Origin of the sequence: Nocardia sp. JCM 34519.1, assembly GCF_020361265.1 — a bacterium.
Lineage (GTDB): Bacteria > Actinomycetota > Actinomycetes > Mycobacteriales > Mycobacteriaceae > Nocardia > Nocardia arthritidis_A.
In genome coordinates this window covers 456,608-513,045 of the sequence record NZ_JAIRBR010000004.1, presented here as the reverse complement: position 1 = coordinate 513,045, position 56,438 = coordinate 456,608, and the positions used below count along the sequence as shown (strand labels likewise).

Below are 56,438 nucleotides of genomic sequence, written 5' to 3'. Positions count from 1 at the left end.
CCTCGACGCCTGCCACCTCACCATCCGGGAGAGCGGCGTACTGGTGGCGTGCCCACCGCTGCGCAAGGTTGATATCGGGGATGCTACCGACCGGGTACAGGCCAAGATGCTGGCCGGTCAATGCCCCGCCGACTACGAAAACCGCACTGCCGCTTTGGCTCACGCGTTCGGCGCCCTGGACTGCCGTGCCACCATCATCGGCCCCGGCACCGTGGAACTGCTGTTCCGCCACCGCGACGCGCTCGCCGAACCGATCGCCCTGCCGCACCAGCCCAAGTCGCTGCCCGGCAACTCGACCTGGAATCAGAACGGAAAGGAGGCCGTGTGAACGGCGACGACTTCACCGTCCTCGAAGGCGGCTCTGCTGGACAGCAGGATAATGGGACCGCTTACGGGACAGGCGAATCCACTCACCGGGAGACAGCGGCGGATCGGCGTGCCCGTCCCTCGTTCTACGAGATCGCTCAGGGTGCGGCCGACAAGTTCGGGGTGTGCCGTCGGCCGATTCCGATGATGGTGGTCGACGTGGTGACCGGGAACACCGAATACGTTGCCGCGCCGTGCAAATCGACGCTCGAATCGGATTGCCCGGCCTGCGCGGCCCGTGCCCGGCTACTGCGGATCCAGCAATGCCGCGAAGGCTGGCACGTCGAAACCGAACCGGTCGACATCACCCTCGAACCGACCGAACAGCAAACCGAATTACTCACCCGGCGAGCCGACCTGGTCGCTGACTACCAGGCAGGCAAGCAGGCTGGCGATGAGGAGGTGATGGCCGCGGCCCGCGCCGAGATCGCCGAACTCGACGCCGAACTCCGCGCGACAGGAATTCGGCAAAGCCTCCCTCCGCTGGAACCGGCACCCAAACCGAAACGGAAACGCTCCACCAAACGGCGCCAGGACGTGCCGGACCTGCCGCGACGCAAGGTCGCCAAGACCACGATCGGCGGGTTGTTCGCGGGCAAGTACCGGTACTCGATGTTCGTCACCTTGACCATGCCCTCCTATGGCCGCATCAACGCCGGTGGCGCGAAAGACGTTCAGGGCAAGGTGTGTTCGGATGGTTCGCCGGTCGACCCGGACACCTACGACTACACCCAAGCGGCCCGCGACATCATCGGCTTCCCGGCCCTGTTCGATCGGTGGATCCAGAACCTGCGCCGCTGCCTGGGCTACGACGTTCAGTACTTCGCCACCGTCGAACCCCAGCGCCGCGGCGCCCCGCACATCCATATCGCCCTGCGGACCGCGATCCCGCACAAGGTGATTCGGCAAGTCACCGAAGCCACCTACCGCCACTTGTGGTGGCCTCACTTCGACCAGCCGAGATACGAGTCCGGTCACATGCCGGTGTGGGATTTCGACGAAAAGATGAACACGTTCGTAGACCCGGGCACCGGGCAACGGCTGCCGTCCTTCGATGAGGTCATGGCGGTGATGGACACCGTGGACGAGCTCGAGCCTGCCCACACCATCCGGTTCGGCGCTCAGATCGACTCCAAAGGCATCCTCGGCGGCACCGAGGAAGCTGGCCGCCATATCGGCTATCTCACCAAGTACCTGGTGAAGTCCATCGGTGAAATCGTTGAACCCCAGTCTCAGCGTGCCGCTGACCATTACACCCGGTTACATCAGGAACTCCAGGTCACGCCGTGCTCACCGAACTGCCCGGTGTGGCTGCGCTACGGCATCGTGCCCCGCAAAGCCACCCACAAGACCCAACCGGGCCGCTGCAAGGGCAAAGCCCACCGCCGCAACACCCTCGGCATCCGCGGCCGTCGTGTCCTGGTCTCGCGCCGCTGGACCGGGAAAACCCTCCCGGATCACAAGGCCGACCGCGCCGAATTCGTTCGGCAACTCCTCGCCGAGGCAGGCATCGAGAAACCCGACACCAGCCGATATCAGGTGATGCCGGTTGAACCCGGTGACCCGCAGGCACCACCTCGCGATCACCTCATCCTCGCCGCCATCGCCCAACGGTCCACATGGGCCAACCAATGGGCACAAGCCAAAGCGGCACAGGCCGAACGGCAAGCAGCACAAGAAGATTCAGCAATGCCCACTGCGGCATGAGGGGAGGACAGGGGTCATGGATACGACGAGTGCCCGGTGGGTGAAGACGAATGCGGCTGCCCGGATCGTCTGCTGTCATCCGGAGGTGCTGCGCCGGTGGCATCGCACGGGTACGGCGCCATTCGAGTTGCCCTCACCGAAGCGTCGGGGGCGCGAATTGCTGTGGGATGCTGAGGCTTTGGCAAGGGTGATGGAGGAGCTTCGGGTAGACCACGGCGGCCGGTGTGGCTAGAACTGGTCGGCCACCACGTCCGATGGGTGTGTCGGGTTCGGTGCGGTTGACGGAGCTGAGTCCTGGCCATTGGGAGGCCGATACGCTGGTTCGCGATCGAACCGGTAAGCGCCGGCGGGTGACTCGTGTTTCTCCCGAACGGTGTGACAGTCTCGGCCGCCGGATTCCGGACAAGGACGGGAAGCGCGCGGAAGCGGCTGTGCGGGCGGCTGCTGCGGTGCTGGCACCCGATACGGGCGGTGAGCTGACGACCAGCACCACCGTGGTGCAGTTGTGGCAGTCCTACCGCGAGTATCTGGTGAAGATGGGGCGGGCCGAGGGCACCCTGCGGCTGTATGACCGGTGGGCGGAGATGCTGATCGCGGAGTGCGGGTATCGGCGGATCGTCCCGGAGGAGTTCAAGACCAGTACCGCGGAGGCGTTCCTGGAGGTGGTGGCCGAGAATCACGGCCGCGGCTCGATGCTCAACGCCCGATCGATGATGTCGGGCATGTTCCGCTACGCCGTCCGAAAGGGGCCGTTGGATGTGAATCCGGTGCGGGAGGCAGAGATTCCGCAGAATGTCACGCCGAGGGGCCGTACCGGTGGCGCCGCGAGTATCGAGGTCGAGGATCTGCGGTTCATCCTGGCGTCGGTGTACTGGTCGACGGTGCCGTGCCCGCGCAAGCTCACTAAGGCCGAACAGCGTAGAGGCATACGGTCTTACACGCCGCCGACCGTGGCCGAGTATTGCGAGGATGCCGATTTGGCGGACCTGATCGCGATCATGAGTGCCATCGGGCAACGACCGAGTCAGGTGCTCGGCCTGGCATGGCCGTTCTACAACAGCAAGAAGAAGACGATTCAAACGGTCGGCAAAGTGATCCGGGTGAAGGGCAAGGGCCTGGTGCGGGTGATCAAGGACAACGACCCGAAGAATCCGCAGGGCACTATTGCGCTTCCGGATTACGCGGTCGAGATCTTGGATCGGCGCTGGGAGAAATTGCAGGAGCGGAAGCGGGAGAATCCTCCGCCGGATAAGTACGACCCGCAGCTGGCATGCCATCCTGCCGACCTGATCTTTCCGTCGTTCGAGTGGACGTTGCGCGATCCGGTGAACGTGAATCACCAATGGCAGCGGGTCCGCGAGGCGCTGGGCCTTCCGGATGACTTGAGCCCGTACGCACTTCGCAAGTTGGTCGCATTGGTCCTTGACGACCTCGGGTTGTCGGCGCGAGTGATCGCCGACATTCTGCAACATGCCGATCCGGCGATGACACAACGCAAGTACATGGCTCGCGGGAAGGTGCATCACCACGCGGCGGCGGCCATGCACCGGGCGGTCCTCGGTCCCGATAACGCCGACGACGAAGATCACGACGGAAATGGACGTGCCCGGACTTTTGTGCGACTTAGTTGCGACTTTCCGGGCTTGAACACGAATTCGGCCCCCGACCGTGCAAGCTAACTTGCTGGTCAGGGGCCTATTCTGCTCCCCCATCTGGACTCGAACCAGAAACCTGCCGATTAACAGTCGGCTGCTCTGCCAATTGAGCTATAGGGGATTGTTTCCCTGGCTGCCGTCTCCGGCGGCCGAGAAGAAACTTTAGCGTATCGGTACGCGCGTTCCCAAATCGTGTCTCTACCAGCTCACATGTGGGGGTGGGTCGGGGTGGCCGAAGGGGTGGCCGGATCGACATGTGTCGGTGGCGTCGGGCAGGATGGGAGCCGCGAATTGGCAACTGGGAGGAGCGTATCGAGATGCTGCGGTTGATCATCGGCATAGCGGCAGGCTATGTGCTCGGAAGTAAGGCCGGGCGGGCCCGCTATGAGCAGATCAGTGCCGCGACGCGCGCCGTGACGGAAAGTCCGGTGACCCGCAAGCTCGTACTCCTGGGCCGCCAGCGGCTGTCGGACAAGCTCAGCACGCGCCCCAAGCTGGAGCCGATGCAGCCGATCGATGAGCGCACCACGCTGCTGGTGCCGCAGGACCAGCTGCGCCGCTGATCCCGGGTAGTAGATACGGTTCGGCCCGATACCGGGCCGAACCGCTATGGGCTCTGCGCGAAATCGTCGGAGTTGCCCATCGCCTGCTTCAGCAGGCTCTTCCGGTACTGCTCCAGCGCGACGAGATCCCCGAACAGCGCCATATACGCCTCCGACTGTTCGGTGGAGGACACGCGCTGCAGCTTGGACTTCAGCTCGGCGATCTGGCGCCCGACCCAGGACTCCTGGGCGCGCGCCAGCACGCCGGTGACGAAGCGGGGGATGTCGTCGGCGGATTTCACCGGCAGCGGCTCTCCGGCCAATTCGGAGACGAATGCGCGCATCACCAGGTCGTCGGTGTGGTCGGCGACCGCGTTGACCCATTCGGCGCCGCCGAGTCCGGCGGAGGTGCCGCCCGCCGCGCCGATGAGTGTGCGCACCGTCACATATGCGGGGTGGGTGAACGCCTCCGGCTCGAGCGCGTCGAATGCCGCACCGGCGATGGCCGGGTATTGCAGTGCGGCACACAGCACTTGGCGTTGCGGGAGCAGGCTCGGGTCGTTGGGGCTCGGCCGCGCGGCCGGGCGTTCGGCGTGTGAGGCGGTGGCCGCCTCGTTCACCGCGGTGCCGGGGGCGCGGCCGGATCCGTTGCGCTGCACGCCGTTCCGATTGCGGCGCGCCTCCTCGCCGACCCGGCGCACCACGGTCTGGATATCGTCCCAGCCGACCCAGCCCGCGAGTTTGGTGGCGTACGCCTTGCGCAGCGCATTGTCCTTGATCTGCGCGACCACCGGCACCGCGCGCCGCAGCGCCTCGACCTGTCCCTCCGCGGTATCCAGGTTGTGGTCGGCGAGCAGGCCGCGAATCACGAACTCGTACAGCGGGGTTCGCCGCGCGACCAGATCGCGTACGGCGCCGTCACCGGAGCGCTGGCGTAGTTCGCACGGGTCCTGGCCGTCGGGTGCGATCGCGATATAGGTTTGGCCCGCCAATCTCTGGTCGCCCGCAAAGGCTTTCAGCGCCGCGGCCTGCCCGGCGGCGTCGCCGTCGAAGGTGTAGATGATCTCGCCGCGCCAGAAATTGTCGTCCATCAGCAGGCGGCGCAGGATCGCCATATGTTCCTCGCCGAAGGCCGTACCGCAGGACGCCACCGCGGTTTTCACGCCGGCCAGGTGCATCGCCATCACATCGGTGTAGCCCTCCACCACCACCGCCTGGTGCCCCTTGGCGATCTCGCGTTTGGCGTGATCCAGCCCGAACAGCACCTGAGACTTCTTGTACAGCACCGTTTCCGGTGTGTTGACGTATTTCCCCGGCATGGTGTCGTCATCGAACAGTTTGCGCGCGCCGAAGCCGATCACCTCGCCGCCGAGGTTGCGGATCGGCCACAGCAACCGCCGGTGGAACCGGTCGATCGGGCCGCGCTTGCCCTGTTTGGACAGGCCCGCCGCCTCCAACTCCTTGAAGTCGAAGCCCTTGCGCAGCAGATGTTTGGTGAGGGTGTCCCAGCCGTCGGGCGCGTAACCGCAGCCGAACTGCTGTGCGGCGTTGCCGTCGAAATTGCGGTCGGTCAAGTATTTGCGGGCCGCCTCGGCTTCGGACTCGCGCAGCCGCGCCATATAGAACTCGTGCGCCGCGGCGTTGGCGGCGACCAGGCGGGCCCTGGTACCGCGGTCGCGCTGCACCGAGGTGCCGCCGCCCTCGTAGTTGATCTGGTAGCCGATCCGGTCGGCCATCTGCTCGACCGCTTCGACGAAGCCGATGTGCTCGATCTTCTGCAGGAATTTGTAGACATCCCCGCCCTCACCGCAACCGAAGCAGTGGAAAAGGCCGTGGTTGGGCCGCACATGGAACGACGGCGATTTCTCGTCGTGGAACGGGCACAGACCCTTCATCGAGTCCGCGCCGGCCCGTTTCAGGGCGACGTACTCCCCCACCACGTCCTCGATCCGGACGCGGTCGCGTATCGCCGCGATATCGCGGTCAGGGAGTCGTCCAGCCACGCAGCGAGTCTAGCGGTTCCGCCTCCCCGTGTTTTTTGGCCAGGCTAGTCCGCCTCTCCGTGTTTTTCGGCCAGACCGAGTGCCGCGAGATTCACGTTGGCGGCTGGCGGAACGTAATGGGTCGGGTTAGCCCGTCCCCGGTGAGTTACCCATGTGCTTGCGAAATCAGTCGTCGCGTGCTGATCGCGGATCACTCCCCCAATGCCGCCGCGATGCGCTCCAACCTGCTCTCGGTGTACGAGGCGATCTGATCGACGATCACCCGGACCCGCGCCTGATCATCCGCCGCGGCATCCCACCACGGCAGCAGCACCGGATCCAAACCATGCGGCGCGTCCGCCAGCAACCGCGTCGCGACGGCGTGAATCCGCGCACGCTGGGCCGCCTGCCGGAGTTTGTGTTCCGGATCCGACATGACGTATCGCAAGGCAACGGTTTTCAGCATGGCAACCTCGGCGGCCACGATGCGCGGTATCTGCAGATCGGCGGCGTACCGGGTGAGCGGTTCCGGTCCGGCGACCCGCCTCGTGGCCGTGATGGCGGCGGTGGCGAAGCGCCCGACGAGCTCGCTGGTGAGCCGTTTCAGCGCGACCGAACCGGCGAAGCTGCCGTCGTATACCGCGACGCCCGCCACCACGGGCAGTTCCGAAAGTCGTTGTGCGGCAGCGACCAATTCGTCCACCGCGAGCGTGGGATGCTGCCGGTGACCCAGTTCGGCGAGCGCGTCCTGCTCGGAACGATCGGCCAGGGCGCGCAATTCGATCCGGCCCGCGATCACCCCGTCCTCCACGTCGTGCACCGAGTAGGCGACGTCGTCGGACCAGTCCATGATCTGGCATTCCAGGCTGCGCCTGCGGTCCGGCGCGCCCTTGCGCACCCAGTCGATGCGGTCGGCGTCGATCTCGTATGCCCCGAATTTGGTGCCGGAACCCGTTCTGCCCCATGGATATTTGAGCGCGGCGTCCAGTGCGGCGCGGGTCAGGTTGAGGCCCGCGCTGGTGCCGTCGATGTCGAGCACCTTCGGTTCGAGCCGGGTGAGGATGCGCAGATTCTGCGCGTTGCCCTCGAATCCGCCGTAGGCGTCGGCGAATTCGTCCAGCGCCCGTTCGCCGTTGTGCCCGTATGGCGGATGCCCGATGTCGTGGGCGAGCCCGGCCAGGTCGGCCAGGTCCGGATCGCAGCCGAGCCCATCGGCGATGCTGCGGCCGATCTGGGCGACCTCGATCGAGTGGGTGAGCCGGGTGCGCGGGGTGTCACCGTCGCGCGGACCCATCACCTGGGTTTTGTCGGCGAGCCTGCGCAGCGCCGCCGAATGCAGGACACGCGCACGGTCCCTGGAGAATTCGGTGCGGTGCCCGATTTCGGCCTCGATGGTGGGCGAACCGAGACCCGCCGTCTTCGGAGATTCCAGCACCATGCGTTCGGTGTCGTGCTCGGTATAGCGCCCGCTCATCGAAACTCACTGCCCCGCTGTGTATTTGAAGTCCGCCGAGAAGTGGGTGAGCCGGTACCACAGCAAAGCGCCGGTCTCCCTGGCGATTCCGTGCGCCTGCGATTCCCTGGTGTAGACCGCGGGGCCGGTGCGGGTCGGCGCGGTCCACGCCGACACGCCCTGGTCGCGCATCATGGTGCGGGTGCGCAGCGAATGCCACGGATCGCTCACCAGCACCGCTGAGGACATATCGCGCGCCTCCATCGCCACCGCGACGGCCTCGATACTGCGCAGGGTGTCCGATCCGGTTTCGACGGCGAGGATCTTGTCCCCGGGTATGCCACGGTTTTGCAGATAGTTCTTGCCCGAGGCGGCCTCGGTGTAGAGGTCGCCCTCCTGTTTGCCGCCGACGGTGATCACCTTCGGCGCGACGCCGAGCCGGAAGAGCTTGTACGCCTGGTCGAGTCGCGCCTCGAATACCGATGACGGGGTGCCCGAATACTGCGCGGCGCCGAGCACGACGATGGCGTCGGCCTTGGTGTAGTCGTCGACGCGGGCGACTTGCCAGACCCGGAACGCGGTCCCGCCGACCAGCACCACCGCCATGAGAACGGCACCGGCGAGCAGCCGCCGCGTCCAGCGCGCCAATCCGGCGCCGACGCCGCGCGAGAGGCCGGTGTGCCCGGCCGATGGGCTGCGCTGCAGTGCCGAATCCACTCCCCAAGTCTGCCAGGTCGGTCTCGGCACCGAAGCATCTCGGGTGGCAACCAACACTTACCAAATGGTGAGTATTGAACAAATTAGTAGGTACTTGCTCCAAATGGAGTGCGGCGACAAGTATCGAATTCGGCGCCGAATCCATCCAGCCGGATCTCCGGCCAACCCCACCAAGGAGTGAACAATGGCGGATTCCCCGCGCATCTCGGTACTCGGCCTCGGCGCGATGGGCGCGGCGCTCGCCGCGACCTTCCTGCGGGCGGGATACCCGACGACGGTGTGGAATCGCACCCCCGGCAAGGACAGCGAGCTGGTCGCGGCGGGCGCGCACGGTGCACCCGACCTCGCCGCGGCCATCGAGGCGAGCGAGGTGGTCGTCGCCTGTCTGTTCGACCATAACTCGGTGCACGAGACCTTGGATCCGGTGGCCGCCGACCTGAGCGGCCGAATCCTGGTGAACCTCACCAGCACCCGTCCCGAAGAGGCCCGCGAACTCGCGAATTGGGCCGCGGCCAACGGTATCGAATATCTCGACGGCGGCATCATGGCCACCCCGAACCTCATCGGGCAGCCCGTCGCCGCCATCTACTACAGCGGTTCCCAACGCGTATTCGACGAGCTGCGAACGGTTTTGGAGGTGCTCGGCACGACCGAGTACTTCGGCGAAGACCCGGGTTACGCGTCCACGGTCGATTTCGCGCTGCTGGCCGCGATGTACTCGATGTTCGCCGGGGTGTATCACGGTGCGGCCATGGTCCGCTCGGTCGGCATGTCGGCCGAGGATTTCGCGCGCCGCGCCGCGAACTTCCTGCCCGCCATGACATTCAACCTGCCGAGGGCCGGAAAACGTTTCGACAGCGGCGATTACACGCGGCCGGTGCAGGATCTGCGGTTCGCCAAAGCGGCGCTGGACGCGATCGTCGCCGCCAGCCGCGACGCCGGGGTCGACCTCGACATCATCGGCGCGGTGCGCAATCTCATCGATCGGCAAATCGCGAACGGGCACGGCGCGGACAGCTACGAGCGGATGTTCGAAAGCCTCAACCCGCCGCGCCGGCCCTGATCGCGTTGGCTACCAACCGCGTTCGCGCCATTCGCCCAAATGCGGACGCTCGGCGCCGAGCGTGGTGTCGTCGCCGTGGCCCGGGTAGACCACCGTATCGTCGCCGTAGCGGTCGAACAGCTTCGTCGTCACGTCCCGGTACAGCGAATCGAAATCGGCCGGATTCTGCGTCTTCCCGACCCCGCCGGGGAATAGCGAGTCACCGGTGAACAGGTGGGTCCGGCCGTCGGCGTCGGTATAGGCCAGCGCCACCGAACCAGGCGTATGACCCACCAGGTGGATGACGTCGAAGCGCAGCGCGCCGATCTCGATGACGTCCCCGTCGGCCAGCAGCCGTGCGGGCTGAACCGAAAGGGGCTCGGCGTCGAGTGCGTGCGCGGCGGTCGGCGCGCCGGTGGCGGCGGCCGTCTCCTTGAGCGCGAACCAGTGGTCCAGATGTTGGTGGGTGGTGACGATCAGGCGGACCTGTCCGGGCGCCTCCTGCACCACCAGCTCGGCCAGGCGATCCGGCTCGTTGGCGGCGTCGATGAGCAGCGCCGCACCCGAATCGGTGTCCTGGATGAGATAGCAGTTGTTGTCCATCCGTCCGACGGACAGTTTGACGATCCTGGCGCCGGGCAGATCGCGCTGCTGCGCATTCGAACCAGGCGATACGTGACCGGTGTACGGGCGGTCGATGGTGATCACCCCGTCGATGCTATTCGAGTCCCTCGCGTGACGACGGGCTTCGCCATCCGGCACCCGAACGGGCGCTAGATTCGTGCCATGTCCGCGCGGAATCGTCGCGCTCGCCGGTCCGTATCGGCGGCGTTGAGCGTTCTGGTCGCCGGTGCCGCCATGCTGGGCGCGCCGGTGGCGTCGGCCGAACCGCCGGTGCGGTTGGGCACCTACGTCGTCGATTCGGCACAGGCCCTCGACAGCGCACAGCTCGACCGGGTCCGCGGCGCCGTCGACAACCTGTACGCCGATCAGCAGTTGCGCCTGTGGATCGTCTACGTCCGCGATTTCGCCGGACTCGGCCCGCAGAACTGGGCCGAGCAGACCGCGCGCAAATCCGGATTCGGCAATCGCGATCTGCTGCTCGCCGTCGCGACCCAGGATCGGGACTACTGGTTCTACGGCGAATTACCCAGCAGCATAACGGATTCCGATCTCAGCGACCTGCTGGTCGGCCAGGTGGAGCCCGCGCTGCGGGACGGGCGATGGGCCGACGCCGGTGTCGTCACCGCCAACCGCATCGATACCGAACTGCGCGGGCGCACCATCAGCGCGGGCGCCCTGCTCATCGTGGGTGCGGTGATCGCGGCCGCAATCGCGGGCTTCGCGCTCTATTCGCGTCATCGCAGCCGGGACCGGGCCCGCGCCGAACTGGCGGCGGCCCGCAGGGTGAATCCGGACGACAGCGTCGCCCTCGCCGCGCTGCCGCTGGACGCGCTGCACGCCAGATCACGTGAGGCATTGGTGGAGTTGGACAACGCGATCCGCACCAGCTCCGAGGAATTGGAGCTGGCGGCAGGCGAATTCGGCGCAATCGCGGCCGCACCGTTCCGCACCGCCCTCGATCACGCGAAAGATGCCGCCGCCAAAGCATTTTCGATCCGTCAGCGACTCGACGACGAAATCCCGGAAACCCCCGACGAACAGCGCGCCCTGCTGGTGGACCTGCTGGGCACAGTCGGTCGCGCCGACCGCGAACTCGATGCCCAGGTAACCGAATTCGACACGATGCGCAACCTACTCATCGACGGCCCCGCACGCCTCGACGCGCTCACCCGCGATTTGGTCGCACTCACCGGCCGAATACCCGCCTCCGAGGCCGAATGGACGAGGCTCACCGGCACCCTCAACGAAGCCGTCCCGAGCCAGCGCCGAGCCGAGCCCCCACCCGAAGCACTCGCCAACGAGCCGAAGTCCTCTCCCGACCTCCGCCGAGCCGAACCCCAACCCAGGACACTCGCCATCGGGCGAACGTCCATCGCCAGCCAGCGCCCGGCCGAACCCCAATCCAGGGCACTCACCGACGAGCGGACGTCCGCCCCCAGCCAGTACCGGGACGAACCCCAGTCCGAGGCGTTCGCCGACGAACGGGCGTCCGTCCCCGCCCTCCGCCAGCCCGGGCCGCCGCATCAGGCACCCGCGTATCCTGCCGAGGCGCTTGCCCCTATCGCGGACAACATCAGTATGGCGCGCGAGCGGATCGCCTTCGCGGAGCAGAACATAGACGCCGGGCGTGCCGCACTTGCCCGCCCGGTGGGCGAACAGGGCGCTGCGGTCGGCGCTATTCGCGCTGCGGAAGCCGCTGTCGGGCAGGCGAATTCGCTGCTCGACGCGGTCGACGGGTTTGCGGCTGATATCGAGCAGGCCCGCGCGGGCATACCGGCCGCGCTCGACGGGCTGCGCCGCGAAATTGCCGAAGCCACCGGGCTTTCCGACTATGGTGGGGCGGAACTCGCCGCTGCGGTCGGCGCCGCGCAGGACGCGTTGGCTGCGGCGGCCGCGAAGGCGGCGATCGATCCGCTCACCGCCTTCCACGATGCGGTCGCCGCCGATGGCGAACTCGACCGCGCCGTGGCCGCCGCCACCGATCGCAAGCTCGCCGCCGAGGATTTGCGGCGCAGGCTCGAACACGCGCTCACCGATGCGGGCGCCCGGGTGAACGCCGCTGCCGATTACATCACCACTCGCCGCGGCGGCATCGATGCCGAGGCACGCACCCGGCTGTCCGAGGCGCAGCGCAACCTCGATCTGGCCCGCCGGCTCGCATCGACCGATCCGCAACAGGCCATCACCCACGCTCGAACCGCCGCCGACCTCGGCGGACGCGCCCTCGCCTCGGCACAGGCCAGCGTCCGTGCCTGGGCGGCCGCGCAGCCACCGTCCGGGACCGCCCAGGCCGGGGCGGTACTCGGCGGCATCCTCATCGATGGACTGCTGCGCGGCGCGGGCACCGCCTACCGCTCCGGACCCACCGGCGACTACGGCGCGGCCTCGTACGGCGGCTCACAAGGTTCCCGCCGGATCGGTCGCGGCGGACGATTCTGAACACCTGCTTGCCCACCCATCCGCCACCCGATCACCCCCCCGATCGAATCGCTCCTCGATCCTTGACTCTCACACCGTGTGAGCCCCTAAACCGGAGACCGTCATGTTGAGTATCGGAGACTTCGCCAGACACGGACGGGTATCGGTCCGCATGCTGCGTCACTATGACGCGATCGGGCTGCTGCGCCCGGTGCGGGTCGATGCGGTGAGCGGCTACCGCTATTACCAGGCCGCGCAGTTGGCCAGGCTCAATCGCATTGTCGCACTGAAGGATCTGGGCTTCACGCTGGAACAGGTCGGCCGGATCCTGGACGAGAAGGTGGGCGCCGCCGAGCTGCGCGCCATGCTCACGCTGCGCCGGGCCGAACTCGAGCAGCGCATCGCGGGCGATCGGGCACGGCTCGTCCAGGTCGAATCGAGGCTTCGGGTGATCGAACAGGAGGGCATCATGCCCGATCACGATGTGGTCGTGAAAACCGTTGCGGCAGTGCGGGTCGCCGAATTGAGTGCGGTTGCTGACGGTTTCGAGCCGGCCGCGATCGGCCCGGTGATCAGGCCGCTTTTCGGCGAACTCTACAAACGCCTGGAGGCGGCGCGGACCATGCCCGTCGGCCCAGGTATCGCCTACTACGAGCCGAATCCGGACGGCAGCGTCGTCGTGCACGCCGGTATGCCGGTGCATATCGCGCCGGGTGAGGCGCCGGAGCCGGGTGAGGTGCCGGACGTCACGATCACCGATCTCCCGGAGATACAGGCGGCCACCATCGTGCACCACGGCAGCATGGACAACGCGCTGGAACCCGTTCAGGCACTTGGCTTGTGGATCGAGTCCAACGGCTACCGTTCGCTCGGCGCGCCGCGGGAGGTCACCCTCGAGTTCACCGAGGATCCGAGCGGTTGGGTGACCGAATTCCAGGAGCCGATCGTCGCGATATGAGCGTTCAGACCCGCACCGTAAGAGTGTGGTAGCCAGCGGGTCCGTTCGGGAACGGCGGGCGCGCAGCTCCCTCCTGCACCTGGCCGTCGTTGCCGACCGCACGGGCCTGGACGACATGTTCGCCGGGCGGCAGCGGCAGCGTGATTCGCCAGCGCCGCCACGCCGCCGGTGCCAGCTCGGCACCGAGATCGGCTGTCAGCCAGTCCCCTTCGCCTACGCGCAGCTCCACCCGCGCGACGCCGTTCGGCGGCGCCCACGCGACACCGGCCATGGTCGTCGTGCCCGCGGCGATCCGGCCGGGTGCGGCGACATCGATGCGGGCCTGCGGCGAAATCCACAGCGGTCCATGGGGCCAGCCGCGCCGCCACCAGTAGTCGACCTGGCTGTCGTCCGTGATCTCCAGCCCGGTAAGCCATTTCGCGCCCGTGTACTGGCCGTAACTGCCGGGAACGATCACCCTGGCCGGGAATCCGTGCTCGGGCGGCAGCGGCGCGCCGTTCATACCGATCACCAGATAGCCGGGCCATTCGCCGGTGCGCAGCGGTTCCAACGGCAACGAGATCGTGTAGCCGTCGACCGCCTTGGTCACCAGCCGGGTGGCTTTGTCGTCGGGCAGCGCGTGTGCGAGCAGTTCGGTGAGCGGCACACCGAACCAGCGCGCGTTACCGACCCGGCCCTGCCCGGGACGATTGTGCACGCACACCATCACCGCATCGAATTCGACGGCGTCCAAAGCCAATTCGTTGAGCGACAGGCGCAGCGGGTGGGCGACCATACCGGTGACGGCGAGCCGCCAGCGGTTCGGATCCAGCCGCGGCGGGCGCAGGTTCACATCCGCGACGTAGAAGCGCTCGTTCGCCGTGTACAGCGCGGGCAGACCCGGCTCGTCCTCCAGCCCGTCCTCGGGGACGACGCCGAGCGCGCCCATCGGCCCGACCGCGCGAATCAACTGCTCCTGCTTGTGATCCCGCGCCCGTTGCGCCCGCTGGGCAACCGCGAGCAGACCAACACCGGCCGCCGCATACGACATGGTGCGGGGCCATCGACGGCGTGAATCGGCAACGCCACCAAGAAGTTCCGCCGAACCGCCGAGCGATTCGACCAACAGCGAACCGGCCGAGCCGGACAACTCGGCGGAACCGCCCCGCGCAACGGAACGCCCGCGCATCCCCAATCCGAGTACACCCGCGGACGCGATCGCACCGGTGAACGCCGCACCGGACCGTGTCGCCCGCCGCGTCGCCAATGCTGCGGCACCCGCCCCGAACACCGCGGCACCCAGCAACCGAATCCGCTCCGGCAACACCGTCAAGCCGACCGCGGCAGCCACCGCGCCCGCCCCGACCCCGATCCGCGTGACCTCCTTGTCGTACCGCCCCGACAATGCGACAGTCGCCTCCACGACCGGAGTCGGCGCGGCATCGATAAGCGCCCGGCCGACCGTGTCGATCAGCGAATCGCCGCCGACGGCCGCCACCGCCTCGCCAACCCCCAGCGCCGCGAGCCCGACCGCCGCATCGGCGACCGAACCAAATTTCCCGTTCCGCATCGTCGGCACCCACCTCCCACGATCGTTCACGACGCCATCTCGCATGTACCCGCTGAGCCGCACATCATCGGTTCGGACACCGCACGCTCATCAGCACAGTGCCCGAAGAGCCGTCTACCCAGCACACCCCAGCATTCTGCACGAACCCGCCCGGGCCGCAGCGCGGTTCGGGCACCCGCATAGGCATACCCCCGCCTTGGCTCGGCCGTGCGCGGTCTGTGGATGGCTTCGCCGACAGCATCCATCTGGCGCCAAAGGAGGCGGAAGCCCGCATCAAACCCACCGAGGCATGCATGACAGAGGCTCGCGAAATGCAGATTCGCGAGGCCCGCGAAATGCCTCCGTATTCACTCCCGCCGTGCGCGGTCTAAGTACGGCTACGCCGACAACGCCCATCAGGCGCACCTCGCATCCGCTCTCCCATGCGCAGCCTGAAAACGGCTACGCCGACAGCGCTCACTAGGCTGCCGAGCATGAATGACAGCGTCATCCCGGAAAGCCACATCGATCTGCTGACCCGCCCGCTCTACGGTCATCTGGCCACGCTCAACCTCGACGGCACCCCGCAGGTCACCCCGGTATGGCAGATCTGGGACGGCACGCATCTGCGCTTCACCACCACGACCGATCGCCGCAAGGCGATCAATACCAAGGCGAATCCGCACGTCGCGATCAGCATCAACGATCCGGATCAGCCGTACCGCTACCTGGAGGTGCGCGGCGTGATCGAATCCATCGATGCGGATCCCGACGGCGAATTCTTCGATGTGCTGGCGCGCCGCTACGGGCTCGAATATCAACCGCCGGTAGGTGACCACGAACGCCGTGTGATCCTCGTGCTGCGTCCGACGCGCACCACCCACCAGTGAGTCTCGCCGCACGGCTGGAGGCGGCGGGTCTTCCGCTGATCGATGCGCAACTCGCGCACCCGACGGTGGCCGGGATCGCGCGCGGGGATCTACCCGAGCGGGTGTTCCGGTCGTGGCTGGAACAGGATTACCTGTTCCTGCTCGACTACGTGCGGGTGTTCAGCAGGCTGGCCTGGCAGGCGCCCGCCGCGCACCTCGGCGATCTGGTCGACTTGGCGCACGCCACTTTTCACGACGAGCTGACGCTACATCGTTCGCTGGCCGCGGAATTCGGCGCCGACCTGGACGGTGCGACCAAAGACCAACCGTGCCAGGAATATACGGCCTTCCTGCTCGAATCCGCTGCCGACTACTCCGACGGCCTGGCCGCCCTGTACCCGTGTATGTGGGGCTATTCGACGCTCGGCGCGATCCTCGCGCGCAACCCACCGGCCGACCCGCGCTACCGCCGGTGGGTCGACACCTACGCCGACCCGGCCTTCGCCGCCCTCGCCCGCCGCTGCGCCCAGATGCTGGACGAGGCGAACCCGGATCCGGCCCGGGCGGAGGCGCTGTTCGCGGCGGGTATGCGCCACGAACTCGCCTTCTGGACCGTTCCCGACTGAAAAGCTCAGGGACGCAACACGATCTTGCCGTGCGTATGTCCCTGTTCGAGTTCGCGGTACGCCGCCTGCACCTCGTCGAGCGGGTATACGGCGGCGACCGGTACCTCGAGCTCGCCGGACGCGGCCAGTCGGGCCAGTTCGGCGAGCACCTCGACGTTGCCGGCCGCCGCGTTTCCATCGGTCAGCACGCCGTATTCGCCCGCGACCGCCATATCGACGATGGTGTCGATGCGCGCGGCCGGGACGCCGAGTTCGAGGGCCAGATCGAGATAGCCACCGAACGCGTCGATGAATCCGGCGATCCCGTCGGGCGCTTCGGCACGCAATCGATCGGCAAGCCCCGCGCCGTAGGCGACCGGGACCACGCCCACCGAACGCAGCCACTCGTGGTTGCGCTCGCTCGCGATGCCGAGCACCTTGGCCCCGGACCGCCGAAGTAGTTGCACCGCAATGGAACCGACACCGCCGGAGGCGCCTGCGACGACGACCGTCTCTCCCGGCCGCACCGCGAGCGCCCGGGTCGCGCCGACCGCGGTGGTCCCCGCCACGAACAACCCGCCCGCGACCTCCCACGACAATCCCGCGGGCTTCGGCGTCACCTGATCGGCGGGTGCGGAAACGTGCGTGGCGTGGCTGGCCCGCTCATGGGTGAATCCCAGCACCTCGTCGCCCACCGCGAAGGCCGAAACCCCTTCGCCCACTTCGACGATTCGCCCCGCGAAATCGGATCCCTCACCCGAGGGAAAGGTGGCGGGCCACAGCGCGTGCAACGCGCCCGTGCGAATCTTGGCCTCGCCCGGGTTGATTCCCGCCGCGACCACCTCGACAACCACCCGCCCGGGTCCCGCCGCGGGCGTCGGCACATCGACGACCTTCAATTCCTCGATCGCGCCGTATCGCTCGAACTTCACCGCTCGTGCCATCACATGTCCTTTATTCGTGCTTCCAGGCATCGACCGTCAACCACACGCCGCCCGCGGATATTTCCGGCGGAACAAGGACTCGCACTCACGCCCGCCCGATCCTACGCTGGCATCCGTGGGTCAGGAGAATCTGCGGGCGTCCGACGGCGACCGCGAGAAGATTGTCGAACAATTGCGGCTGGCCATGAACGAGGGCAGGCTGAGCCTGCACGAATTCGACGACCGGCTCCAAAAGGTCTATGCCGCAAGGACATACGGGGAATTGCAACCGGTGCTCGCGGATCTGCCCGTACCCCGGGACAAGAAGGTCCGGCTGGATAAGCAGAAGCGGTCCGGGGCGGTGCCGCAGTGGGTGATCATCATGTGGATCCCCTGGGTCGCGGTCAACATACTCATTCTGGCCATCTATCTGGCCACCGGCGCGGGCTACTTCTGGCCGTTCTGGGTCGAGGTGCCGTGGGGTTGCGCATTGCTCATCCCGACCGCCATCGGCATTGTCGTGAACAAACCGAAATCCGCGTAGCGCATCGGCGAAGCGCTTTCCGGAATGGAAAGCGCTTCGCCGAAATACGCTCAGGCGCCGAGCAGGTGCTGCGCCAGGTAACCCTCGACCCGGTCGAGCGAAATCCGTTCCTGCGTCATCGAATCCCGCTCGCGCACGGTGACCGCCTGATCCTCGAGCGTGTCGAAATCGACGGTGATGCAGAACGGGGTGCCGATCTCGTCCTGGCGCCGGTACCGGCGGCCGATCGCGCCCGCGTCGTCGAATTCCACATTCCAGTTCTTACGCAGTTGCGCCGCAAGATCTTTCGCCTTCGGCGTCAGATCGGCGTTGCGCGACAACGGAAGTACCGCCGCCTTCACCGGGGAGAGCCGCCGGTCCAGCCGCAGCACCGTCCTGGTGTCGACGCCGCCCTTGGCATTCGGCGCCTCGTCCTCGGCGTACGCGTCCACCAGGAACGCCATCAGCGAGCGGGTCAGACCCGCGGCCGGCTCGATGACGTACGGGGTGTACCGCTCGTTGGTGGTCTGATCGAAGTAGCTCAGGTCGGTGCCGGAATGTTCCGAATGGGTCTTCAGGTCGTAGTCGGTGCGGTTCGCGACGCCCTCCAACTCACCCCATTCGCTGCCCTGGAAGCCGAAGCGGTACTCGATATCGACCGTGCGGGTCGAGTAGTGCGAGAGCTTTTCCTTCGGGTGCTCGTAGAGGCGCAGGTTCTCCGGGGTGATGCCCAGGTCGGTGTACCAGGCCAGCCGGGTGTCGATCCAGTACTGGTGCCACTGCTCGTCCTCACCCGGTTTGACGAAGAATTCCATCTCCATCTGCTCGAATTCGCGGGTGCGGAAGATGAAGTTGCCCGGCGTGATCTCGTTGCGGAAGCTCTTGCCGATCTGCGCGATACCGAACGGCGGCTTCTTGCGCGCGGTGGTCATCACGTTCGCGAAATTGACGAAGATGCCCTGCGCGGTCTCCGGGCGCAGATAGTGCAGACCCTCCTCGGATTCGATCGGGCCGAGGTAGGTCTTGAGCATCATGTTGAAGTCGCGCGGCTCGGTCCATTTGCCGACGGTGCCGCAGTCCGGACACGCGACGACCTCCATCGACACCGAATCCGGATCGTCGATTTTGTTCTTGGCGGCGTACGCCTCCTGCAGGTGGTCCTGCCGGTGCCGGTGATGGCAGTTGAGGCATTCGACCAGCGGATCGTTGAACACGCCGACGTGACCGGAGGCCACCCACACCTGCCGGGGCAGGATCACCGACGAATCGAGGCCGACGACATCCTCGCGGCTGGTGACCATCGAGCGCCACCACTGCTTCTTGATGTTCTCCTTGAGCTCGACGCCGAGCGGACCGTAGTCCCACGCCGACTTGGTGCCTCCGTAGATCTCACCGCACGGGTACACCAGCCCCCGGCGCTTGGCGAGGTTGGCAACGGTGTCCACCTTCGACTTGGGTGCCACGCGAGAATTCTCCATCCACTGCGAGTCGGATTCGTCCGGCCCGGATCCGGGCCGCGTCCCTATAGCGTATCGGCCGTGTTCCACCCGTTATCTCCGTGGGTCCGGCGTGGTCAGCTCGAATTTCCGCGCGGGCCGTCGCGCTTGCGCCGAAGGTGCGCGCCACCTGAAAGGATGGGACGATAACGAATCCGGTCTTACCCGTGAGGTGGGTCCATGACGGAGATTCCGCCCGAACTGTTCGATGCCCGCTGGGCCGCCCGCGCCGAACGGCGCGTGCTGCGCCGCCACCGGTGGGCGCTGCGGCGCGAGCGCTGGTCCGCGCGCAGGCGGCGCATCCGCTGGCACTACCCGGTGGTGCTCGTCGTCTTGCTGCTCACCCCGTCGAGCCTGGTGTGGTTCACCGCGAACGCTCTGTTCGGGCCGAGCGCGCCGGATCCATCGGTGCCGTCCAAGGTCGCGGTCACCTCCGCGGGCACCCCTACTCCTGCCGCGCCGACCCGGGCCGAGCTCCCGGCCGCGGCCGATCCCGGCCGTCGATAGTCGTTGGCCCGCAGGCGATCCGGCCGCGGGGAATGAGGTACATCACACCGGATAGCGCGCGCCACGTTTGACATGCGCAATTATGCATATCAAAATGGGATCGCTTTCCAATAAGGAGTATCCCATGACCACCGAGGCCACCACTCACCCACACAACCCGTACCGCTCCCCCGCGCCCGCGCCGGTACCCGCGCGGACCGTGCTGGAGGACGCGGGGGAACTGCTGCGGGCGCTGGCCGCACCGGTCCGCATCGCCATCGTGCTGCAGCTGCGCGAATCGCCACGCTGCGTCCACGAGTTGGTCGACGCGCTAGGGGTCACCCAGCCGTTGGTCAGCCAGCATCTGCGCATTCTGAAATCGGCCGGCGTCGTCCACGGTGAGCGGTCGGGACGCGAGGTGCTCTACGAACTCGTCGACGATCACTTGGCGCACATCGTCGTCGACGCCGTCGCGCATGCCGAGGAAGGGTAATTCGTGCCAGACAAGACCGTCGCACCCACCAAACCGGTCGGAGTCCGCAGCACCAGACAGCGCAGCGCCATCGCGGCGCTGCTCGGCGATATCGATGAATTCCGCTCCGCGCAGGAATTGCACGACGAATTGCGCCGCCGCGGTGAGGGAATCGGGCTCACCACGGTTTACCGGACCCTGCAGTCATTGGCCGACGCCGGAATGGTCGACGTACTGCGCACCGATTCCGGCGAGTCGGTATATCGGCAATGTTCGAGCGGACACCACCACCATCTGGTCTGCCGACACTGCGGCCGCACCGTCGAGGTGGAGGGCCCGACCGTGGAGGCGTGGGCCGAATCCATTGCGGGCCAACATGGTTTCACCGAGGTGAGCCACACCATGGAGGTCTTCGGCACCTGCCGCCCGTGTGGTGTGGAAGGACACCGGTCCGCTCAGTGAACCGCGCCTGGTTAACGCGCGGCCTTCCGGCGAAGATTCCTTTGCGAATCCGCACTTTGGGGTTTGGCAAAATCTTCTGGGAGGCATCGTGCGTTCGACCATGCAAAAATTCGGAACCCGCCGGATTCTCACTTCGGTGGGGGCCGTAGCGCTGATCGGTTTGGCGCCAACGTTTTTGACGGCGTGCAACGACAAGGACTCCGGCAGCCCGGTTCCGGCGTCGGCGCCGGGCACCGTCGCGGGCAAACCGCAGACGGGCGGGCAGACGGGCGCCCCGAGCGGGCAGTCGACGGTGCGCACCGTCGGAAAGACCGGCTGGTTCGAGGGTTTCGCCATCACCGTCGACAAGGCGACCGTGGTGCCGGACCAGTCCGGCGGCAGGCTCGTGCTCGACCTGACCTACAAGAACCTCACTACCGAGAACAAGACGTTGAGCACCAACGCCTATCTGCAGATCGGTGGTCAGATCGATCAGGCGGCGAGCTTCGACAGCCCGACCGTGCCCGGCCAGGGTTCGGCCGCGGGCAAGATCACCACCTCGGTGCAGCCGGGAACCGATGCCGATCACCTGCTCGACACGGTGATCGTGGTGTTCGGGCAGACCTCGGACAACCAGACCAAGATCCCGCTGCAGACCGATGCACAGGTGGAGAGCGTGCAGCCGAAGACGCTGGCCGTCACCGGAACGCTCGTCCAGGATCAGACCACGATCCAGGTCACCGGCGGCACGCTGCGCCCCAGCTACACCAAGAACGAGCACGGTAAGTACGAACTCGCGCTGCACGTGAAAATCATTGGCGGCGCGGGCATTCCGGCGGGCGGCGCGAATATCTTCAACGAATACTTCGCGGTGAAGACACCGGACGGGCAGAGCCTGGTCGCCGACGACCGCACCCCGATCAACGAGTTGCTGGAGAAGGGCCAGACCATCGACAACCCAAAGGATGTCGCGACCTTCCTGGTCGCCGCCCCCGGCACCGGCAACTACGTCTTGACCTATAACGCCAAGAAGGAAGCGGACCCCGCGGCCCCGACCCTGTCGTTCACCGTCAACTGATCACACACCGAAAGACCCCTTCGAATCCGTTGCGCGAAGGGGTCTTTCGCGTTCTCAAAGGAATCGCACTTCCGGGATCCCCGCCATCAGCTCGGCGTAATCCGGATACGCCGCCAGCTTCCGGTCGTGGATCGCCATGATCTTCGCGGCCAGATCCGGGTCGGGATCATCCGAAACATCCGGGCCGAGTACGAGTTTCGCATAGTGCGGGACGATGTCCGGATCGCCGGCCAGATGCACCGGATCGTAGAGATACGTCTCGAGCGCGGCGAGATCGTCGAATCCGGTGCTGTATGCGTGCGTGCAGCCGTCCGCCCGGCCGCCGAGACACTGTCCGACGATGCCGAATCGCGCCGATCCGAGGGTGACCGTGCGGCGAATCAGGCGCAGCGTCTCGGCCTTTTCGTCCTCGGTCAGTTCGTCCCTGAATCGGAAACGCCGTATCAGCACGATCATGTCAGGCGACGGTTACTTCGGGGATGGTGGACATGAGTTCGGCCCAGTCCGGGTACTTGCGCAGTTTGGCTTCGTGCATCGCGAGGAGTTTCGCGCCGAGCTCCGGGTCCGGGTCGTCCGAAAGATCCGGGCCGATGGCCAGTTTCGCGAGATGCGGGGCGATCCGCGGGTCGGCCGCCAGGTGGACCGGATCGTTCATGTACCGCTCGAGCGCGGCCAGATCCTCGATGCCGAAGGTGCAGGCGTGGGTGTAGCCCGCGGCCGGATCGCCGAGGCATTGGCCGACGGTCCCGTAGCGGACCGAATCCATGGCGGCCACCTGCCGCAGCGCGGTCAGCGCCGCGGCGCGTTCCGCCTCGGTCGCCTCGTCGCGGAATCGGAAGCGCAGGGTATGGACGATCATCGGATCTCCCTTATCGATTTGAACTGATGGGTTCAACATAGTGAACGTACTAGTAGATTCACAAGAGTGAACCCGCGAGTTCAATGGACCCATACCGACGCGGTAGCATGCAGGGGTGGCGGAGACGAAAGCCCAACGAGGCCGAATAGATAAGCGATCGGCGATCCTCGAGGTCGCCTTCGACGTCTTCGCCGAACGCGGCTACCGGCAGGCCTGCGTACAGGAGATCGCGAATGCGGCGGGCGTCGCCAAGCCCACCGTCTACAACCATCTCAACGACAAGGAAACCCTGTTCCAGGAGACGGTGCTGGCCGCCGCCGACGCCATGTCCACGGAAACCGTCGCGGCCGTCGACCCGCTACGCGATCCGGGCGACGTGCGCGCCGCGCTCACCGAAACCGCACTGCGGCTGGTGCGCAGTTGTGCGGGTGAGCGCGGCCGAGCCCTGCGCCGCCTGGCCAACGCGCAGTCCGCGGAATTCCCCAACCTCATCGATGAGGTCATGCGGCGCACCACGATTCGGCTCCGCGAGGCACTCTCCGATCGCCTCGCCCGCCTGGTGCTGGCGGGTGCGCTGCGCCAGTGCGACCCCACCGTCGCCGCCGAACATTTCCTCGCCCTGCTCACCGGCCCACTCGAAATACGCACCCACCTCGGCACCCGCAAACCCGCGGCCGCCGAACTCCGCGCCATCGCCGACGCCGCCGTCGACACCTTCCTCCGCGCCTATACGTAAGCGGAAATCGGTGCAGCGCAAGCTATTTCAACCCAGCGTATCCATTGTGGCGGTGATATAGGCATCCAGCCGCTCCTCCACGACTCGCGTCGTCAGCTCCGTCCGCCCCGCCTCCCGCCATGGCCGCGCCACCAACCGCACCTCTTCCGAGGCCGCCAGCCCGTCCCGCACTCGCCAGAACAGCCGCTCACTCGCTGCCGCGGCCAGCACCCCACCTGCCTGCTCGTACGCATCGGCGAAGCGCAGACCCCACGCCGGACCGTGCAGCAGCGCGAGATTGGTCGAACAGTGCGCCACATCGAGATCCGCAGGGCCCCAAGAGGTTTGCGCCCAGTCGACGACGCCGGTGATCCGGGCGTCCGCCGACGGTGGCATGTCGAACAGCACGTTGCCCGGTTGGAAATCCCGGTGCAGAAAACATCCTTCATAGGTCGGCGCGGGCTTGCGGATCACATCGATCGCCGCGGCCCATGCCGTGGCGTCGGCGCCCCTCGGAACCACGACGGTGTCGGCGGCTGTCCACGCCCGATACTCTCTGGGCCGCTCGGCTGGCCGCAACGCGTGGATCGCAACGAGTTGGCGGGCCAGCAGCACTACGCGCGTCTCCAATGCCGCGTCGTCGAGGACCGTCCGGCCCGGCAGGTGCGTCATCAGCAACGACGGATACTCGCAATGCGCGGCGGTCGGATCGACCGCGACCAGCGCAGGAGCCGGAACGCCCGTGCCCGCGAGCATGGTCAGGGCGCCTGCCTCCCTGTTCAGCCAGTCCTCGGCGTGCTCCGCGTCGACGAAGGTCCGCAGCACCAGGGCCCGGGTGCCGCCGTCGCGCTTACCGATGGTCAGCCTCCGCATTTCGGCGGTGATGCCGCCGTGCAGCGCCTCGATTCCGAGGACCCGTTCACCGACCTCCAGATGCCTGCTCACCCAGGCCAATGTCAACGGCCGGACGGCCGCCGCATCGTGGTCGAACACCGTGACATCTCATCATCCGGGCGAAGGCGCCCGCAAAGCATTTACTGTGGCCCGCGCGAATCGCGGCGCGGCGCACGGCGAATGCCGGAATCCGGATCACGCCCGATGTGTGGGTGCACATCTGATTGTGGTGGGCGTGAACGGATTCCGGCACTCACCTCCGACGACCGAGCTGTCCGGTCGTGGGGTCATGCCACCGTCGCCGGTTCACGGACGGGGGTGACGGCAGGGGCGGCGCGGCGCACGCCGATACCGAGCAGAACCAGTGCTGCTGCAGCCCAGATGAGCAGTACCGCAATGGGTTTCGCGGATCCGGCATTGTCGAAGAAGGCCACCGAGCGCAGCAGTGACGCGGCTGCGCCCGGCGGAAGGAGCTGCCCGACGGTCCCCCACGGCTTGGGTAGCAGTTCGGGCGCGGAGGTGGCGGCGGAGAACGGGTTGCCGATCAGCAGCATCGTCAGCGCGCCGAGTCCGATACCGGCGCGGCCGAGCGCGGCATTCAGGCCGACGACGGTGCCGGACACCGTGAACGACACCAGCCCGGCGACCGCCGCGAGCACCGGATACGACCCGGGGACCACCGACATCCAGCCCTGGACGATCGCCATGCTGAGCAAGCCGCCCGCCACCCCGAAGGTAACCAGCCCCACCAGGCGGGCGCCCACGGCCGGGATCAGCAGCGACAGCAGCACGCCCGCCGCGATTCCGGACATCACCAGCGGCAGCACCATCGCGCCGAATGCCGTTCCGCGCGGATCCTTTTCGGCGGCGGGAACAATATCGGCCACCTTCGCCTGCGGCACACCCGACAGCTGCTGGGCGATGCCGGTGAGCTGCTGCGCCACCGCCGGGCTCGCCGCGGAGGCGACGAGTACCTGCGGCGCGCCCGCACCGGTCACGATGGCGCCGTACGCCTTTCGGTCGGCAATGGCCGTGCGAGCGGCGGATTCGTCTGTGGCCGTTGTGATCTGGAAGGCCCCGGGATCGTGTCCGGCGAGTTTGCCCGCGACGGCGGCGGATTGCGGACCGGTGACAACGATCGGCAGATCGCGCGGCGCGATATTGGCCGCGGGCCAGGCGAAGGCGATGAGCATGATGGCTTGGAGCAGAGCCGCCGCGAGACCGAAGGCCAACGCGCGCCGGGTGGAGTTCATGACGCTCTCCGTAAATCGAATGTTCGTTCTCTTTTATCGCAAACACCGTCCCACCGGCCGCCGATAGTTGTCAAGAACGAACATTCGTTTTACTTTGGAAGCGTGCCCAGAGTGAGCGAAGAACACCTAGAACGGCGCCGCCAACAGATCCTGGATGCGGCCCAATTATGCTTCACCCGCAAGGGTTTTCACGAGACGTCGATGCAGGATGTCTTCGCCGAATCCGGGCTGTCCGCCGGCGCGGTCTATCGCTACTTCAAGAGCAAGAACGAGCTTATCGCCGCCATCGCCGCGGCGACCGCCGACGAGGTGCGCGACCGGCTCGACGCCGCCATCAATGCCGATCCGCTGCCGACCCCGGACGAGTTGGTCCGGACGATGACCGAGATGATCATCGAGAACAGCGGCCCGTCGGGCCGAATTCGCTTGGCCCCCCAGGCCTGGGCGCTCGCCCTGGTACAGCCGGAGGCGAACGCCTTTGTCGGCGCGGCACTGACCGCCATCCGCAGACACTGGGAGCTCTACGCCGAACGCATGCGCGACCAGGGCTGGATCGCCCGGGACGCCGATACCGCCGCCATCGCCGTCGCGGCCGTCGGCATGTTCCCCGGATTCATGTTGCAGCACTTGATCCTCGGCGACGTCGACCCCGACACCATCGCCCGCGGTATCGGCGCCCTCCTCACCTACCACCGCGAACCCTGAAGCGTGCGCCGCGCCGAAACCGCGCGAATTCGACTACAACCAACCCAGACGTTCGGCGGCGCGCACGGCCTCGGCCCGGTTGCTGGTGCCGGTCTTGCCGATGGCCGACGAAAGATGGTTGCGCACAGTGCCTTCCGAGAGGTGCAGCTTTTTGGCGATGGCACCGGCGGTGGCGCCGTCGGCCGCGGCGGCGAGCACCTCGCGTTCCCGGGCGGTGAGCGGCGAGGTGCCCGCGGTGAGCGTTTCGGTGGCCAGCGCGGGATCGACCACACGCAAACCCATTTGGACCCGCCGCACCGCGTCGGCGAGTTCGCGGGCCGGGGTGTCCTTGACCACGAAACCGCTCGCGCCCGCGTCGATGGCGCGGCGCAGGTATCCGGGCCGCCCGAAGGTGGTGACCATCAGTACGCGCACGTCCGGATGCGTGGCATGAAGCTGTTCGGCCACCGAAATACCGTCCAGCCCAGGCATTTCCACATCCAGCAGCACCACGTCTGGTTTGGTTCGCGCCACCGCGTCCAGCACCTCGTCGCCGCGCCCGACCTCGGCGACGACCTCCAAATCGGTTTCCAGCCCGAGCAGCGCGGCCAGCGCACCGCGCACCAGCGCCTGATCGTCGGCGAGCAACAACCGGATCATCGATCCTCCATACCTCCGCCCACCCCGCACATCCGTTGTATATCAATCCTTTTCGATCGGATACGGAATGGTCGCGACGACACGCACCCCACCTCCCTCCGGTGTGCCGAAGGTCAGCGTCCCGCCTGCGGCGCGCACCCGCTCCCGCAGCCCGGACACACCGGTCCCGGCGGCGCCCGATCCCATCCCGCGTCCGTCGTCGACCACCTCGATGGTGGTCGGGGTGACGGTGACCGTGCAGTGCCGAGCGGCGCTGTGCCGCACCACATTCGTGACCGCCTCGCGCAGCACCCAGCCGAAGAGTTCGTTGTCGCCGTCCGGCAGCGAATCCGGTTCGGGCAACCGGGCGGCGATATCCGCGGCGGCCAGCGCCGAGCGCGCGTTGGCCAGCTCGCCGCGCAAGCTCACCTCGCGCAGGCCGCCGACCGTATCGCGCACTCCAGCCAGCGCCTCGCGGGCCAGCCGCTCGATATCGGCCAGCTCGGTGCGCGCCCGATCCAGGTCGATATCGATGAGCCGTTGCGCCAGTTCGGTTTTCACGGTGATGACGGTGAGTGAATGGCCCAGGATGTCGTGCACGTCGCGAGCCACCCGGTTACGTTCCTCGACGATGGCGAGTTCCGCGCGCTGGCGCCGCGCGAGCAGTTGCAGTCTGCGCCCGCGCAACCCGATCTCGCGGCCGATCCAGATGACTATCGGTACGATCGCCACGAAGACCGGAACACCGCCGAGTTCCCAGCCGGGCACGACGTTGGGCACCACCAGCAACCCGATGCTGACCGCGAGCGCGACATATCCGGAGCGGCGCACCGGAAGGCCGAAGATCGCGACGACCGCGATATAGATCGCCGTCAGCAGGGCGGTCGGCCCGAGCAACGATGTCATGGCGACGACCAGGACCGCCATAGCGCCCAGTACCACCCAAATTCGCGCTTGGGGTGGGGGCGGTTCGAGGAATTCCTCTATATCGGGCCAGTTGGACTGCCGGAACACGACGAAGGCCGCCACGATCAACGCACCGAAGACGATCACACTTGCCGCCCCCGCGATCGCCCGCACGTACGCGCCGCTGTCCCACTCCTCGATCACCGGACCGACCAGGTAGGCCAGCCAGGCGGTCGCCAGGAACGCACCGAGCCAGCCATGCCGCAGCTTGGACGTGCCATTCGGTCCGATACCGAACACCCTGTCCACCAACCGTGAAGCCCGCTGCCCGAGCGTCTCGAGCCGCGCTTTCACCTCCACGGGGCCGCCCCGCGCACACGCTGATCCTGCCTCACGAGCCTCGACGCTACCGTCTCCGGCACCGACAACCCCGCACACACGGCCGTGCGGCCGCTCATCCACCCTGATGAGCGACCGCACGGCCGGTACCCTCAGCGCGCGGTGTCACGACGAAAAAGCAGCGCGGCCCCCGTGACGAAGATCCCCAGCCATATAACGACGTTCAGCACCGCCAAGGCGATCGATCCGGCTCCTGGATTGTCGAACGGCAGCCGGGCCAGCGTGGCGATTCCATTGGTGGGGAACACCTTCGACACCGTCTCGAACCAGCCCGATGGCGGTATGAACAGCCCGCCCGCGAAGGCGAGGGCCGCGAGCACCGGGCCGAGGATCTGCATGACGTTCTCCGACGGCAGCAGGTACCCCATGAACAGCCCGAAGGCCGCGAACACCGAGGAGCAGACCCAGGCGAGTACGAAACAGCTCACCCAGGCGACCGGGGTGAGACGCGCGCCTATGACCGCACCCAGCACGAAAACCATTGTTACAGAGAATAATCCGAGCATCATCGCGACGATCACCTTGGTCGCGATGTAGGCGACCGGACGCAACGGGGTCAATCGCAGCTGGCGGCTCCATCCGTGTGCGCGTTCCACCGCGACCATGGCGCCGCCGCTCGTGGTGGACAGCATCGCGCCGTACAGGGCCATCGACACCATGACGTAGGCGGTGACGTTGGCCGAGCCGACCGTCTCCGTCCTCGCGTCGTGCTGCAGCCCGAAGATGGCGAAGAACACCGGCGGGATGACCAGCGTGAAGATCATGGTGCGCCGGTTGCGCAGCATCCGCCGCAATTCCAAGCTCAAGAAGCCGGTGCTGAATCCCCCAAGCGCGGAACGCATTCCGGCCACATTGATGGTGGTTGTCATCGGTCCCCTCCGGTGGTCAGCGCCAGGAATGCGGATTCCAGGTTGTGCGCGGTGATTTCGAGATCCACCGCGGCGGTCTCGGTGAGCAGGTAGCGGGCGACGGAATCGGAGTCCCTGGCCTGCACGATGATTCGATCGCCGCGCAGCTCGACATTGTCGACACCCGGGAGCGCGAGCAGCCGTGCCGGATCCGCGGCGGGCAGGGTCGCGGACAGTGTCCGGCCCGCGGCCAGGTTCTTGACCTCGGCCGCGGTGCCGTCGGCGACCACCTTGCCCGCGCGGATCAGCACGACGCGGTCCGCGTACGCGTCGGCCTCGTCGAGGTAGTGGGTGGCGAACAGGACGGTGCGACCGCGGTTGGAGTCCTCCCGCATGGCGTTCCAGAATTCTCGCCGCCCTTCGACATCCATGCCGGTGGTCGGCTCGTCCAGCACGATCAGATCCGGATTCGGCAGCAGCGCGAGCGCGAACCGCAGCCGCTGCTGCTGTCCGCCGGAGCACTTGCCGACCAGCCGATCGGCGATGCCCATGATTCCGGCGCGCGCCAGCACCTCCTGTACCGGCCGCGGGCTCGCGTGCAAAGTGCCGATCAGCCTTACGGTTTCGGCGACGGTGAGATCCGGCAGCAGCCCGCCGGACTGCATCACCGCGGAAATCTGGCCTGCCGCAATGGCTTGCGCGGGTTCTGCGCCGAAAACCTGGACGCTGCCCGAATCCGGCGTGCTCAGGCCGAGCAGCATATCGATGGTCGTGGTCTTACCCGCGCCGTTCGGGCCGAGGAATGCGACGATCTCGCCCGGCTGGATCACCAGGTCGAGCCCGTCGACCGCCCGCACGGCGCCGCCGCCCGCCTGGCGGAAGCTCTTGTGCAGGTCACGCAGTTCTATCGCGGGCGCTTTCCGGTGTGCAGCGCCCCCCGCGGCCGAGAAGACGGCCCTCAGTGCTGATGTCATGGCTCAACGGTCGTCGAATCCGGGGCCGCAGACCTCGCCCGGCTGTCACGACTCCGCCATGACATCTGTCATGGGTTCACGGCAGCAGCAGTCCCTGCCTGGCTCGGCCGGCGTCGGACAGCACCAGCAGCAGCATCATGGCCAGCGCCTGATCGTCGAGTCCGGCCGCCGGGAAGGTGTAGTGCAGGATGACGTCGGCCAGCTTGTCGCGGTTGATCAGCGTCAGCGAACCGAACTTCAGCGCGTTGTTGCGCTCGGCGACCCGCTTGTGCAGCTGCGGTTTCAGCGGGCGGTCCCAGGCCAGCACGCAGGTGAGGCTGAGCACGTCGAGCCCGGCGGACAGGTTCACCCCGCGCAGCGAGCACAGCGCACCCTCGTATTGGAAGCTCAGCGAGCCGTCCTGGTCGACCCGCACGTCGACGTCGTACAGCGACAACCCGGCGCCCGCGCGCGCCTGCAATTCCTCGGCCGGAGTGACCACCGCGTCCATTCTGCTGCCGTTCACTTGGTGCCGCCGAAGCGGCGGTCACGCGAAGCGTACTCGACGCAGGCGTCCCACAGGTTGCGCCGGTCGAAATCGGGGAAAAGCGTGTGCTGGTAGACGAATTCGGCGTAGGCCGACTGCCAGATCAGGAAGTTGGAGCTGCGCAGCTCGCCCGAGGGACGTAGGAACAGATCGACGTCCGGCATATCCGGCTCGTCCATGAATCGGGCGACGGTCGCCTCGGTGACCTTCTCCGGATCCAGTTCGCCCGCCGCCACCCGGCGCGCGATTTCCTTTGCGGCGTCGGCGATTTCGGCGCGACCGCCGTAGTTGACGCACATGGTGAGGGTCATCACCGTATTGTCCTTGGTGAGTTCCTCGGCGATCTCGAGTTCCTTGATCACGCTGCGCCACAGGCGCGGACGACGGCCCGCCCAGCGCACCCGGACACCCATCTCGTGCATTTCGTCGCGGCGGCGGCGGATCACATCGCGGTTGAAGCCCATGAGGAAGCGCACCTCCTCCGGGCTGCGCCGCCAGTTCTCGGTGGAGAACGCGAACGCCGACAGCCACTTCACCCCGATTTCGATACAGCCCTCGACGGTGTCCATCAGCACGGCCTCGCCGCGCTCGTGTCCCGCGGTGCGCGGCAGCCCGCGCTCCTGCGCCCATCGGCCGTTGCCGTCCATCACCAACGCCACATGGTTGGGTACCAGCTCCGGCGGCAACTTCGGCGGCCGCGCACCCGACGGGTGCTGGGACGGCGGCCGCACCGACCTTCCGTTATCCGGAACGGTCGCGGTGGCGGAGTCTCGGCGCAGAATCACGGCTCCATCCTGCCCGATGCCCTCGACCGCCCGACCGAGCCCCACACACTTTCCACCCGCTTCACACAACTTCGCCACGTGACATGTGGCGCTATAGAGCCACACTCCCGTTGGCCGCCAACGCCGGACGCGAGCGTTCGATCAGCGGGAGGGTGCGGAGTTGACGTTCCAGATGCCATTGCAGGTGGGCGGCGACCAGTCCGCTGGCTTGGCGGCGAAGGTTGTCGGGGACGGTTTCGATATAGGCCCATTCGCCCTTGAGCAGCGCGATGAGCAGGTCGAGGACGCCGGGGGCCGGGGTGGCGGCGCCGGGTGGGCGGCAGTGCACGCACACCGCGCCGCCCGCCGCGACGTGGAAGGCGCGGTGCGGGCCGGGGGTCGCACAGCGGGCGCATTCGTCCAGTGCGGGCGCCCATCCGGCGAAACCCATGGCGCGCAACAGGTATGCGTCGAGGATCAGTTCGTGCGGGTGCTGTTTCGCGGCGATCGCGCGCAGTGCGCTCGCGGTGAGCGCATGCAGTTTCGGTGCGGGCGCGCGCTCCTCGCCCGCCAGCCGCTCGGCGGTTTCCAGCACCGCGCACGCGGTGGTGTAGCGGCCGTAATCGTCGACGATATCGGCGGCGAACGCCTCCATCGTGTGCACCTGGGTGATGGTGTCGAGGGTCCGTCCCGGATGCAGTTGCACGTCGACGTACGCGAACGGCTCCAACCGCGCCCCGAACCGAGACTTGGTCCGCCGCACCCCTTTGGCCACCGCCCGCACCAATCCGTGCTGCCGCGTCAGCAAGGTGACGATGCGGTCCGCCTCCCCCAGCTTGTGCTGGCGAACGACAACCGCCTCATCCCGATACAAACGCACCCGAACATCCTCGCACGCCCCCGCGACAACGCCCGCCAGGCTCGACGGATCGGATCGGCCGATTTAGTATCAGTTTCGTACTATATGAATCTCATATGTTAGGACGCCGCCGTGCCATTCACCGTCGAAAGATCGTCGATCAATCAATTCGCCCGACTCGCCAGCCTGCTGCTGGTCGGGACCTTCACCGGGTTCCTGCTCACCGTGCTGGTGCTCGAGCTGTCGATGCGCGGAGCGGACGGCCCCACCTACGTCACCGTTCGGCACATCGAATTGGACGGCATGGACCAGCTCGCCTCCGCGACACTGCTCCCCGCACTGGTCGTGACGGCGGTCCTCGCCGCGACCGCGCTCCGCGGCCATCGCCTGTTCCCGATCGTCGCCCTCACCCTGCTGATCGGCGTGCTGATCCTGACCCTGGCGGTCAACCTGCCCATCAACACCGACCAACGCGACTGGGTCAGCACCGTGCCACCCGTAGACTGGGCGGACGTCCGCGATCGCTGGCAACTCGCCCATGCCATCCGAACCTGCACCGCCGCAATCGCTTTCATCCTCCTGGCCACCGCCGCCGTACTCCGCCGCACGACCGGATCAGCAAGTCGGCAAGGCCTGACACCGCGACACCGCGGCCGATGAGTTTGTGGTTCCCGACCGGTCAAAGCTCGTGACACCCTAGGAAAGGACACACCATGTCGGAGCTTCTCGTCGACTTCATCACCTCCCTCGACGGATACGCATCGGGACAGGGATGGCCCGGGTTCTGGGGCCTCGAAGGTCCGGAGTACCTCGCATGGCTCGGCGAGCAGCCCAAGACCACCCACCTGATGGGAGCGAACACCTACCGCCTGATGTCGGGCTTCGCCGCCGGCGAGGTTCCGAATGGCCAGGACGAGTTCCGGCCCGAAGAAGAGGCGTCCGTCGGCGGGCTCACGCAAGCGCCCAAGGTGGTGTTCTCCTCCTCACTCGAGGAGCCACTGACGTGGGCCAACTCCACGCTCGTCCGCGACGACGCCGTCGAGGCGGTCCGCGCCATGAAGTCGAGTGGCTCGGGGCTCCTCAGCACGATCGGCAGCCTGAGCTTGTGCCGGTCCCTGCTACGAGCCGGACTCGTCGATCGATTCCGGGTCGTGATGTTCCCGGTGATCACCGGTGCCACGGGCGCAGAACGCATCTACGACGGCTATCCGGACGTCGCCCTCGAGATGCTCGATCACCGCACCTTCGACGGCCGCATCCAGTTGGTCGAGTACAAGCCCCGCGTGCTCGAGCATCCGCCGCTCGGCGCACCTGCGTGACGTCGCCCGTCCGGCGCTTGAATTACCAAGCTATCGTGAGGGTTTCAGGACGTCCGGACCATGCCGGAGATGAGCAGCAGTAAGGATTGCTGAGCTTGGGCGCGGGCCGCGTCCTTGTCGTCGGCGTGTGCGACGATCAGGCTCGCCTCGGAAATCGCGCTCATCAGGATCTGGGCGAGCACCTGGGTGGGCGCGTCGCCGATGAGTCCGGCGGCGCGCGCTCGCTCCAATTCGTCTGCGATCAGGCCGAGTCCGTGTTGGTTCTCGAATTCGCGCCAGGCCTGCCAGCCGAGGACCGCAGGCGCGTCGGTGAGCACGATGCGTAGCACGTCGGGCCGCTGGCAGATCTCCAGGAAGGTGGCCAGCCCGACGGCCATCCCCGCCATCAGATCGTCGGGATCGGTTGTGTCGATAGCGCTTCGGACCTCTTCGACGATCTCCATCTCCACGTGTTCGAGCACGGCGACGAACAGTCCGCGCTTGTCGCCGTAGTGGTGATGCAGCGCGCCGCGGGTGACCCCGGCCTCGGTCACCAATTCCTCGGCCGAGGTACCCGCGAAGCCGCGTTCGGCGAACAACCTGCGGCCCGCCTGTTCCAATGCGGCCCTGGTCGCGCGGGATCGATCCTCCTGGCTACGGCGTGGCATGCAGCCGAGTGAACTCCAGGATCGCCTCGGCAAGCAACTCGGGCTGGTCTTCGGGCAGGAAGGTGTAGGAATCGTCGATCAGGCGCAGGGTCGCGTTCGGCAGATCCGCGGCCAGCCGTTCGGCGTAGGACACCGGGAAGAACCGGTCCTGCGCGGCCCAGGCGAGCAGCACCGGCTGCCGAACCGCGCCGAACCGCTTCGCCGCATCCAGCGTGTAGCTGCTTTTCACCGATTTCACGAAGCGCCGCAGGTCTTTTCGGATCGCGCCGGAGTTGCGGCTCGGCAGCAGGTAGGAGTCGATCACCTCGGGCGGCATCGGGTATTTGGCCGCCATACCGAAGGAGATCGATAGCGAGTGCAGTGCCCGTATCCGCAGCAACTCGGTCATCGGGCGCATCGAACCCGGGATCTTGGCAAGCAGCGTAAGGGCTTTCAGCCCTCCGGGAAAGAAGCTGTCATAGGAGTCGACGGAGGCGAGCACCACGCGTCCGATGCGGTCCGGATTCCGGGTGAGCAATATCTGAGTTAACGCGCCGCCGGTGTCGTTCGCCACCCAGGTGACATCGTTCAGGTCGAGCTTTTCCAGGAAGGCCGCCATGAGATCCGCGACGCCGGGCGGGGTCAGGTCCGCGTGCGGCATCGGTATCGAATGCGAGCCGAGCGGCCAATCCGGTGTGATGCAGCGATATCCGGCCGCGGCCACGACCGGTACCACCTTGCGCCACAGGTCCGCGTTCACGATCAGTCCGTGTGCGAAGACGACCGGAGCTCCCTCACCCGTCTCGTGATAGCGGATCCGTCCACCGGGCAGGTCGATTTCGTGTGCGGGGCCGAGTGCCGTGCTGGTTGCCATATTTCCTCCCTTGCTGGTTCGACCTCACTTTTACATACATTCTGTATGTATGTCTATAGTGCCGTGAACGGATATGGACGATTGACCAGATCGGCGTTACGGTGACCCAACCCACGCACGAGACGGAGCGGATATGACTGCATCGAGCGATACACCGCAGCAGGCGCGGCCCGAACTCGGACTCACCGAGCTGGCGGCCGCGATCGCGACGGGCGCGCGCACCTCCAGCGATGCGGTCACCGACGCGCTCGACCGGATCGATGCCGCCCAGCCCGCACTCAACGCCTTCCGCATCGTGCGCCGGGAGCAGGCCCTGGCCGAGGCGCGGGAGGCCGATCGACGCTTGGCCGCAGGCGAGCGGCTTCCCCTGCTCGGCGTGCCGATCGCGATCAAGGACGACACCGATTTGTCCGGTACGCCAACGGCTTTCGGTTGCGGCGGCGACTTCCCGCCGAAAACCGAAGACGCCGAGGCGGTTCGGCGGCTGCGCGCCGCCGGTGCGGTGATCGTCGGCAAGACCAACACCTGCGAACTCGGCCAGTGGCCGTTCACCAGCGGCGCCGCCTTCGGCCACACCCGCAATCCGTGGCATCGCGACCACACGCCCGGCGGTTCGTCGGGCGGGTCCGCTGCCGCGGTCTCGGCCGGATTGGTGCCCGCCGCACTGGGTTCCGACGGCGCGGGCTCGGTGCGCATCCCATCCGCGTGGACCAACCTCGTCGGCATCAAACCGCAGCGCGGCCGCATCTCCACCTGGCCGGAGCCGGAGGCGTTCTACGGGCTCACCGTCAACGGACCGCTGGCCCGCACCGTCGCCGACGCCGCGCTGCTGCTCGACGCCGCCGCCGGGCCACACCCCGGCGACCGGCACACACCCGACCCGATCACCGCCGTCGACGCACTCGGCCGCGACCCCGGCCGGCTGCGCATCGCCCTCTCGCTGCGAATCCCGTTCACCGCCACCAGAACCCGGCTCGATCCCGAGGTGGCGGCCGGTGTCGAACGCATCGCGGCGGCCCTGCGCCGCGCCGGACATTCGGTGACCGTCGCCGACCTGCACTACGGCATACTCGTCGGCGCATCCTTCCTGCCGCGCTCGATGGCGGGAATCCACGCCTGGCACCGGCGAATTCCGCACGCCACCGTCGACCCGCGCACCGCAGCCAACGCCCGCATCGGCCGAATACTGGACGGCCCAGCCCTTTTCGCCGCCCGCCGCGCCGAACCGCTACTGCGCCACCGCATCGGATCCTTCTTCCACGACTACGACCTGGTCCTGGCGCCCACCACCGCGACGCCACCACCGCGCGCCGACGCCATCGACGGCATAGGCCCCATGGCCACCGACAACCTCATCACCGCCGCCTGCCCCTACACCTGGCCGTGGAATGTGTTGGGCTGGCCCAGCATCAACATCCCCACCGGATTCACCGAATCCGGCCTGCCCGTCGGAGCCCAACTGATGGGCACCGCCGCCACCGAACCCCTACTGATATCCGTTGCGTCCCAATTGGAATCGGATCTGCGCTGGGACCGGCAGCGGCCGGAAAAGTGGTGGTGAGAAGCTAGATCGGCGCGGTCTTCCAGCAATTGTCGTACAGCTCTTTGCCATCGCCACCGAGGTAGATCGTCACGCACTGAGTCACGATTCGATGCCCGGCAGAGGTAATGCCGTCGGTAACGACAAGTGTCTCCCTCCTGCGCTCGACCGCGACGAAACACATTGGCTAGAAACCATTACAAGCCGCCCGCGTCAGCCCGCCACCGCAGTGCGATCGCACGGTCACGTGATCACGCGGTCACGCGGCCACACGGCCACACGGCCAAAGGGATGGCTTACCCAGCTGTTTCGGGTCGCGCTCGGTGCATAGCGCATGTCTTCCCGGCGAACATGGGCACCCAGAACTCACAACGCCCGGCGATTCGAGTCAGAACCACAAACCACGCGAGCGTTGAGATTCTGGCGCTCTCTGGGTGATGAGCAGGGCACGCGAGACACGGCCGTCGGAATCAGAACCACAAGCCGCGCGAGTGTCCGGATTCCCGCGCTCGCTGGATGATGAGCAGGGCACGCGAGACACGGCCGTCGGAATCCGAATGCCGAGCGGCTATCGCGCTTTGGAGTCGAAACCCGGATAGACCGAAACACTCGCCGGTTGGGTGGCATCATCGACGCGCAACGAACTCGATTGCACAGTCCAGCCGGATTGGGGGGAAATGAGCGCCGAAGTCATCGCTCTTCGGATCGGTACCGCGCTTGTCAGTCGCGCCGCAAACCTTTGGATGGGCGCGCGACAGCGCGACCAATACGTCCACCTGGAGATGGACGACCTGATCCGTAATCGCATTCCGGGCCTGCGCGCCCAGCGCAGCGTGCAACGCCAGTTCGGCCAGATCGCGGACAAGGTCGCCGAACGACTCGAACCGATGCTGGCACACGAGTTCCGCGGCCTTGACGAGAGTGAGCGAGAGGCGATCGCGCTGGCAATAGCGGACACCTTCTATCGAGCCGACCTCTCCGACACCGCGATCTTCGCAGCCGACGCCGACCCGGCGAGGTTGGCGCGGCAGATCCGGGAATCCGTGCCGCAACCGGTAGGGCTGAGCGAAGCGGGAACCGTTCTGTATGAACAGCTTCTGGCCGAATCCGCGGACTGCTACGTCCGAATCGTCCGGCACCTGCCGGTATTCACCGAAAGGGCAATGACCGAACTCCTCGGCCGCGTCAGCGAACTCGGCACGGAGCTGAGCCGGGTACTCGAGCAGTTGCCGAGGCGGTCGCTCGATGCGCCGGAAGGCACGGACAACGATTCGGACTTTCGCCACCGGTATCTGGAGTTCATCAGCGGCACGCTGGACGAGGTGGAGCTGTTCAGTTTCGCAACCGAAAAACCGCTGCGCACAAAGCTTTCGATGGCCTATATCAGTTTACGGGTAGTCACCGATACGGCCACCGGGCGAGTCACGCGGAAATCCTTGCGGCGCGGCAGGCTCTACATCCGCGCCCGCAGCAGGCGCGCAATGCTCGCCACTTCCGAGGACGAGCCCAGCGGCATGCGTGTCGAGTCGGCACTGAGTCGCAAGCATCGGGTTCTACTGCGTGGTGAGGCAGGTTCGGGTAAGACGACGCTGCTTCGCTGGTTGGCCGTCACCGCGGCGCGCGGTAACTTCAGCGGCGACCTCGCATCGTGGAACGGCCTCGTTCCGATGCTGGTCAGGCTGCGCGGCTACGGCGACCGACCCTTGCCCAAACCTCATGAACTCCTCGATGATTCGGCCGGAATCCTGACCGGCCTGATGCCGCGGGCCTGGGTAGAGCGCCAGCTGTCGACCGGACAGGTACTGCTGCTCGTCGACGGCGTGGACGAACTGCTGCCGAGGGATCGCCGGAAGGTCCGCGATTGGCTTCGTGCCCTCCTGCATATGTATCCACAGATACGAGTCGTCGTGACGTCTCGCCCCGCCGCCGCTCGGCAAGACTGGCTCGAACGCGAAGAATTCCTACCCGTTTCGCTCGAGCGGATGACGCAAGCCGACCTGGATTCGTTTGTGCGGCAATGGCATCAAGCCGTCGCTGCCGGTGAACAGAGCCTTCCCTGTGGCCTCGACGAATTGCCCGATTATGAGCGCGCGCTGACGGCCAGCATTCGCGATCGACCACACCTGCACGCGCTCGCATCGAATCCCTTGTTGGCCGCCATGTTGTGCTCGCTGAACCTGAGTCGGTTCCGGCAACTGCCGCGAAATCGAATGGAGCTGTACCAGATGGCAATCGAACTTCTGGTACAGCGGCGCGACGCGGACCGGCATATCCCGAGCGCACACGGCGTCCCGCTGAGCCTCACCGAAAAGGTCAGTGTGCTGCGGGATCTGGCATGGCGATTGTCTGACAACAACCGCAGTGAACTCAATAGCGTGAAGGCGCTGGAATACGTCACCGCGAAAATCGGCTCGATGCGCCACCTCGAGGTCGAGCCCGCACAGGTCCTCGAATACCTCATCGTGCGTTCAGGCGTGCTGCGTTCACCGGCCGAGGAACGAATTGACTTCGCGCACCGAAGCTTTCAAGAATATCTTGCGGCGGCCGAAGCCACCGCCGAGGACCGCATCGGCAATCTCGTCGGGCGCGCGCATCTGGACCTGTGGCGCGAAACGATCATCATGTCCGCGGGACATGCCAACCGCACCCAACGAACCGAGCTGATCACCGGGATTCTCGAACGCGCACAGCGCGAACGCCGTTATACGCGTCGCCTGCGTCTGTTGGCCGCGTCGTGCCTGGAGACAATGGAGTCGGTACCAGACGATCTCGCCGCCCTCCTGGACGAGGCGATCGACGCACTATTGCCGCCTCGCAGTGCCGACGACCCGACCGCCTTGGCCGCGATCGGTGAACCAATCCTGCGAAAGTTGCCGAAAAACCTCGATGACATCAAAACCGACTCGGCCATTGAGATAGTCGAAACCGCTGTTCTCGTGGGCGGGACAAAAGCAATTCAGCTGCTTGCAGGATATACACAGAACCCGAAGATGCGCGTTCAACTCGCACTGATAAATGGTTGGCGATATTTCGATCCGACAGAGTACGCCGAAAAAATCCTTGCCCAGTTGCCGGACAAGCCTGGTATCACATTACCGCTCGACCATCCGACACAGTGGACGCCCGCAGCGCGGTTGCCGAATCTCCGCCAGCTCAGCGTGCTGTATCCGACGAACTTACACAGCTTGGCATTGGATGAAGTTACTGCGCTGAACAAATTGGAGTTGCTGAACCTGACCGGCAACAATGGTATCGACTATCTTGCGAAGTCCCAACTCGGTATGCACCTACGACGCCTCACCCTCGCACCCGGTAATTCTCTAGCGGCGATCGAAAATCTGAACTCTATAGCGAGCTTGACAGACCTTCGCGAACTGATACTTGGAGGATGGCGCTATACGTTCCACCAGCTTTCGATTCCAGACAACCTCCTGAGCCTGACGCTCGATTGTATTTTCTCGAACTACAATCTCGGTTACTTATCCGAGCATCGGCTCGAGTTTCTGGAACTCACCGGCGAAAATGCGCCTGCCTCTCTGGCCACGATAACCCGGGGAACCCGGCTCAGACAGGTCAATCTGGCCTACTGCGACCTCACCGAATGCCTCACCACTACACTCGCGCTGCTACCCGAGCTGGAGACGCTTGTACTCGGTGACGTCTCCCTCCCAGAAGACCTAGAGGTTCTCGCCAAAGTGCCGACATTGAAGTCGCTCGAACTGATCGCCTGCTCCGGGCCAAACGGCCAGCCGATCGATCTGTCAACTTTTCGCCGCCCGGAACAGCTCCGACCGTTGACCGTCCGCTTTGTCAGATCCCACGCAGGCGAATCAGGGACCCCGTCCAGCAGCAACGTCGAATGGCACGAGGTATCAACGCAGCGATACTGAGGCGGGCACCGGCTGGTGTCGTACGACACTTTCGGACAGCACAACCAGCCGGTCCAAAATAGTCGCCTCAGAAGCCCAGTTTGCCCAACTGTTTCGGGTCGCGCTGCCAGTCCTTGGCCACCTTCACATGCAGATGTAGGTAAATCCGCACACCAAGGATGTGCTCGATCTGTTTGCGGGCATTGGTACCAACCTCTTTCAACCGCGCCCCACCCTTACCGATAATGATCGCCTTCTGACTCGGACGTTCAACGTACAGCAGGGCGTGCACGTCGAGCATGTCTTCGTTTTCCTCGCGCGGCAGCACCTCTTCGATGACCACGGCGAGCGAATGCGGTAGCTCGTCGCGCACGCCTTCCAGCGCGGCCTCGCGGATGAGCTCGGCCATGAGGGTTTCCTCCGGCTCGTCGGTTAGCTCACCGTCGGGGTAGAAGGCCGGGCCCTCAGGCATTTTCGCGGCGATGACGTCGACGAGTACCTCGACCTGTTCGCCGCGCACCGCCGACACCGGCACCACCTCGGCCTCCGGGCCGAGCAGTTCGGAGGTGGCGATCAGCTGCTGGGCGATCTGATCGCGGCTCACCTTGTCGATCTTGGTGACGACGCCGATCAGCGTGGTCTTGGGCGCCATCTGCTTGACCTGCTGCACGATCCAGCGGTCGCCGGGCCCGATCTTCTCGTCGGCCGGAATGCAGAGGGCGATCACGTCGACCTCCGAATACGTATCGCGCACAAGGTCGTTCAGCCGCTGACCGAGCAGGGTCCGCGGCCGGTGCAGGCCCGGAGTGTCGACCAGGATGAGCTGGGCGTGCTCCCGGTGCACGATGCCGCGGATGGTGTGCCTGGTGGTCTGCGGCCGCGACGAGGTGATCGCGATCTTGGCACCGACGAGCGCATTGGTCAGCGTCGACTTGCCGGTATTCGGCCGGCCGACGAAACATACGAAGCCCGAACGGAATTCGCTGGCCTCAGCCATCCTGCACCACCGAATCGACGGTATCGTCGACGATGTCGAACACCGCACCGGCCTTGTCGGTGAATACGATCCGGGCACCGGTGGACACCTCGCGCACCGCGGTGATCCCCGGGTCGGACAGCCGTCCGGCGACCACCACGGCCGCCTCGAAACCCTCTGCGCCACTGGAGATCGCGGCCGCCACCGCCGCCTGCAGCGCGGTCAGCCGCAGCGCGCCGAGGCAGACTTCGCCCGCCGCGTAGGTGCGGCCGTCGGTATCGCGGATCGCCGCGCCGCTCGCACCGCCGGTGCGGCCGAGCGCACCGCGGGCCAGCGTCACCAACTTGGTATCCTCGGCATCCAACTCAGTCATCGGTTTCTCCATCCTCGTCGCGTTTTCGCTTGCTGCCGTTGCTTTTTCGACCACTGCCGTTGACATCGGACTCGGCGGGCGCCTCGGATCGCTCCGGCGCCCGCTTCACAACCACCGTGTTCACCCGCATCCGTCCACGCGCGTCGGCCTCACCCTCGCCCCGCAGAACCAGCCCGTGCACAACGACTTTCGAGCCGGGCAGCGGCACCCGGCCGAGTTCGTGGGCGAGCAGCCCGCCGACGGTGTCGACATCCTCTTCTTCGATCTCCAGGCCGTACAGTTCGCCGAGATCCTCCACCGGCAGCCGGGCCGACACCCGATAGCGTCCGCCGCCGAGGTCCTGTATGGGTGGGGTTTCGTCGATGTCGTACTCGTCGGCGATCTCCCCGACTATCTCCTCCAGCACGTCCTCGATGGTGACCAGTCCGGCGATACCACCGTATTCGTCCACCAGCAGCGCCATATGGTTACGCCGCCTTTGCATTTCGTCGAGGAGGCTGTCCAGGGGTTTGGAGTCGGGCACGAAGACGGCGGGGCGCATCACCTGCCGCACCTGCACCTTGCGCGCACGATCGGCGTGCGGCACAAGGTCTTTCAGATACACGACGCCGAGAATATCGTCCACGTTCTCGCCGATCACCGGAATCCGCGAGTGACCGCTGCGCACCGCGAGCGACATCGCCTGTGCGGCAGTCTTGTCCGCCTCGATCCACACCATCTCGGTGCGCGGCACCATCACCGCGCGCGCCGGGGTGTCGCCCAATTCGAAGACGGACTGGATCATCCGTCGCTCCTCGGCGTCCACCACCCCGCGCTCGCCCGCCATATCGACGACTTCGCGCAGTTCGATCTCGGAAGCGAAGGGGCCGTTGCGAAAACCCTTACCCGGGGTGATCGCGTTACCCAGCAGGATCAGCAGCCGCGAGACCGGCCCGAGCAGCGCGCCGATGAACTGCAGCGGCAGCGCCGCGCCCAGCGCGATCGAATACGCATGCTGGCGTCCCAAAGTCCTTGGCCCGACCCCGATTACGACGTAGTCGACGACCACCATCACCAAAGCCGTGATGAGCAGCGCCCAGTCGTCCTCCATCACGGTGATGAGCCCGGCCGCCAACAGCACCGTCGCGGTGATCTCGCACAGAATGCGCAGCAGCACCATGAGATTCACGTAGCGCGGCCGGTCGGCGATGATCCGGCTCAACCGCACCGCGCCGCCGCGATCGGCGCGCACCAGGTCGTCCACCCGTGCGGGCGAGATGGTGTTCAGCGCCGAATCGATGCCCGCGAACGCGCCACCGACGGGCACCAGCACGATCGCCAGCAGGATCAGGGTGAACGCATTCACGCGGGCGCTTCACCCGGACTGGTGAAGCCGGTCTTGCCGAGCAGGCGGGCGTCGCGTTCGGCGAGTTCGGCCCGCAGCGCCGCCTCGCGCAGGCTCTCGTACCACTCGTCGAGCAGCCGGGCCTGCAGCGCGAACATCTCCTTTTCCTCCTCGGGCTCGGCGTGGTCGTAGCCGAGCAGATGGAGGACGCCGTGCACGGTGAGCAGCGCTAGTTCGTGCTGCAGCGAGTGGCCGGCCTTGCGCGCCTGGCCCGCGGCGAATTCGGGACAGAGCACGATATCGCCGAGCATGGACGGCCCCGGTTCGGCGCTGTCGGGCCTGCCGCCCGGCTCCAGCTCGTCCATCGGGAACGACATGACATCGGTCGGGCCGGGCAGGTCCATCCAGCGCATGTGCAGGTCGGCCATGGTGTCGAGATCGACGAGCACCATCGACAGCTCGGCGGCCGGGTGCACGTCCATCCGGCCGATCACGAAGCGTGCGACGCTGACCAGATCCTCTTCGGGTACATCGATACCCGACTCGTTGGCGATCTCGATACTCACCCGAACAGCGTAGGCGACCGCACTTACCTGCGGTCTCCCCGGCTCGCGGCGCGGCGCTGCGCCCGGTTGCCCGGATAGTGCGCGCCGACCGGCGGCCGGGTTTCGGACTCGAATCGGTCGTATGCGTCGACGATCTCCGAGACCAGCCGGTGCCGCACCACATCGCTGCTGGTGAGCTGCGCGAAGTGGATATCGTCGATCTCGGTGAGGATCTCCGACGCCGCACGCAGGCCCGAACGGGCTCCCGTGGGCAGATCGACCTGGGTGACGTCACCGGTGACCACGATCTTGGAGCCGAAACCGAGCCGGGTGAGGAACATCTTCATCTGCTCGGCCGTGGTGTTCTGCGCCTCGTCCAGGATGATGAAGGAATCGTTCAGCGTGCGACCGCGCATATAGGCCAGCGGCGCCACCTCGATGACGCCCGCGGCCATCAGCTTCGGAATGGCCTCCGGATCCATCATGTCGTGCAGTGCGTCGTACAGCGGACGTAGGTACGGGTCGATCTTCTCGTTGAGCGTGCCGGGTAGGAAGCCGAGCCGCTCGCCCGCCTCCACCGCGGGACGGGTGAGGATGATCCGGTTGACCTGCTTGGTCTGCAGCGCCTGCACGGCCTTCGCCATGGCCAGGTACGTCTTGCCGGTACCGGCCGGGCCGATGCCGAACACGATGGTGTTGGCGTCGATCGCGTCGACGTAGCGCTTCTGATTCAGCGTCTTGGGCCGGATGGTCTTGCCGCGCCGGGACAGAATGTCCAGGCTGAGCACTTCCGCAGGTGATTCCGAGGTGCCCTCGGTGAGCATCGAAACGGTATGCCGCACCGCCTCCGGTGTCACCACTCGGTTGCGACCGGTCAGCGCGACGAGCTGTTCGATCACACGCTCCGCCAAGGCGACATCGGCCGCCTTGCCGGTGAGTGTGACCGCGTTGCCGCGGACATGGATATCCGCATCCAACAACTGCTCCAGTTCACGCAGATTCTGGTCAGCCGAACCGAGAAACGGGAACACGGATTCGGGAGCGAGTTCGATGCTGGAGCGCACGGTGCGTGCTGCTGGGCCCGAACCATTGTCACCAGTACCGATACCTGCAGTGGGGGTGGTCGGGTCGCCGATCTCGCCTTGTGTTCTCAAAAGGGGCTATGGCCTGCTTTCCGGTCTCGACAGCTGTTTCTTGGTGAAAGTTTAACGCCGCCCACCGACACCGCCCAGTGAATAAGCGGCTACCGGTCGATGGCGTAACGAGGGTGTTCCCTTACGGTGACCCACCCAACCCCTCCAGTACTAAATGCCCCGGATTCGCACGGTATTCCGGGACGGACGCTACCGCGTTCCGCGCTTGGCGATACCGCATGAGGCAGCGGTTTGGCAGCGGCGCGGAGCGGTTCACGGCCGCAGCGCGCGTTCGTCGCGGCGGTTTTTGGCCCAGTCGACCGCGAAATCCCGGAAGCGGCGCACCGCGTCCGACGGTGTCGCGGTGGCCGACCAGATCAGCCCGATATCGCGGAATCCGCCCGCGTCGGCCAGCGCGACCGTGGTCAGGCCCGGCGGCATCGGGTCGCCGAGCGGCAGCAGCGCGATACCGAGTCCGGCCGCGACGAGACCGGCGACGGTCATCAGATCGCTGGATTCGAAGGCGATGCGCGGCCGGATATCCGCGGCGGCGCACAGGTCGTCGAAGATGCGGCGCATGCCGTAGCGCGGATGCATGGTGATGAATTCGGCGTCGGCGAGGTCGGCCATCCGCACCTGCCTGCGCCCGGCGAGCCGGTGTTCGTTCGGCACCGCGAGCACCAGCGGTTGATGCAGCAGGCTGCGCCAGCCGATACCGGCGAGTCCGGGGCGCGGTGAGACGATGCCGAGGTCGGCTTCCCCATCGAGCACCTGCTGCGCGCAGATCTCGGCGCCGCCCTGCCACAGCTCGAAGGTGACCCGGCCGGAGGTCCGGCGGAATCCGGAGATCAACTGCGGCACCAGCATATGTCCGAACGAATGCGGGAACGACAGGCGCACAATGCCTTTCGCGGGGCTAAGCCGGTCGGCGATGGCCTGCTCGCCGGCCCGGAGTTCGGCGCGGGCCCGCCGCGCGTGCTCGTAGTAGATCCGGCCGAAGTCGTTGAGCGCGATGCGTTTTCCGTGCCGGTCGAACAGTTCGGCGCCGAGCCTGCGTTCCAGCCTGCCCAGCATTCGCGACAGCGTCGGCTGCGCGATGTGCAGCCGCTGCGCCGCCGCGCTCACCCGCTCCAGTTCGGCGAGTGTCGTGAACCACTCCAGATCCTCGCCAAGCACGGTCCCTCCTCGCTATATGCGTATGGTGCATTATTTTGGCCAAGTTTATTCATTTCCATGGCTAACGGCCAGCGTTCAGCCTTGAGCTATGTCCCCGGATCAACGCGTTTCGACCATCGGCGATGCACACGTCTCGAAACGCCGGATCGACCGGCCCACCCATGAAAAGCGAATCATCAGAGCGCTTTTCGCGGCAGGGCTGACCACGTTCGCGTCGATGTACAGCGCCCAGGCGCTGCTGCCGAGCTTCTCCGCGGCGTTCGGGGCCACACCCGCCCAATCGGCGCTCGCGGTCTCGCTCACCACCGGATGCCTGGCGCTGGCCATCATCCCGGTGAGCGCGCTGGCCTCCCGGATCGGCCGGACCCGGGTGATGATCTGGTCATCGATCACGGCGACCGTCCTCGGGCTATTGCTGCCGTTCTGCCCGTCGCTACAGGTTTTGCTCGCGGTGCGCGCGTTGCAGGGGATCGCGCTGGCGGGCGTACCCGCGGTGGCGATGGCCTATCTCGCCGAGGAGATCGGCGCCGCGGGATTGGGGGCGGCGATGGGCGTCTACATCGCGGGCAACACCATCGGCGGACTCGCCGGACGATTGATCCCGGCGCTCACCCTCGAGGTCGCGTCGTGGCGCTGGGCCGAGGCGGCGATCGCCGTCGCCGCGGCGACATGCACGATCTGGTTCATCCGAGATCTGCCGCCGTCCCGCGGCTTCGTGCCGCGACCGGCCGGATTACGAACGGTGGCAACGGATCTCGTTGGTCAGCTGCGACACCCCGGACTGCTCGCGCTGTTCGGGCTCGCCTTCGTGCTGATGGGCGGCTTCGTCTCGGTCTACAACTTCCTCGGCTACCGGCTGACCCGCCCCCCGTTCGAATTGTCCTCGGGCATCGCCGGTTCGATCTTCGTGTTCTATCTCGCGGGCACCGTCACCTCCACCGCCGCAGGCCATCTCGCGGACCGGCACGGGCCGCCCCGGGTGCTCACCGCATCTATCGTCACGATGGCCGTGGGGATCTCGCTGACCATCCCGGATCGGCTGGTAACCCTGCTCATCGGTGTATTGCTCTACACCGCGGGCTTTTTCGCCGCGCACACGGTGGCGAGTGCATGGGTCGGCAGGCTCGCGGAGAATCGGGGGGCCGCCTCCTCGCTCTATCTCTTCGCCTACTACCTCGGCAGCGCCCTCGTCGGCGGCTCGACCGGACTCGCCTTCGCCGCAGGTGGTTGGCTCGGGCTCACCCTCTGTGTCGGCGCGCTGCTCGTGGTCGCGGTGCTACTGCTGTGCGCCTTGACGCACCGGAATACCACCGCGGAACCGGTGAACGGGTAAGGTCTGCACCGCAACATTCCATTACTGGGGGTTCCATGCTCATCTGGGGCTGGCGGCGCTACGTACGCACCTTGGCCATGATCACTTTCGTCTGCGGCAACTGCCGCAACCCGTCCGCGCACGCGCTGCGCGAATTAGTCACCAAGTTCACGCTGTTCTTCATTCCGCTGTTCCCCGTGAGCACCAAACATGAACTGCAGTGCACTTTTTGCGGAGTCCAGTCCAGGGTGCCCTCCCAGGACGTGCCGAACCTGCTCGCTCAGGCCCACGCCCAGAATATGCCGCAGAACGGCTATTCTCAGCCGCAGCCGACCGGCCAGAACGCACCCTGGCCGCCGCAGCGGTAACGAAACACCCTGTGCCCCGGGCACATACAGTCAGGACAAGGCAATGAAACGCACCATAACGGCGGGCCTGCTCGCCGCAGGCTTCCTAGCCGCGCCCGCAATCGCCTACGCGGAACCGCCGATTCCGTGGGAGACAACAAAACCGAACGCGGAGGCGGGCTGCACCGATCCCGGCCAGCGCTACGCCCCCGGCGAGCGTTTCAACGAGTACTGGCGCTGCGGCCGCGACGGCGTCGCCTACTTGAAGAACTGCGACGGCGGATTCCTTTGGGACGTAAGGACCGATCGCTGCGATTGGCCCCAAATCGCGCATCCGGAACTGTTCCCACCCGCCTAGCAGCCGTCAGCGGGCGGCACGATCGAGCAGGTCTCGAATGGCCTGCACGATCTCGTCCGCGGCGTCGGTCTGCAAGGTGCCGTGGCTGGCGTGGGTGACCGCCCGGTACTCGCCTCGGGGTACCGAATCGGCCATGGCCTGATAGACCCGCTGTTTCGCCTCGGTGAGCTCGCGCAGACCCGATCGCCCGTAGTACAACCGCATGCCGGGATCCGTGCCGAGTGCGGCGAGCACGATGGTCGGCACATCGGGAGCATCTGCACCGCAGCGTATTTCGTCGATCACCGTGGTCATGTCGGCGCGCTCGCGGGCGGCGATCAGATTCCATTCGAGGCTCGCGTGCCCGGCGAGCAGCGCTCGTCTTATTCGAATGGGCCAGTCGGCGAGCTGCTTTCGGAGCAGCAGCCGGATGAACAGCCCCTGCAGCCGTAGTTGCAGCGGGCCGGGAACGGGCGCCGGACGGATCCTCAGCTTTTCCGGCATGTGGGCGTCCCACTCCTCGCCCACTACATCGGCCGCGAGCACACCGGCCACCTCGTCCGGAAACAGCTGCCCGAATCGGCGAACGTAGACGCCGCCGAGCGAATGCCCTACCAGCACATAGGGTCCGGGAATTCCAGCCACTCGCAGCAGATCTCGTAACTCGGTCGCGACTTCCGTTGCGGTTCTCGGTAATTCGAGCCGGTCGCTCCATCCGGTACCGCCCCGGTCGTACAGCACCGACGTCGTCCACTGCGCCACCCGGCGGTGAATGTTCAACCAGTCCAAGCCGACTCCGCCCGCGCCCGGCAGGAAAACCACCGCCGGTCCGCCGCTACCCGAGCGTTCCAAGAACAGACTGCGACCGTCGACCGTGTAGTGCCGACCGAGCCCTGGCTCCGGCGCGACCAATGGACCGAAACCCTGCAACTTCTCCCCACCAGTAATCATACGCATGAATATACGCATAGATGCGTCGCAGCGCGAGTGCCGATCGGCTCGCCGGGCGCGAATCTCGTTGTGCCAACGGTCATATGCTCACGAATCGACGCCGACTACCCCGTGGCAAACGTCGACAAGCGCGTGTCAGCGGGATACGGGAATAACAGCACCGATCGGAGTGTTCCGACTCACATGCCAAAACCGTTCACGGAGGCCGAACGTCAGGAATTCCTCGCGGGCAAGCATATTGCCGTGCTGTCGGTCGCGGCGTCCGACGGACGCCCGCCCGCGACCGTCCCGATCTGGTACGACTACACCCCCGGCGGCGATATCAGGATCAATACCGGTTCCGAGCGCCGCAAAGCGCGCCTCATCCGGGAGGCCGGCGCGGTGACCGTCACCGTCCAGCGCGAAGAGCTGCCCTACCAGTACGTCATCGTGGAAGGCACCGTCATCGACGCGACCACCCCATCCCCGCGGGAGGCCCGAGAGGCGATCGCCACCCGCTACCTAGGCCCGGAAAAAGCACGCGCCTTCGTCGACAGAATGGACGGCACCAAATCCGTTCTGTTCACCATCCGTCCCGACCGCTGGATAACCCAGGACTACTCGGGCGACCTCTGAAACTCGCTCAGCCCCAGCCGAATCGGTCCCGAGTCAGCACGTGTTGGTCGACGACGATTCGAATTGGCTTGGGCGGCATGGACTTCCAAAGCGCACCCCGAATGCGGCGTCGAGCGCTCACGACGCCGCATCGTGGCCTGTCTGTGCCGAATCACGCTGTTCGGTGATCCGGCGGCGGATCTCATCCCACGACACGGGCAATTCGTCGACCGAGGCGTTGAAGAACACGAAAGTCGCTTCCCGCATAACCTTTCGCTTGCGCTCGATAGTCGACTTGTGCGGTTCGGAACCCGCATAGGCGTAGATGGCCGCCTTGTCCTGCCATGCCGAGTACGTCCAGAACGTGCGCTTCGGCATCTCCGCCTTCAAGGCGACGCCCAGCGCCCCTGGCGAGCGGCGGGCCTGCCGCCACAGCGCCAGCGAAGCAATCAGAAATCCGGGCACGTCGAGCAGCGACTTGACCTCGAGTCGCGAGGCCATGCATTGGACCTCGGGTGTCGTGGGCGTGCCGACTGTCGTCCATGGAAGCGTGGGCATGGTCGCTCTTTCGATGCGAGGGCAACGGCGGTCCGCCGGATGACACCACCATATTCCACAGTGGGATATACCCCTGTCAAGGGCCGCCGTTCTCAGTTCCGCTCGATGTCGACGACGAAGACGCCGAATCGCCTCCCCATCATTCGCGCGATGGCCGGGAGCTCCGCGCCGCCCGTGCCGCGCTCGATAATCCGCGGATTCGTCGCATGCCAGGTGCGGCCGGAGTAGCGCACCCGGGCCTCCCCCGCCGCGCGCACATTCCGCACCCAGTCGGTGATTCCATGCCCGAGCACCACCGCCAGCTTCCCGTCGAACCTGAGCACGTTCACCGGGGTCGAATACTGTTTGCCCGATTTCCGCCCTCGATGCTCGATCACCGCGAACATCGGCAGATACGGCCCGACCCGCCGCACCACCGGATTCATATACTTCAGCTGAAGCCGATCGACCCAGGCGGGAAAGATCGACGAAGCGTCCGCGCGAGCTGTCATCGTGTGCCCCTTCCGAATACAGTCTCTGACAGACTAATCGGCCTTGCCCCGCCACGCATCCGCCCGTGGGCGCAGACCTCAGCGCAGGTCGAGGGCGAATCTCGCTGCCCCGACGGCCATATAGCTGCCGGTCAACCCGACCATGCTGAGCGCGATCGGACGCGCCACGTCACCGCGCACCAGATGCGCCGCGCCATGCACGGTGTCGATGACGTCCACCATCAGCGCGAGCCGCTGCAACCGCACCCGCTCGGTCTCGGACGCCCCGAGATACCCGAGCCCGAGCGCAATCGCCCGCGCACCGAAAATCCTTGTCATATAGGTCAATTCGGGTGTAGGTCGAATCCCGAAGAGTCGAGCCGTGCCCCTCGGCGCGGCGAGCGAAACCACCCCGAGCGCGATCCGCCCGAAAGCCAACCCCCGCAACGCCGAACCCAACCGCGAATCCGTGTTCATAGCCATACCCGCAGCCTGGCCCGCATCCCGGCCGAAGTCGATTACCTACCAGGTAAAGCGCGCGAGCCTCACCAGCGCGGCGTCAGCGCACCCAATGCCCCGAGCGCCACCGCGGCGGCCGTCGACGTCCGCAAAACTGTTGGGCCCAAAAGGCTTACCGAAGCACCCGCCTCGGTGAACGCGTCGAGTTCCGAATCATCCAGTCCCCCTTCGGGACCCACGATGAGCAGGATCTCGGCGACCTTGTCGAACGGCAGCTCGGTGAACCGCGCCGCACCGGATTCGTGCAGCGCGACCGCGATTCCGCCGCGGCCGACCAGGTCACGAACCATCGCCATTACGTCCCGGGTGGCGTGCAGGCCGAGCACGTCGGGTATGTATGCGCGCCGCGACTGCCGAGCGGCCGAGCGCGCGGCGAGCCGCCACTTCTCGACGCCCTTGCGCGCCTTGCTTTCCCAGTTCGATACGCACCGCGACGCCTGCCACGGCACGATCCGGTCGGCCCCCGCCTCGGTCATCAATTCGACGGCCAGCTCCGACCGATCGGATTTCGGCAACGCCTGCACCACCGTCACCGATGGCGAAACCGGTTGCGCGACAACCCGGTCCAACACCCGCAGGTCGAGCCGGTCCTTGGCCGTCGCCACCACCTCCGATGTCGCGAGCAGGCCGCGGCCGTCGGACAGCGTGATCGGCTCGCCGACCCGGATCCGCCGTACGGTCGCCGCGTGCCGCCCCTCCGGCCCGTCCAGGACGGCGACCGAACCTACGGCGGGTATCTCGTCGAGGTAGAAAACCGTGGCGGCCAAGGATTTCAGCGCCCGCTGAACGAGGCGCGCAGCCGCGCGAACAGCCCGCTGTTGTGTTCGGACTGCGCCGACATCACCTCGGCCCGCTCCCGCTCGCGCAAGCCCTTGTACTTGCGCAGCAGTTCGGTCTGCTTGCCGTCGAGTTTGGTCGGGATCACGATATCCAAGTGCGCCAACAGATCTCCGCGCGCACCGGAACGCAGCCGCGGCATGCCGTGGCCGCGTAGCACCGAGACCTCGCCCGGCTGGGTGCCCGGCGCGATGGTCAGTTCGGTGGGCCCGTCCAGGATGGTGTCGATCACCACGGTGGTGCCGAGCGCGGCGTCCACCATCGGGACGCGCACGGTGCAGTGCAGATCGTCGCCGTCGCGGACGAATACGTCGTGCGGCTGTTCGACGATCTCCACGTACAGGTCGCCCGCGTGGCCGCCGCCGGGGCCGACCTCGCCCTGCGCGGCCAGCCGCACCCGCATACCGTTCGCGACACCGGCCGGAATCGGCGCGGCGATCTCCCGGCGCGCCCGCACCCGGCCGTCGCCGCCGCACTTGTGGCAGGGATCCGGGATGATCTCCCCCGCGCCGCGACAGGTCGGACACGGCCGCGAGGTGAGCACCTGGCCCAGGAACGACCGCTGCACCGACTGCACTTCGCCTGCGCCGCCGCAGGTTTCGCAGCGCACCGGCTTCGAATTGCCGTTGGTGCCCGCGCCCTGACACACATCGCAGAGGATCGCGGTGTCGACGGTGAGATGTTTGGTGACGCCGACCGCGCATTCGGCCAGGCTCAACCGGGTGCGGATCAGCGAGTCGGCGCCGGGCTGCACCCGGCCGCGCGGTTTGCGCTGGCCACCGCCGCCCCCGCTCATGCCGCCGAAGAACGCCTCGAAGACGTCACCCAGGCCGCCGAAGCCCGCACCGGTGAAGCCGCCGGCGCCGGCGCCGGATTCCAGCGGATCCCCACCCATGTCGACGATGCGCCGCTTCTCCGGATCGGTGAGCACCTCGTAGGCGGTGGACACCTCCTTGAAGCGGGCCTGCGCCGCCTCGTCCGGATTCACGTCGGGGTGGAGCTCCCGTGCCAGCTTGCGGTACGCGCGCTTGAGTTCCTGGTCGGTCGCGTTTTTGGAAACGCCGAGCAGTCCGTAGTAGTCCCGTGCCACTTGAGTTCTCTAGTCCTTGGTCGCTCTCCACAGTTCCGACTGGTGTGCCTGCACCACGCCGACCGACCAACATTAGTCGGATGCACTCAACTTTATCCGGCCGGGGTTACAGGCTAACAGCGAGACCGGTCAGCGTTCGGCGAGCACCTCGCCGATATAGCGGGCAACGGCCGCGACCGAGGCGATTGTTCCCGGGTAGTCCATCCGGGTGGGGCCGAGCACACCCATCCCGCCGAGCACGGCGCCTGCCGAGCCGTACCCGGTGGAGACCACGGAGGTGTTGCGCATCTGCTCCACCTGCGTCTCCTCGCCGATCCGGACGGTGACCGTGCCGGGATTCTGGGTCGCTGCCAACAGCTTGAGCACAACGACCTGCTCCTCCAGCGCCTCCAGCACCGCGCGCAGCGAACCGGGGAAGCCGAAATCGGCGGCGTTGCGGGTGAGGTTCGCGGTGCCGCCGAGCACGAGCCGCTCCTCCGGATGTTCGACCAGCGTCTCCACCAGCACCGTCGACACCCGGATCAGCACGTCGCGCAGCGGTTGCGGGGCCCGCTCCGGCAGTTCGGCGACCGCCGCCGAGGCCGCGGCCAGCCGTTTGCCGTCCATCGCGGTGCCGAGCATGGCGCGCAGGGCGGCCAGGTCGTCGTCGTCGACGAGTGCGCCGAGTTCCACCAGCCGCTGGTCGACGCGGCCGGTGTCGGTGATCACCACGAGCAGCAGCCGGGCCGGGTTGAGCGCGACCACCTCGATATGCCGGACCGTCGAGGCCGACACCGTCGGGTACTGCACCACCGCGACCTGCCTGGTGAGCTGGGCCAACAGGCGAACGCCCCGGCGCAGCACATCATCGAGGTCGACACCCGACTCCAGGAACTGCATGATCGCCCGCCGCTCGGCCGCCGACAGCGGCTTCACATCGGCGGCGATGCGGTCCACGAATTGGCGATACCCCTTGTCGGTGGGGACCCGTCCGGAGCTGGTGTGCGGCTGGGTGATGTAGCCCTCGGCCTCCAGCACCGCCATATCGTTGCGGATGGTCGCGCTGGAAACACCCAGATTATGGCGCTCCACAAGGGTTTTCGAGCCGATCGGCTCCTTGGTCGCGACATAGTCGGCGACGATCGCGCGCAGAACTTCGAAGCGCCGATCCTCGGTGCTCGACATTCGGCCCACCTCCTGCATTCGTCTCGACCACACCGCCCGATCGACCCGGTTTTAGCATCGATCGGCCTCGACTCACCGCACATCGCATACCACATGACGCGGTTCGTCTAACTAACCATTTTATCCGGGTACGCCCCGATTTCCGGTGTCGGCGTCCGGGGGGAACCTGATATCGCACGTCACGTTCGCCACATCCCGGCCGTACGGCCGCCCCCGAAACCGCGTAGTCGGCCTACATCGTCATGGGAATACGCCGTGTGGGATTGCATTCGCCCCGACGCGGTGTCGTCTTCTTGGCGGCGAGCCGCCGGATGATTGGCTGGCCGTGGATCCGGCCGCGCGGACCGGCGGGGGCGATACCTGATCAATCTCGGTGCCGCGGCGGCGACCATGGCCGCCCTGGCAACCACCCTGATCGTGTCGAACGGGCTGATCGCGTTCGGCGTCGGCGCGGGAGCGCCCGTGATTGTCGGGACAATGTTCTGTCATCGGGAACGCGATGCCGACCGAAATCGCTGAGGCGGTGGGGTTCAGCCCTGGTGTTTCCGGTCGCGACGGAGTTGTTCGATCGCGCTGGCGATCAGCGTGTCGCGGTCTGCGGTCGGGGATTTGCGGCGTTCGTATTCGATGAGACGGTCGGCGGTGGTGGAGTTGCCCATCACCATGCTGAGAAGTTGGCGGTAGTCGTCGTGAGTCGCGATCACCGGCAACTGTTTGGTCGGAGCGAGCGCCGGTTTCGCGAGGGCGGGCATCTCTTTCGTTGCCGCGGTGGGGCGTTGCGGCGCCGGTAGTGGCGCGGGCCGGGAATCGGGTTGAGGTTCGGCCGCTTTCGGCAGGTGTCTGCCGATCCATGCGGTGAACGCCATACGTATGGCACCGAAGAACTTTCGCAATGCGCACCCCGTTCGCACGGACCGGTGATCCGTCCCGTTTTCTCCTGACCGGGCACTCAGCATCGCAGCCACGCGGAAACCGGACATGCCCCGAAAAGCGTTGCCATCGGTTCGGGTCGCGAGTGCCGACGCGGACCGTCAGGTCATCGTGCCGGGAAGTCGGCGGCGGCCCGCGGCGAGTTCGGTGACGAGATCCTCGTAGGCGCAGGATAATTCGGCGAGTCGCTCCCACAGGAACCACAGCTCCCATTCGTCGTGCGCGGCCAGGGCGGTATAGGCGTGTGCGGTCAGGTAGGCGAGGCGGTCCAGCACCGAACCCAGTGTTTCGGTGTGCAGGTATGCCGCGCCGCGAACGGGTGGCACATGGATTTCGGCCCAGCGGTCGATGCGGGTGATCAGGTCCGCGCGGGATTCGGCGGCGCCGCACGGCGATCCCGTCACCGGCGATGCCGGATCAGACTCCGGCTTGCGGCTTGCCGATTCAGGACATGCCGAAGTGCTTGCGACGAGCTGACGTTCGTGCCAGCGGGTCAGCTGTCGCGCCGCCGTCAGGAGCGGGTGATCGGAGTCGAGTTCACCCCGGCACGCTTGCAGCACCTCGTATCTCGTTGGCAGAGCGCTATTCACCGCTCCCCCGTCCCGAGCCGACGAATCGCATCCCATGTGCCATTCTGGGATTTTCGAGATGGGCTCGCGGGTATGTGTTGCGGTTATCCGACTCTCGTTCGTTGCCCCGGATACGTTGCAGAGACATGTGGGCACCGCCCCGACGGGCGATTCGCGGATGACCGGCTGGCGAGCACATCAGTTTTGTTGCGGTGCAATCGTTTTCGAAATCGATCATCGGACCGCTCCGCGGACGCAGGTGCGCGCGGCGCGGACTATCACGGCGGCCGACGGACGGAAGGTGTCGCGCGGGGGAACAATCCAGGTGCGGTAGGTGGTAGCGGAGTCGGCCGGGGACGGGAGGGCTATTTCGCCGCCCAGGGGGACGATGGTTACGTCGAGGCGGAAGAGTTCGGCGGCCAGATCCGGATCGACGGTGAGGTCGGGGCGGCAGAGGAAAGTCCATCTGCGGGACCGGATGTGGGCCACGATCGGGCCGATTGCCAGGCCGCGGAAGAGAAGTTCGTCGCGCACCCGCTGACCGAGCCGGGCGGGCATGGTGATCCCGCCGACCACCCCCGCCTTCACCACGATTCGCCCCACCTCCGGATGGATTCCGGCGGGTAGGCCGCAGGTGCGCCGATAGTAGGCGCAGCGCGTGGCCGGCGTATCCGCGAAAGCTGGTTCGTCCATATCTGCCCCCTAGGAGATCTGTTCGTGCCGCGCCGGAAACGAGTGCGGCGCGCCCGACCGCACTGGACCTGAAGCCTTTGGCGCGGATATGGTTTCAGGACTTTCTG

General features: G+C 66.5%; 60 protein-coding genes and 1 tRNA gene (1 of these 61 cut by a window edge). 24 read left to right on the top strand and 37 right to left on the bottom strand.

Annotated elements, in window-relative coordinates:
* From LGY53_RS14470 to xerC, 3 genes are all read left to right on the top strand, one after another.
* Positions 1-328, top strand: partial view of a hypothetical protein gene (locus LGY53_RS14470; RefSeq protein ID WP_225727180.1) — the 3' portion only. 362 nt of this gene lie to the left of the window's left edge; 328 of the gene's 690 nt are visible here — the last part of the coding sequence; the start codon falls outside the window, past its left edge; the stop codon is at positions 326-328.
* Positions 325-2,073: a helitron helicase-like domain-containing protein gene (locus LGY53_RS14465; RefSeq protein WP_225727179.1), complete on the top strand. Its 1,749-nt coding sequence runs from the start codon at positions 325-327 to the stop codon at positions 2,071-2,073. Before LGY53_RS14470 ends, LGY53_RS14465 begins: the two co-directional genes overlap by 4 nt.
* A 431-nt stretch (positions 2,074-2,504) precedes the next feature.
* The gene (gene xerC, locus LGY53_RS14460) at positions 2,505-3,752 is read left to right on the top strand and encodes a tyrosine-type recombinase/integrase (protein WP_225727178.1); all 1,248 of its coding nucleotides are present in this window, start codon (positions 2,505-2,507) and stop codon (positions 3,750-3,752) included.
* 24 nt (positions 3,753-3,776) lie between these two features.
* Here xerC and LGY53_RS14455 read toward each other — a convergent pair.
* Positions 3,777-3,849, bottom strand: a tRNA-Asn gene (locus LGY53_RS14455).
* A gap of 196 nt (positions 3,850-4,045) precedes the next feature.
* Between LGY53_RS14455 and LGY53_RS14450 the strand changes: the two genes are divergently transcribed.
* On the top strand, positions 4,046-4,291 hold the full coding sequence (locus tag LGY53_RS14450; protein ID WP_167473403.1) for a hypothetical protein: 246 nt from the start codon (positions 4,046-4,048) through the stop codon (positions 4,289-4,291).
* 44 nt (positions 4,292-4,335) lie between these two features.
* Here LGY53_RS14450 and dnaG read toward each other — a convergent pair whose 3' ends face one another.
* The 3 genes from dnaG to LGY53_RS14435 all read right to left on the bottom strand — a co-directional run bounded on the left by dnaG (position 4,336) and on the right by LGY53_RS14435 (position 8,311).
* Positions 4,336-6,273: a DNA primase gene (dnaG, locus tag LGY53_RS14445; protein ID WP_225727177.1), complete on the bottom strand. Its 1,938-nt coding sequence runs from the start codon at positions 6,271-6,273 to the stop codon at positions 4,336-4,338.
* 190 nt (positions 6,274-6,463) lie between these two features.
* Positions 6,464-7,726, bottom strand: coding sequence for a deoxyguanosinetriphosphate triphosphohydrolase (locus LGY53_RS14440; protein ID WP_225727176.1), 1,263 nt, complete (start codon positions 7,724-7,726; stop codon positions 6,464-6,466).
* Positions 7,727-7,732: 6 nt separating this feature from the next.
* The gene (locus LGY53_RS14435; RefSeq protein ID WP_167479152.1) at positions 7,733-8,311 is read right to left on the bottom strand and encodes a YdcF family protein; all 579 of its coding nucleotides are present in this window, start codon (positions 8,309-8,311) and stop codon (positions 7,733-7,735) included.
* A 295-nt stretch (positions 8,312-8,606) separates the two neighbouring features.
* Between LGY53_RS14435 and LGY53_RS14430 the strand changes: the two genes are divergently transcribed.
* Entirely contained in the window at positions 8,607-9,485 is an 879-nt protein-coding gene (locus tag LGY53_RS14430) for an NAD(P)-dependent oxidoreductase (RefSeq protein WP_225727175.1), read from the top strand.
* A gap of 9 nt (positions 9,486-9,494) precedes the next feature.
* Here LGY53_RS14430 and LGY53_RS14425 read toward each other — a convergent pair whose 3' ends face one another.
* On the bottom strand, positions 9,495-10,172 hold the full coding sequence (locus LGY53_RS14425; protein ID WP_225727174.1) for an MBL fold metallo-hydrolase: 678 nt from the start codon (positions 10,170-10,172) through the stop codon (positions 9,495-9,497).
* Between the two features lie 78 nt (positions 10,173-10,250).
* On the opposite strand from LGY53_RS14425, the gene LGY53_RS14420 reads away from it, so the two are divergent.
* Together LGY53_RS14420 and LGY53_RS14415 are read left to right on the top strand one after the other, a co-directional pair.
* Positions 10,251-12,527 carry a TPM domain-containing protein gene (locus tag LGY53_RS14420; RefSeq protein ID WP_225727173.1) on the top strand — a complete coding sequence of 759 codons (2,277 nt, stop codon included), beginning with the start codon at positions 10,251-10,253 and terminating at the stop codon, positions 12,525-12,527.
* Between the two features lie 103 nt (positions 12,528-12,630).
* Positions 12,631-13,464: a MerR family transcriptional regulator gene (locus tag LGY53_RS14415; protein ID WP_225727172.1), complete on the top strand. Its 834-nt coding sequence runs from the start codon at positions 12,631-12,633 to the stop codon at positions 13,462-13,464.
* Positions 13,465-13,468: 4 nt separating this feature from the next.
* Here LGY53_RS14415 and LGY53_RS14410 read toward each other — a convergent pair whose 3' ends face one another.
* Complete coding sequence (locus tag LGY53_RS14410; protein WP_225727171.1) at positions 13,469-15,013, bottom strand: molybdopterin-dependent oxidoreductase; 1,545 nt, start codon at positions 15,011-15,013, stop codon at positions 13,469-13,471.
* A gap of 473 nt (positions 15,014-15,486) precedes the next feature.
* On the opposite strand from LGY53_RS14410, the gene LGY53_RS14405 reads away from it, so the two are divergent.
* Together LGY53_RS14405 and LGY53_RS14400 are read left to right on the top strand one after the other, a co-directional pair.
* Complete coding sequence (locus tag LGY53_RS14405) at positions 15,487-15,882, top strand: PPOX class F420-dependent oxidoreductase (protein WP_167473396.1); 396 nt, start codon at positions 15,487-15,489, stop codon at positions 15,880-15,882.
* A complete protein-coding gene (locus tag LGY53_RS14400) occupies positions 15,879-16,487 on the top strand; it encodes a TenA family protein (RefSeq protein ID WP_225727170.1) in 609 nt (202 codons plus the stop codon). Before LGY53_RS14405 ends, LGY53_RS14400 begins: the two co-directional genes overlap by 4 nt.
* Positions 16,488-16,492: 5 nt before the next feature.
* On the opposite strand, the gene LGY53_RS14395 is transcribed toward LGY53_RS14400, so the two are convergent.
* On the bottom strand, positions 16,493-17,410 hold the full coding sequence (locus LGY53_RS14395) for an NADP-dependent oxidoreductase (RefSeq protein WP_225727169.1): 918 nt from the start codon (positions 17,408-17,410) through the stop codon (positions 16,493-16,495).
* A gap of 115 nt (positions 17,411-17,525) precedes the next feature.
* Here LGY53_RS14395 and LGY53_RS14390 point away from each other — a divergent pair, with 115 nt between their 5' ends.
* Positions 17,526-17,933 carry a DUF1707 domain-containing protein gene (locus LGY53_RS14390; RefSeq protein WP_225727168.1) on the top strand — a complete coding sequence of 136 codons (408 nt, stop codon included), beginning with the start codon at positions 17,526-17,528 and terminating at the stop codon, positions 17,931-17,933.
* A gap of 50 nt (positions 17,934-17,983) precedes the next feature.
* Here the strand turns inward: LGY53_RS14390 and LGY53_RS14385 are convergent, their stop codons facing one another.
* Positions 17,984-19,375 (bottom strand): glycine--tRNA ligase, encoded by a 1,392-nt coding sequence (locus LGY53_RS14385; protein ID WP_308102887.1) that lies wholly within the window; start codon positions 19,373-19,375, stop codon positions 17,984-17,986.
* 213 nt (positions 19,376-19,588) lie between these two features.
* Here LGY53_RS14385 and LGY53_RS14380 point away from each other — a divergent pair, with 213 nt between their 5' ends.
* From LGY53_RS14380 to LGY53_RS14365, 4 genes are all read left to right on the top strand, one after another.
* Positions 19,589-19,915, top strand: a complete 327-nt coding sequence (locus tag LGY53_RS14380) for a hypothetical protein (protein ID WP_225727166.1) — start codon at positions 19,589-19,591, stop codon at positions 19,913-19,915.
* Between the two features lie 124 nt (positions 19,916-20,039).
* Positions 20,040-20,387: a helix-turn-helix transcriptional regulator gene (locus LGY53_RS14375; protein WP_167473391.1), complete on the top strand. Its 348-nt coding sequence runs from the start codon at positions 20,040-20,042 to the stop codon at positions 20,385-20,387.
* Between the two features lie 3 nt (positions 20,388-20,390).
* Complete coding sequence (locus LGY53_RS14370; RefSeq protein ID WP_225727165.1) at positions 20,391-20,828, top strand: Fur family transcriptional regulator; 438 nt, start codon at positions 20,391-20,393, stop codon at positions 20,826-20,828.
* Between the two features lie 136 nt (positions 20,829-20,964).
* Positions 20,965-21,885 (top strand): hypothetical protein, encoded by a 921-nt coding sequence (locus tag LGY53_RS14365; RefSeq protein ID WP_225727164.1) that lies wholly within the window; start codon positions 20,965-20,967, stop codon positions 21,883-21,885.
* Positions 21,886-21,939: 54 nt separating this feature from the next.
* On the opposite strand, the gene LGY53_RS14360 is transcribed toward LGY53_RS14365, so the two are convergent.
* Positions 21,940-22,341, bottom strand: a complete 402-nt coding sequence (locus tag LGY53_RS14360) for a Dabb family protein (protein ID WP_225727163.1) — start codon at positions 22,339-22,341, stop codon at positions 21,940-21,942.
* A 1-nt stretch (position 22,342) separates the two neighbouring features.
* On the bottom strand, positions 22,343-22,744 hold the full coding sequence (locus tag LGY53_RS14355; protein ID WP_225727162.1) for a Dabb family protein: 402 nt from the start codon (positions 22,742-22,744) through the stop codon (positions 22,343-22,345).
* Positions 22,745-22,859: 115 nt separating this feature from the next.
* Between LGY53_RS14355 and LGY53_RS14350 the strand changes: the two genes are divergently transcribed.
* Positions 22,860-23,480 carry a TetR/AcrR family transcriptional regulator gene (locus LGY53_RS14350; protein WP_225727161.1) on the top strand — a complete coding sequence of 207 codons (621 nt, stop codon included), beginning with the start codon at positions 22,860-22,862 and terminating at the stop codon, positions 23,478-23,480.
* Positions 23,481-23,507: 27 nt separating this feature from the next.
* Here the strand turns inward: LGY53_RS14350 and LGY53_RS14345 are convergent, their stop codons facing one another.
* The gene (locus LGY53_RS14345) at positions 23,508-24,452 is read right to left on the bottom strand and encodes a phosphotransferase family protein (RefSeq protein WP_225727160.1); all 945 of its coding nucleotides are present in this window, start codon (positions 24,450-24,452) and stop codon (positions 23,508-23,510) included.
* Between the two features lie 188 nt (positions 24,453-24,640).
* The gene (locus tag LGY53_RS14340; protein WP_225727159.1) at positions 24,641-25,606 is read right to left on the bottom strand and encodes a hypothetical protein; all 966 of its coding nucleotides are present in this window, start codon (positions 25,604-25,606) and stop codon (positions 24,641-24,643) included.
* 111 nt (positions 25,607-25,717) lie between these two features.
* Between LGY53_RS14340 and LGY53_RS14335 the strand changes: the two genes are divergently transcribed.
* Entirely contained in the window at positions 25,718-26,311 is a 594-nt protein-coding gene (locus LGY53_RS14335; RefSeq protein ID WP_225727158.1) for a TetR/AcrR family transcriptional regulator, read from the top strand.
* A gap of 33 nt (positions 26,312-26,344) precedes the next feature.
* Here the strand turns inward: LGY53_RS14335 and LGY53_RS14330 are convergent, their stop codons facing one another.
* The 7 genes from LGY53_RS14330 to recO all read right to left on the bottom strand — a co-directional run bounded on the left by LGY53_RS14330 (position 26,345) and on the right by recO (position 32,226).
* Positions 26,345-26,950: a response regulator transcription factor gene (locus LGY53_RS14330; RefSeq protein WP_225727157.1), complete on the bottom strand. Its 606-nt coding sequence runs from the start codon at positions 26,948-26,950 to the stop codon at positions 26,345-26,347.
* Positions 26,951-26,992: 42 nt separating this feature from the next.
* Positions 26,993-28,195: a sensor histidine kinase gene (locus LGY53_RS14325; protein WP_225727156.1), complete on the bottom strand. Its 1,203-nt coding sequence runs from the start codon at positions 28,193-28,195 to the stop codon at positions 26,993-26,995.
* Between the two features lie 131 nt (positions 28,196-28,326).
* A complete protein-coding gene (locus tag LGY53_RS14320) occupies positions 28,327-29,103 on the bottom strand; it encodes an ABC transporter permease (protein ID WP_225727155.1) in 777 nt (258 codons plus the stop codon).
* Positions 29,100-30,056, bottom strand: coding sequence for an ABC transporter ATP-binding protein (locus LGY53_RS14315; RefSeq protein ID WP_225727154.1), 957 nt, complete (start codon positions 30,054-30,056; stop codon positions 29,100-29,102). The genes LGY53_RS14320 and LGY53_RS14315 overlap by 4 nt, the downstream gene beginning before the upstream one ends.
* A 76-nt stretch (positions 30,057-30,132) precedes the next feature.
* Complete coding sequence (locus LGY53_RS14310; RefSeq protein ID WP_225727226.1) at positions 30,133-30,546, bottom strand: YbjN domain-containing protein; 414 nt, start codon at positions 30,544-30,546, stop codon at positions 30,133-30,135.
* An 11-nt stretch (positions 30,547-30,557) separates the two neighbouring features.
* A complete protein-coding gene (locus tag LGY53_RS14305; RefSeq protein ID WP_167479148.1) occupies positions 30,558-31,367 on the bottom strand; it encodes an isoprenyl transferase in 810 nt (269 codons plus the stop codon).
* A gap of 91 nt (positions 31,368-31,458) precedes the next feature.
* Positions 31,459-32,226 carry a DNA repair protein RecO gene (gene recO, locus LGY53_RS14300; protein ID WP_167473379.1) on the bottom strand — a complete coding sequence of 256 codons (768 nt, stop codon included), beginning with the start codon at positions 32,224-32,226 and terminating at the stop codon, positions 31,459-31,461.
* Between the two features lie 111 nt (positions 32,227-32,337).
* On the opposite strand from recO, the gene LGY53_RS14295 reads away from it, so the two are divergent.
* Positions 32,338-32,865, top strand: a complete 528-nt coding sequence (locus LGY53_RS14295) for a DUF1772 domain-containing protein (RefSeq protein WP_225727153.1) — start codon at positions 32,338-32,340, stop codon at positions 32,863-32,865.
* A gap of 53 nt (positions 32,866-32,918) precedes the next feature.
* Positions 32,919-33,524: a dihydrofolate reductase family protein gene (locus LGY53_RS14290; RefSeq protein ID WP_225727152.1), complete on the top strand. Its 606-nt coding sequence runs from the start codon at positions 32,919-32,921 to the stop codon at positions 33,522-33,524.
* 44 nt (positions 33,525-33,568) lie between these two features.
* On the opposite strand, the gene LGY53_RS14285 is transcribed toward LGY53_RS14290, so the two are convergent.
* Positions 33,569-34,171 carry a TetR/AcrR family transcriptional regulator gene (locus LGY53_RS14285; protein WP_225727151.1) on the bottom strand — a complete coding sequence of 201 codons (603 nt, stop codon included), beginning with the start codon at positions 34,169-34,171 and terminating at the stop codon, positions 33,569-33,571.
* Positions 34,158-35,024 (bottom strand): alpha/beta fold hydrolase, encoded by an 867-nt coding sequence (locus LGY53_RS14280; RefSeq protein WP_225727150.1) that lies wholly within the window; start codon positions 35,022-35,024, stop codon positions 34,158-34,160. The genes LGY53_RS14285 and LGY53_RS14280 overlap by 14 nt, the downstream gene beginning before the upstream one ends.
* Positions 35,025-35,157: 133 nt before the next feature.
* On the opposite strand from LGY53_RS14280, the gene LGY53_RS14275 reads away from it, so the two are divergent.
* Both LGY53_RS14275 and LGY53_RS14270 read left to right on the top strand, forming a co-directional pair.
* The gene (locus LGY53_RS14275) at positions 35,158-36,585 is read left to right on the top strand and encodes an amidase (RefSeq protein WP_225727149.1); all 1,428 of its coding nucleotides are present in this window, start codon (positions 35,158-35,160) and stop codon (positions 36,583-36,585) included.
* A gap of 656 nt (positions 36,586-37,241) precedes the next feature.
* Complete coding sequence (locus tag LGY53_RS14270; RefSeq protein WP_225727148.1) at positions 37,242-40,454, top strand: NACHT domain-containing NTPase; 3,213 nt, start codon at positions 37,242-37,244, stop codon at positions 40,452-40,454.
* A gap of 67 nt (positions 40,455-40,521) precedes the next feature.
* Here the strand turns inward: LGY53_RS14270 and era are convergent, their stop codons facing one another.
* The 6 genes from era to LGY53_RS14240 all read right to left on the bottom strand — a co-directional run bounded on the left by era (position 40,522) and on the right by LGY53_RS14240 (position 45,960).
* On the bottom strand, positions 40,522-41,430 hold the full coding sequence (gene era / locus LGY53_RS14265) for a GTPase Era (RefSeq protein ID WP_167473368.1): 909 nt from the start codon (positions 41,428-41,430) through the stop codon (positions 40,522-40,524).
* Positions 41,423-41,782, bottom strand: coding sequence for a cytidine deaminase (locus LGY53_RS14260; protein ID WP_225727147.1), 360 nt, complete (start codon positions 41,780-41,782; stop codon positions 41,423-41,425). The genes era and LGY53_RS14260 overlap by 8 nt, the downstream gene beginning before the upstream one ends.
* Positions 41,775-43,127: a hemolysin family protein gene (locus LGY53_RS14255; RefSeq protein WP_225727146.1), complete on the bottom strand. Its 1,353-nt coding sequence runs from the start codon at positions 43,125-43,127 to the stop codon at positions 41,775-41,777. The genes LGY53_RS14260 and LGY53_RS14255 overlap by 8 nt, the downstream gene beginning before the upstream one ends.
* Positions 43,124-43,672: an rRNA maturation RNase YbeY gene (gene ybeY / locus LGY53_RS14250; protein WP_167473365.1), complete on the bottom strand. Its 549-nt coding sequence runs from the start codon at positions 43,670-43,672 to the stop codon at positions 43,124-43,126. The genes LGY53_RS14255 and ybeY overlap by 4 nt, the downstream gene beginning before the upstream one ends.
* Positions 43,673-43,695: 23 nt before the next feature.
* Positions 43,696-44,757 (bottom strand): PhoH family protein, encoded by a 1,062-nt coding sequence (locus LGY53_RS14245; RefSeq protein WP_167479146.1) that lies wholly within the window; start codon positions 44,755-44,757, stop codon positions 43,696-43,698.
* 300 nt (positions 44,758-45,057) lie between these two features.
* Complete coding sequence (locus tag LGY53_RS14240) at positions 45,058-45,960, bottom strand: LysR family transcriptional regulator (protein ID WP_225727145.1); 903 nt, start codon at positions 45,958-45,960, stop codon at positions 45,058-45,060.
* Positions 45,961-46,048: 88 nt separating this feature from the next.
* On the opposite strand from LGY53_RS14240, the gene LGY53_RS14235 reads away from it, so the two are divergent.
* The 3 genes from LGY53_RS14235 to LGY53_RS14225 are packed head-to-tail and all read left to right on the top strand — an operon-like array spanning position 46,049 to position 47,977.
* Entirely contained in the window at positions 46,049-47,293 is a 1,245-nt protein-coding gene (locus LGY53_RS14235) for an MFS transporter (protein WP_225727144.1), read from the top strand.
* 35 nt (positions 47,294-47,328) lie between these two features.
* Positions 47,329-47,640, top strand: coding sequence for a zinc ribbon domain-containing protein (locus LGY53_RS14230; RefSeq protein ID WP_225727143.1), 312 nt, complete (start codon positions 47,329-47,331; stop codon positions 47,638-47,640).
* 43 nt (positions 47,641-47,683) lie between these two features.
* Positions 47,684-47,977, top strand: a complete 294-nt coding sequence (locus tag LGY53_RS14225) for a carbohydrate-binding module family 14 protein (RefSeq protein WP_167473361.1) — start codon at positions 47,684-47,686, stop codon at positions 47,975-47,977.
* Positions 47,978-47,983: 6 nt separating this feature from the next.
* Here LGY53_RS14225 and LGY53_RS14220 read toward each other — a convergent pair whose 3' ends face one another.
* The gene (locus LGY53_RS14220; protein ID WP_225727142.1) at positions 47,984-48,907 is read right to left on the bottom strand and encodes an alpha/beta fold hydrolase; all 924 of its coding nucleotides are present in this window, start codon (positions 48,905-48,907) and stop codon (positions 47,984-47,986) included.
* Positions 48,908-49,090: 183 nt separating this feature from the next.
* Between LGY53_RS14220 and LGY53_RS14215 the strand changes: the two genes are divergently transcribed.
* Positions 49,091-49,522, top strand: coding sequence for a pyridoxamine 5'-phosphate oxidase family protein (locus LGY53_RS14215; RefSeq protein WP_225727141.1), 432 nt, complete (start codon positions 49,091-49,093; stop codon positions 49,520-49,522).
* Between the two features lie 117 nt (positions 49,523-49,639).
* Here the strand turns inward: LGY53_RS14215 and LGY53_RS14210 are convergent, their stop codons facing one another.
* The 9 genes from LGY53_RS14210 to LGY53_RS14170 form a co-directional block, all read right to left on the bottom strand.
* On the bottom strand, positions 49,640-50,002 hold the full coding sequence (locus LGY53_RS14210) for a hypothetical protein (protein ID WP_225727140.1): 363 nt from the start codon (positions 50,000-50,002) through the stop codon (positions 49,640-49,642).
* 149 nt (positions 50,003-50,151) lie between these two features.
* A complete protein-coding gene (locus tag LGY53_RS14205; protein ID WP_225727139.1) occupies positions 50,152-50,550 on the bottom strand; it encodes a nitroreductase family deazaflavin-dependent oxidoreductase in 399 nt (132 codons plus the stop codon).
* A 78-nt stretch (positions 50,551-50,628) separates the two neighbouring features.
* Complete coding sequence (locus tag LGY53_RS14200; protein WP_225727138.1) at positions 50,629-51,012, bottom strand: hypothetical protein; 384 nt, start codon at positions 51,010-51,012, stop codon at positions 50,629-50,631.
* 62 nt (positions 51,013-51,074) lie between these two features.
* Positions 51,075-51,815 (bottom strand): 16S rRNA (uracil(1498)-N(3))-methyltransferase, encoded by a 741-nt coding sequence (locus tag LGY53_RS14195; protein WP_225727137.1) that lies wholly within the window; start codon positions 51,813-51,815, stop codon positions 51,075-51,077.
* A gap of 5 nt (positions 51,816-51,820) precedes the next feature.
* Positions 51,821-52,975 (bottom strand): molecular chaperone DnaJ, encoded by a 1,155-nt coding sequence (gene dnaJ / locus LGY53_RS14190; RefSeq protein WP_225727136.1) that lies wholly within the window; start codon positions 52,973-52,975, stop codon positions 51,821-51,823.
* 129 nt (positions 52,976-53,104) lie between these two features.
* On the bottom strand, positions 53,105-54,139 hold the full coding sequence (gene hrcA, locus LGY53_RS14185; protein WP_167473354.1) for a heat-inducible transcriptional repressor HrcA: 1,035 nt from the start codon (positions 54,137-54,139) through the stop codon (positions 53,105-53,107).
* Positions 54,140-54,669: 530 nt separating this feature from the next.
* Complete coding sequence (locus LGY53_RS14180) at positions 54,670-55,005, bottom strand: hypothetical protein (protein WP_225727135.1); 336 nt, start codon at positions 55,003-55,005, stop codon at positions 54,670-54,672.
* Between the two features lie 165 nt (positions 55,006-55,170).
* Positions 55,171-55,473 carry a DUF4254 domain-containing protein gene (locus tag LGY53_RS44140; RefSeq protein ID WP_225727134.1) on the bottom strand — a complete coding sequence of 101 codons (303 nt, stop codon included), beginning with the start codon at positions 55,471-55,473 and terminating at the stop codon, positions 55,171-55,173.
* 399 nt (positions 55,474-55,872) lie between these two features.
* A complete protein-coding gene (locus tag LGY53_RS14170) occupies positions 55,873-56,331 on the bottom strand; it encodes a DNA-directed RNA polymerase subunit beta (RefSeq protein ID WP_225727133.1) in 459 nt (152 codons plus the stop codon).
* Positions 56,332-56,438: the final 107 nt, after the last annotated feature.

Bases quoted from the DNA above. Each gene is read 5' to 3' on its own strand.
- LGY53_RS14450 (WP_167473403.1), top strand. From the start codon at position 4,046: ATGCTGCGGTTGATCATCGGCATAGCGGCAGGCTATGTGCTCGGAAGT.
- LGY53_RS14440 (WP_225727176.1), bottom strand. From the start codon at position 7,726: ATGAGCGGGCGCTATACCGAGCACGACACCGAACGCATGGTGCTGGAA.
- LGY53_RS14435 (WP_167479152.1), bottom strand. From the start codon at position 8,311: ATGGCGGTGGTGCTGGTCGGCGGGACCGCGTTCCGGGTCTGGCAAGTC.
- LGY53_RS14430 (WP_225727175.1), top strand. From the start codon at position 8,607: ATGGCGGATTCCCCGCGCATCTCGGTACTCGGCCTCGGCGCGATGGGC.
- LGY53_RS14420 (WP_225727173.1), top strand. From the start codon at position 10,251: ATGTCCGCGCGGAATCGTCGCGCTCGCCGGTCCGTATCGGCGGCGTTG.
- LGY53_RS14415 (WP_225727172.1), top strand. From the start codon at position 12,631: ATGTTGAGTATCGGAGACTTCGCCAGACACGGACGGGTATCGGTCCGC.
- LGY53_RS14410 (WP_225727171.1), bottom strand. From the start codon at position 15,013: ATGCGGAACGGGAAATTTGGTTCGGTCGCCGATGCGGCGGTCGGGCTC.
- LGY53_RS14405 (WP_167473396.1), top strand. From the start codon at position 15,487: ATGAATGACAGCGTCATCCCGGAAAGCCACATCGATCTGCTGACCCGC.
- LGY53_RS14395 (WP_225727169.1), bottom strand. From the start codon at position 17,410: ATGGCACGAGCGGTGAAGTTCGAGCGATACGGCGCGATCGAGGAATTG.
- LGY53_RS14380 (WP_225727166.1), top strand. From the start codon at position 19,589: ATGACGGAGATTCCGCCCGAACTGTTCGATGCCCGCTGGGCCGCCCGC.
- LGY53_RS14375 (WP_167473391.1), top strand. From the start codon at position 20,040: ATGACCACCGAGGCCACCACTCACCCACACAACCCGTACCGCTCCCCC.
- LGY53_RS14360 (WP_225727163.1), bottom strand. From the start codon at position 22,341: ATGATCGTGCTGATACGGCGTTTCCGATTCAGGGACGAACTGACCGAG.
- LGY53_RS14355 (WP_225727162.1), bottom strand. From the start codon at position 22,744: ATGATCGTCCATACCCTGCGCTTCCGATTCCGCGACGAGGCGACCGAG.
- LGY53_RS14340 (WP_225727159.1), bottom strand. From the start codon at position 25,606: ATGAACTCCACCCGGCGCGCGTTGGCCTTCGGTCTCGCGGCGGCTCTG.
- LGY53_RS14330 (WP_225727157.1), bottom strand. From the start codon at position 26,950: ATGATCCGGTTGTTGCTCGCCGACGATCAGGCGCTGGTGCGCGGTGCG.
- LGY53_RS14320 (WP_225727155.1), bottom strand. From the start codon at position 29,103: ATGACAACCACCATCAATGTGGCCGGAATGCGTTCCGCGCTTGGGGGA.
- LGY53_RS14315 (WP_225727154.1), bottom strand. From the start codon at position 30,056: ATGACATCAGCACTGAGGGCCGTCTTCTCGGCCGCGGGGGGCGCTGCA.
- LGY53_RS14310 (WP_225727226.1), bottom strand. From the start codon at position 30,546: ATGGACGCGGTGGTCACTCCGGCCGAGGAATTGCAGGCGCGCGCGGGC.
- LGY53_RS14290 (WP_225727152.1), top strand. From the start codon at position 32,919: ATGTCGGAGCTTCTCGTCGACTTCATCACCTCCCTCGACGGATACGCA.
- LGY53_RS14285 (WP_225727151.1), bottom strand. From the start codon at position 34,171: ATGCCACGCCGTAGCCAGGAGGATCGATCCCGCGCGACCAGGGCCGCA.
- LGY53_RS14280 (WP_225727150.1), bottom strand. From the start codon at position 35,024: ATGGCAACCAGCACGGCACTCGGCCCCGCACACGAAATCGACCTGCCC.
- LGY53_RS14275 (WP_225727149.1), top strand. From the start codon at position 35,158: ATGACTGCATCGAGCGATACACCGCAGCAGGCGCGGCCCGAACTCGGA.
- LGY53_RS14270 (WP_225727148.1), top strand. From the start codon at position 37,242: ATGAGCGCCGAAGTCATCGCTCTTCGGATCGGTACCGCGCTTGTCAGT.
- era (WP_167473368.1), bottom strand. From the start codon at position 41,430: ATGGCTGAGGCCAGCGAATTCCGTTCGGGCTTCGTATGTTTCGTCGGC.
- LGY53_RS14260 (WP_225727147.1), bottom strand. From the start codon at position 41,782: ATGACTGAGTTGGATGCCGAGGATACCAAGTTGGTGACGCTGGCCCGC.
- LGY53_RS14235 (WP_225727144.1), top strand. From the start codon at position 46,049: ATGTCCCCGGATCAACGCGTTTCGACCATCGGCGATGCACACGTCTCG.
- LGY53_RS14230 (WP_225727143.1), top strand. From the start codon at position 47,329: ATGCTCATCTGGGGCTGGCGGCGCTACGTACGCACCTTGGCCATGATC.
- LGY53_RS14225 (WP_167473361.1), top strand. From the start codon at position 47,684: ATGAAACGCACCATAACGGCGGGCCTGCTCGCCGCAGGCTTCCTAGCC.
- LGY53_RS14220 (WP_225727142.1), bottom strand. From the start codon at position 48,907: ATGATTACTGGTGGGGAGAAGTTGCAGGGTTTCGGTCCATTGGTCGCG.
- LGY53_RS14215 (WP_225727141.1), top strand. From the start codon at position 49,091: ATGCCAAAACCGTTCACGGAGGCCGAACGTCAGGAATTCCTCGCGGGC.
- LGY53_RS14210 (WP_225727140.1), bottom strand. From the start codon at position 50,002: ATGGCCTCGCGACTCGAGGTCAAGTCGCTGCTCGACGTGCCCGGATTT.
- LGY53_RS14205 (WP_225727139.1), bottom strand. From the start codon at position 50,550: ATGACAGCTCGCGCGGACGCTTCGTCGATCTTTCCCGCCTGGGTCGAT.
- LGY53_RS14200 (WP_225727138.1), bottom strand. From the start codon at position 51,012: ATGGCTATGAACACGGATTCGCGGTTGGGTTCGGCGTTGCGGGGGTTG.
- hrcA (WP_167473354.1), bottom strand. From the start codon at position 54,139: ATGTCGAGCACCGAGGATCGGCGCTTCGAAGTTCTGCGCGCGATCGTC.
- LGY53_RS14180 (WP_225727135.1), bottom strand. From the start codon at position 55,005: ATGGCGTTCACCGCATGGATCGGCAGACACCTGCCGAAAGCGGCCGAA.
- LGY53_RS14170 (WP_225727133.1), bottom strand. From the start codon at position 56,331: ATGGACGAACCAGCTTTCGCGGATACGCCGGCCACGCGCTGCGCCTAC.